The following is a 48,220-nucleotide window of genomic DNA, read 5'->3' as shown; positions in this document are numbered from 1 at the left end:
GGTCGGCACCACATCCAGGTGCACCCGCACATACCCGCTATCCAACCGCGCCAGCCGCTCATTACGCTCGCGGTAATACGCAGCAAACCCCTGTGCATCCCGCTTGAGCCGCGAATCCAGCCCCAGCACACCATGTTCAAGCGCATTGGAATACAACTCTGCCATCACGCTGTACAACGCCCCGCTCTGCTCCCGCAGCCCATGAATCTCCAACAGCAACTGCAACAAATACGGCAAAGGGTTGTAGGACTTGAGCGTCTCGGCACGAAACTCAAAACTTACCGACCAATCCAGCGGCGACGACTGCCCACTGTCGGAATACACCACCGACGACGAACGCAACGGCTCATCCGCCTGCAGGCTGATCTCCACCATGCTGATGTCATCGCGCACCTCACCGCGAAAACCCGCCAGGGCCTGTTCGATCTCCTCGAACAACCGGTCCGGCTCGCGATTGGCCGCAAACACCTGCTGCAACCGCTCGGCGCCAAACAACTGTTCATGGGCATCGGCAGTATCCAGCACACCATCCGACAGCAAAAACACTCGGTCACCCAGCGCCATCGGCCAGACTTCAGTGCAGTCATCAAACGCCTCGGCCGCCAGCACGCCCAATGGCAAATGCCGCGACACCAGCGGCGTGCGCTTGCCGGTGGTGACGTCATGCACGTAGCCGTCGGGCATGCCGCCATTCCACACTTCCACCACCCGTCGCTGGGCGCTGAGGCACAGCAAGGTGGCACAACAGAACATGTCCACCGGCAGGATGCGCTTGAGCTTGGCGTTCATCTCCCGCAGGGTTTGCGCCAATCCGTAGCCCTTGGCAGTCATGCCGTAGAACACTTCCGCCAGGGGCATGGCGCCGACCGCCGCCGGTAAACCGTGGCCGGTAAAGTCCCCCAGCAGCACATGCATATCGCCCGACGGCGTGTACGCGGCCAGCAGCAAATCGCCGTTGAACAGCGCGTAGGGCGACTGCACATAACGAATATTCGGCGCGGCGTTGATGCAGCCCGAGTGGGCCACCTTGTCGAACACCGCCTTGGCCACTCGCTGCTCCTGCAGCAGGTAGTCGTGGTGCCGGGCGATCAGGTCGCGTTGCTGCAACACCGTGGCCTGCAAGCGACGCAGGCGATCCATGGCATTGATCTTTGCCGCCAGGATCACCTGGTTATAGGGTTTGGCCAGGAAGTCGTCACCCCCGGCATCCAGGCACTGGGCCAGGGCTTCGCTTTCGCGCAGGGAGGTGAGGAAGATGATCGGCACCAGCGCCTCCCCCGCCCGCTGCTTGATCTGGCGGGCCGCCTCGAAGCCGTCCATCACCGGCATCAGGGCGTCCATCAACACCAACTGCGGCCGTTCAAGGGTAAACACATCGACCGCTTCCTGGCCGTTACTGGCGGTCAGCACCTGGTGGCCCTGGCGGCGCACGATGGTCGACAGCAACAACAGGTCGGCGGCGCTGTCTTCGGCGATCAACACCGTCAGCGCCTCGAGGACCGGGGCCAGGACGCTCAAGTGAGGTCGAACAGTTTGTCGAAGTTGGAAATGGCCAGGATCTTGCGCACATCGGAGTTGGCGTTGACCACCTGCACTTCGGCATTGTCGCCTCCGGCATGGTCACGCAACAGCAGGAGCATGCCCAGGGCCGAGCTGTCCATGTAGGTGGTTTCCTTCAAGTCCACCACGTAGATCTCGGGCACCTTGTAGAACCGCTCGTAGGCATCACGAAAGGCCTGGTGGCTACCGAAATCGAATCGCCCCCTGACGGTGATCGTCAACTTCGTCCCGTCCAGGGACACTTCTGATTCGACTGACATACGACTGCTTCCTTGTCATTGGCAATGTGCAACAAGGTGTAGCAGGTGATAGGGAAGTGGGCAAATCCATGTAGGAGCGAGGGCGTGGTTAATAGGGGTTTTGGCGGGGAAGACGCTGGGACAATTCATCCAGCAATTTCTGCTCGCGCTTGTCTTCCAGTGCACGGGCTTCGTCGATGTAGCGCTGCACCAGTTTGCGCAGGCCTTCGACCCGGGCATAGGCCTGTTGCCAGCTGTCGCGGGCCTTGTCGACGTTGGCCTGGTGCCAGGCCAGGCTCTGGCGCTGCTGGCCGACGGCGGTTTCCAACTGGTTGAGAAAGCCCTGGTAGCCCATCAGCCACTGCCCGGAGACGCCCTTGCTGCCACGCTCGATCCACTGCTGCTGATACTCGCCGCGAAAGCGCTCCAGATCCCCCAGCTTGCTTTCCGCCAGGCGAACCTGGCCCTGGAAGTACCCCAGGCGCTGGACGGCGGTCTTTTCAGCTTTTTCGGCCATGTCCACTACCGGGGCAAGGCGCGCGGCGCGAGTGTTGGCCATGGTTTATCCGCCCGGCGCCGGCGCGAAGATGGTGCCCAGGTGTGCCTCGCTTTCACCCATGCTGATCTTGTCGTTGAGGCCCTGGCGCAGGTACGTCACCAGTTGCGGTTGCAGGGCAATCGCCAGGTCGGTCTCGCGATCGCCGCCGGCCACGTAGGCGCCGACGCTGATCAGGTCGCGGCTCTGTTGATAACGCGACCACAGTTGCTTGAACTGCTGCGCGCGCATCATGTGCTCCGGGGTGACCACCGACGGCATCACCCGGCTAATGGAGGCTTCGATGTCGATGGCCGGGTAGTGCCCTTCTTCGGCCAGGCGCCGGGACAGCACGATGTGCCCGTCGAGCACGCCCCGCGCCGAGTCGGCAATCGGGTCCTGCTGGTCATCGCCCTCGGAGAGTACGGTGTAGAACGCAGTGATCGAACCACCACCGGCTTCGGCGTTACCGGCACGCTCCACCAGCTTGGGCAGCTTGGCGAACACTGACGGCGGATAGCCCTTGGTGGCCGGCGGCTCGCCGATGGCCAGGGCGATTTCCCGCTGGGCCTGGGCGAAGCGGGTCAGGGAGTCCATCAGCAACAGGACGTTCTTGCCCTTGTCGCGAAAATATTCGGCGATGCGTGTGCAGTACATCGCGGCGCGCAGGCGCATCAGCGGCGCGTCATCCGCCGGCGAGGCCACCACGACCGAACGCTTGAGGCCTTCTTCGCCGAGGCTGTGCTCGATGAATTCCTTCACCTCGCGGCCCCGCTCGCCGATCAGCCCGACCACGATGATGTCGGCCTCGGTAAAGCGCGTCATCATCCCCAGCAGCACCGATTTACCGACGCCGGTACCGGCAAACAGGCCCAGGCGCTGGCCGCGGCCCACCGTCAATAAACCGTTGATGCTGCGAATGCCCACGTCCAGCGGCACGCTGATGGGGTTGCGCTTGAGCGGGTTGATGGTCGGGCCGTCCATCGGCACCCAGTCTTCGGCCTTCATCCCGCCCTTGCCGTCGAGGGCGCGCCCGGCGCCATCCAGCACGCGGCCGAGCATGCTCATGCCCATCGGCAGGCGGCCGGTGTCGGCCAGCGGCACCACGCGAGCGCCGGGGGCAATGCCGGCAACGCTGCCGACGGGCATCAGGAATACTTTGCTGCCGGAGAACCCCATCACTTCGGCTTCGACCTGCACCGGGTGGTAGCTGTCGTCGTTGATCACCATGCAGCGGCTGCCCATGGCGGCGCGCAGGCCTTCGGCTTCCAGGGTCAGGCCGACCATGCGCAGCAGGCGGCCCTCCAGGATCGGCTGGCCGGGCAACTCGGTGACTTCGGCATAGCCACCCAGGCGCTTGGCGAAGCTGGTGCGGTCAAGGCGCATCGGGGGTGTCCAGCTCGACGCTCAAGTCCGGCTCTGCCGGGTGCAGCGCCTGCTCGTGCAACTGATCGAACAGCTTGGCCATGATCTGCGTGATGCGCGTCTCCACCGTGGCATCGATGCGGCTGTGCTCGGTCTCGACCCGGCAACCACCGGGCAGCAGCGCGGCGTCTTCGACGATGCGCCAGGTTTCTTCATGGCGCTCGCGCAGGGCTTTGACCTGTTCGAAATCCTGCGGGTTGATGTACAGCCGCACGTTGCCGACGCCCAGGGGCAGCAGCTTGAGGGCTTCGCGCATCACGCTTTCGATTTGCGTGGAGTCCAGGGCCAATTCGCGCTGAATCACCTGGCGGGTGATGTGCTCCACCAGCCCGACCATGGCTTTTTCAATCTGCGAGTCCTGCTCGGCGATGGGCTCGAACAGGCTGCCCATCAGGGTTTCCAGGCTGGCCAGCTTGACGCTCAGCGCGGCCTCGGCTTCCTGGCGAACCTTGAGGGTGGTGCTGCGAAAACCGTCCTTCTCGCCGGTGGAGAAACCTTCGTTGTAGGCTTCCTGGCGAATGCTTTCGAGCTCTTCCAGGGTCAGTGGCTGGACTTCCTCCAGCGGCACTTCTTCCATCTCGGCCGGGGGTTCTTCTACCGGCTCCGGCTCAGGCTCCGGGCGATGTGGGTCGAAACTGGGCAGCGACCAGACGTCGAACCCTCCGACGTCCCGTGCGCGAATCAGATCGCTGGGCGTCTCATCTTTGTTCGACATGCGCGGCGCCTTAAATCATTTCTTCGCCGCCCTTCCCACCGAGAACGATTTCTCCGGCTTCGGCCATACGGCGGGCAATGGTGAGGATTTCCTTCTGTGCAGTTTCCACGTCGCTGACGCGCACCGGGCCCTTGGCCTCGAGGTCGTCGCGCAACAGTTCGGAAGCCCGCTTGGACATGTTCTTGAAGATCTTTTCCTTGACGCCTTCGTCGGAGCCCTTGAGCGCCAGCACCAGCACGTCGGAGGACACTTCCCGCAGCAACGCCTGGATGCCACGGTCGTCGACGTCAGAGAGGTTGTTGAACACGAACATGAGGTCTTCGATCTGCACCGACAGGCTGTCGTCGATCTCGCGGATCGAGTCCATCAACTGGCCTTCCACCGAGCTGTCGAGGAAGTTCATGATGTCGGCCGCACGCTTGATGCCGCCCAGGGTGGTGCGCGAAGCGTTGGAATTGCCCGAGAACTGCTTCTCGAGAATCGTGTTCAGTTCTTTCAGCGCCGCTGGCTGCACGGTGTTCAACGACGAGACGCGCAGGATGATATCCAGGCGCACCTTATGGTCGAAGTGGCCGAGCACTTCACCGGCCTGGTCGGGGTCGAGATACGCCACCACGATCGCCTGGATTTGCGGGTGTTCGTAGCGGATCACATCGGCCACGGCCCGCGGTTCCATCCACTTCAGGCTGTCGAGGCCGCTGGTGTTGCCACCCAGCAGGATGCGGTCGATCAGGCCGTTGGCCTTGTCTTCGCCCAGGGCCGAGGTGAGCATCTTGCGAATGTAGCTGTCGGAGCCGACGCCCAGGCTGGTCTGGTCGCCGACGATCTCGACGAACTCGCTCATCACCTGCTCGACTTGCTCGCGGTGCACATTGCGCATTTGCGCCATGGCCACGCCGACACGCTGAACCTCTTTGGGCCCCATGTGGCGCAGCACTTGGGCGGCGTCGGTTTCTCCGAGGGACAGCAACAGCACGGCGGCTTTGTCGACCCGGGAGAGTTTGGCTACTGCAGCTCGGCTATCACTCATCTGCGTTAATCCACTCTTTCACGACCTGGGCCACACGACCCGGGTCTTCGGCCACCAGGCTCTTGATTGCGTTCAACTGAGCGTCATAACCCTCGCTCGGGCTCGGCAACAGAATGCTTTGCGGGCCACCGAGGCTCACGCGGTCGTTGGCCAGTTCGCCATCGAGGCCGCCCATGCCACCCAGTTCGACGTCGCCGCCGGCCAGGGCCAGTTGCTTCTTGCCGTGGCCGGTGATGTTGTTGAGCACCGGGCGCAGTACGCCGAACACCAGCAACAGGATGAACAACACCCCCAGCACTTGCTTGACGATGTCCCAGAACCACGGCTGAGTATAGAACGCTGCCTCGGCGATGACTTCGCCACGCTCGGCGGAGAACGGCATGTTGATCACGCTGACGCTGTCGCCACGGCTGGCATCGAAGCCCACCGCATCCTGTACCAGGCGAGTGAAGCGCGCCAATTCATCGGCGCTCCATGGGGCGCGGGTGATGGCGCCGTCTGCGGCATTGACCTTGACCTGGTCATCCACCACCACCGACACCGACAGGCGATTGATCCGACCCTGTTGCTGCTTGGTGTGGCTGATGGAACGATCAAGCTCGAAGTTCTTGGTGGACTGGTTGCGCTTGTCGGCCGGGTACGGCGCGAGCATGGGCTGGCCAGTGGCCGGGTCCATGATCTGCTGGCCGTTGGCGTCCAACAGCGGCTGGCCAGGCTGCACCGCGCCTGCGGTAGCGGCAGCGCCACCGGTGGTTTGCGGGGCAGTGGCCGGGGTGGGCGGCTGGTTGCTCAGGGCACCCGGCACGCCTTGCGGGCCATTGCTGGCGGTACGTTGCTCGGTGGTCGATTGCTCGCTGCGCAGGGCCGGCTGGTCCGGGTTGAACTGCTCGGAGGTCGATTCGACGGCGCTGAAGTCGACGTCGGCCGACACTTCAGCCTTGTAGCGATCATTGCCCAACACCGGTTGCAGGATGTTGTGCACCCGCTGGGTCAGCATGCTTTCCATACGGCGGCTGTAGTCGAACTGCTTGCCGGCCATGGTCAGCGAAGAGTTCTCCGCGAGGTCCGACAGCAGGTTGCCCTTCTGGTCGACTACGGTGATCTGTGACTTGCTCAATTCAGGAACGCTGGTGGCCACCAGGTTGATGATCGCCAATACCTGGCCAGGCTCGAGGGAGCGGCCGGCAAAGAGTTCGACCAGGACCGAGGCGCTGGGCTTGCGTTCATCGCGCACAAACACCGAGCTTTTCGGAATCGCCAGGTGCACGCGGGCGCCCTTGACGTTGTTCAGGGCAGAGATGGTGCGCGCCAGTTCGCCTTCCAGGCCGCGACGGTAGCGGGTGGCTTCCATGAACTGGCTGGTCCCCAGGCCCTGGTCCTTGTCGAGGATTTCAAAGCCGATATTCGCGTCGGACGGGGTTACGCCGGCAGCCGCCAGTTTCATCCGCGCACGGGCCACATCGTCGGCCTTGACCAACAGGGCGCCGGAATTCGGTTCGACGGTGTAGCTGATGTCTGCCGCCGCCAGGGTTTCCATGATCTGCTTGGAATCCATGCCGGCCAGGCTGCCGTACAACGGACGGTAATCCGGTTGCTGGGACCACAGCACCACGGCAAAACCAATCGCCACGCTGGCAGCCAGGCCGACCATCAGGCCCACCTGACGTAACATGGTCATCTCGGAGAGGTTTTCCAGGAACGACAGGCCAAACAGCGGCGGCTTGCCGTCTGCCTTGGCGGGTGCGTTATCCACGAGTGCTTCTGCCATGACTCAAATCGTCCTTAAACCGGCATCTGCATGATGTCTTGATAGGCTTGAACCAGTTTATTGCGCACCTGGGTCAAGGCCTGGAATGAAACGCTGGCTTTTTGCGAGGCGACCATCACGTCGGTGAGGTCCACGCCGCTCTTGCCGATCTCGAAGGCGGTCGCCAACTGATTGGATGCCTGCTGGGTGTCGCTGACTTTGTTGATGGCCTGGCCGAGCATGTCGGCAAAGCTGCTCTGGCCCAATTCCGGTACGGCTTGCGCGGCGGATTTCGGTTGAGCCATGGCATCCATTTGCATGGACCGCATATCCAACATCAACCGATTGAACTCAACACCTTGGCTCATGAACTTTCTCTCCGACGACCCGCAATTTTTTGACACTACACAGCGATTACAGGGGTGGTAGCAACAAGGGTGCCAGCTCCGTGGCATTCTGTAAGAAAAGGCGACTGGCCCTGTCGCCTTTGAGAATTTTCAGGTGGCGTAGAGGTAGGCTTCCACGTCCATCCCGGCGTCACGCATCTGCGCCAGCTTGTAGCGCAGGGTGCGCGGGCTGATGCCCAGGCGCTCGGCGGCTTCTTTGCGGCGCCCGCGCTCGGAGCGCAGGGTGTCGATGATCATCTGGAATTCCCGGCGACGCAGGTCGTCGCCCAGGGCGCCGGCGGATTCGGCAGGCACGGCTTCGACCTGTGGCGCGGCAGCCAGGCTCGGCTGCGGGGCTGCGCCCGCGCCCATGGCCAGGCAGAAATCCTGGGGCTGGATCAGGCCGCCCTGCTGCAAAATCAACGCACGCTGGATCGCGTTGTCCAGTTCCCGCACGTTGCCGGGCCACGGGTAGCTGATCAGACAGGCCTGGGCCTCGGCCGACAGGCGCGCCTGGGCATGCTTCATTTTATTGACGTGCTTGCCCAGCAGGCGCTCGGCCAGCGGGATGATGTCGGCCGGGCGCTCGCGCAACGGGCGCCAGGCCAACGGGAACACCGAGAGCCGGTAGAACAGGTCCTCACGGAAGCGCCCCGCCGCCACTTCGCCCGCCAGGTCGCGGTTGGTGGTGGCGACCACACGGATATCCAGCTGGATCGGCTTGCGTGCGCCCACCCGCTCCACTTCGCGCTCCTGCAATACCCGCAGCAACTTGGCTTGCAGGCCCAGGGGCATTTCGGAGATTTCGTCGAGCAGGATGGTGCCGCCGTCAGCCTGCTCGAACTTGCCGGCCTGCGCCGCGATGGCGCCGGTGAACGAGCCCTTCTCATGGCCGAACAAGGTGGCTTCGAGCATGTTGTCGGGAATGGCCGCGCAGTTGATCGCAATGAACGGCTGGCTGGCACGATGGGATTGCTGGTGGATGTAGCGCGCCAGTACTTCCTTGCCGGTACCGGACTCGCCGGAGATCAGCACGGTGGAATCGCTGCGGGCAACACGGGCCGCCAGTTCCAGCAATTGCGCGCTGGCCGGTTCGAAGGCAATCGGACCTTCACCCTCGGCAGCGCCCAGGGTGCCAAGGGCATGCCGGGCGACCAGTTCGATCAAGGCTTTGGGTTCGAAGGGCTTGACCAAGTAATCCGCAGCGCCCTGGCGCATGGCGTCGACGGCACGCTCCACGGCGCCGTGGGCGGTCATCAGCAGCACCGGCAGTTGCGGCTGGCGCGCACGCAACAGGCCGAGCAACTGGTGTCCGTCCATGCCCGGCATGTTGACGTCGCTGACCACCAGGCTGAAGGACTCCTGCTCCACCGCGTCCAGGGCTTCTTCGGCAGAACCGACCGCCCGATAGTCATGGCCCGCCAGCAACAGCGTGTCAGCCAATGCTTCACGCAGGGCGCGATCGTCTTCAACCAATAAAACCTTGATAGCCATGACCTTTTACTCCGCGCTGACGGCGCATGAAAACAGCGGCAGCGTGATCAACGCGCACGTGCCACGACCCAACCGGGAATGCAGCTGCAATTCTCCCTGATGTGCACGGGCGACTGCCTTGACCACGGTCAGGCCCAGGCCGGTCCCGTTGGTCTTGGTGGTAAAAAAAGGCTCGCCGAGGCGCTGCAGCACTGCCGGGTCAATCCCGCTGCCGCTGTCGCTGATGCTCAGGCGCAGGGTCTCGCCACGGTTGTACAGGTGCACCTTGAGCCGCGCCCCGGGGCCGCTGGCCTGGGTCGCGTTTTCGATCAGGTTGAGCAGCGCGCCCACCAGGGTGTCGCGGTTGCACAGCAACTCGCCGTAATGGCTGTCGCACTGCCAACGGACTGACGCTTCCTGGATATGAGTGGCGGCCGCCGCTTGCAGGGACTGCATCAAGGCGGCCGGGGTGACGCGATCGGTCAGCGGCAATTCGCCGCGGGCAAACACCAGCATGTCGCGCACCTGATGCTCCAGTTCATGCAGGCGCTCCTTGAGGCGGCCGGCAAAACGCTGGTGGGTGGCGGCGGGCAATTGCTCATCAGTCAAATGACTGGCGTAAATCAGCGCGGCCGACAATGGCGTACGAATCTGGTGGGCCAGGGAAGCGACCATTCGCCCCAAAGACGACAAGCGCTCATGGCGGGCCAACTGGTCTTGCAGGTGCCGGGTTTCAGTCAGGTCGTTGAGCAACACCAACTGGCCAGGCTCGGCATCCAGGGAACGCGTGGCGATGGACAGGCGGCGTCCATCCTTGAGGGAAATTTCGTGGCCGTCGTCTTCCCGGGGGGCAAAGCAGCGGGTGATGACCTCGCGCCACAGCTCGCCCTCCAGCGGCAGGCCAAGCATGTTGCAGGCCGCCGGGTTGGCTTCGCGCACACGGCCCTGCTCGTCGATGACGATCACGCCACCAGGCAACAGGTCGAGGAGGTTTTGCAGACGGTTGGCCAGTCGCTCTTTCTCGGCCAGCTCTTCCATGCGCTGGGCACTGACCACGGCCAACTCGCCTTTAAGCTCGGAAACCCGGGCTTCCAACAGGCTGTAGGAGTCAGTCAACTGGCTCGACATCTGGTTGAACAGGGAAAAAGCCTGTTCAAGCCCCAGACGGCTGATCTGCTCTACGGAGGGGGCCGGCCCCTGAGTGTCAGGGACCGAAGATAGTTGGGCGGCGTGGGGCATCATGCTCTCTCGCTTGGCTGACCGTCAGTTAAACGGAACGTTGCGAGTGCTGTAGCAATACCCGTGCCTAAAAAAATAGGCTTAGTTTTCAGTCAGTTGAAAAACAGGCGTCAATCATCCGCCTGTTCATCACCTTCCTTGCGGCTCATGCCGTACTTGCGCATCTTCTCCACCAGGGTGGTACGTCGGATGCGCAGGCGCTCGGCGGCACGGGCGACGATACCGTTGGCGTCGTCGAGTGCCTGCTGGATCAGGCCCTGTTCGAGGCTGCCGAGGTAGTCCTTCAAGTCCAGGCCTTCCGGCGGCAGCATGGCGGTGGAGCCGAAGTCCGGCGTGTGGCCGTTGATGGCCACGCGCTCTTCCAGGTCGCTGCGCAGGCTGTCCACCAATTGCTCGTCTTCGTCGTCGACGTAGCGGAATTTCTTCGGCAGCTCGACCACGCCGATCACCCCGTACGGGTGCATGATCGCCATGCGCTCCACCAGGTTGGCCAGCTCGCGGACGTTGCCCGGCCAGCCGTGGCGACACAGGGACATGATCGCCGCCGAGTTGAAGCGAATCGAACCGCGCTTTTCGTGTTCCATGCGCGAGATCAGTTCGTTCATCAGCAGCGGGATGTCTTCGACGCGCTCGCGCAGGGGCGCCATTTCGATCGGGAATACGTTGAGGCGGTAGTACAGGTCTTCGCGGAAGCTGCCGACCTCGATCATGCTTTCGAGGTTCTTGTGGGTGGCCGCGATGATGCGTACGTCGACGCTCTGGGTCTTGTTGCTGCCCACGCGCTCGAAGGTGCGCTCCTGCAATACCCGCAGCAGCTTGACCTGCATCGGCAGCGGCATGTCGCCGATTTCGTCGAGGAACAGGGTGCCGCCGTTGGCCAGTTCAAAACGCCCGGCACGGCTGGTGATCGCCCCGGTAAAGGCGCCCTTCTCGTGGCCGAACAGTTCGCTTTCCAGCAGCTCTGCCGGGATCGCCCCGCAGTTGACCGGCACGAACGGCCCGTCACGACGCTTGGAATGGTAATGCAGGTTGCGTGCGACCACTTCCTTGCCGGTGCCCGACTCGCCGAGGATCAGCACACTGGCGTCGGTGTCGGCCACTTGCTGCATCATCTGGCGCACGTGCTGGATCGCACGACTGGTGCCGACGAGGCTGCGGAACAGGTTGGGTTCGCGGTGACGGCCGCGCTCGCGGGCCTGGTCGTACATCTCGCGGTAGACCTGGGCACGGTGCAGGGAGTCGAGCAATTTGCTGTAGCTGGGGGGCATTTCAAGGGTGGAAAGCACGCGGCGGCGCTGGTCTTCCGGAAGGTCCACGGAAGAAATATCGCCCATCAGCAACACCGGAAGGAACTCATCCCAGGTCGACAGTGTCTTTAACAAGCCCAGAACTGCACCAGGAGCGTTTACCGTCCCGATCAGCACACAAATGACTTCGCGGCTCGACGACAAAGAGCTGACCGCCTGCTGCCAGTCGTGGCTGCCGCAGGGTAGATTTTCTTCGCCAAGAAAATTCAGGATCACCGCCAGATCGCGGCGCCGAACGCTATCGTCATCGATCAGCAGAATTTTGGTTTCACGCCACATGCAATAGCAACTTCCCTAGTAAAACTCTAATGCCCTCGAGTTGGGGCAATCTAGATTGCTGTAGGCATTTTCTGCGCTACGGCTTTCTGACGTCTGAAAATAGCACTAGTTAAGTCAAAAAATCGTGCACAGTCAAATTTATGACGCGCGGTGTTCGGATTAACTGAGCCTTCAGCCGAACATATGGTAAACCTTTGACGCATGTTTAGCTCGGTTGAACTGCGACATCTCTTCGAAAATAGCCTGGCGCTCCCCTGTCGTCGCCTCAAGCAACTGCTGGTAGACCGAAAGCAAGTCTTCCAGTTTTGCCCGAATGGCTGCCTCATCCGCCGATTCCTCGTTGAGCGCAGCATCGATCAACGCGCGGCAGCCCAAATCCAGTTCGCCGATCGCACCCCAGTTGCGTTCAGCCAACGCCTCGGACAGCGCCTCACGGGTCTCGTCGATTTTTTGCAATGCTTGGCTCATGACATCGTCCTCAGGCCTTACGGCCTACTGTACCTCTGTGGCAATACCGTCCCAGCCTTCCTTGAGCGTAATCATCAGGCCTGCGACCTCATCGATCATCGCAGCGTCATTCTGACGGTTGGCTTCCAGCAGGCGCATGGTCATGAAGGCATACAGGTTATCCAACTGCTGCAGTGCAATCGGGTCCGGGGTCTTCTCGGGGTTCAGGCCGTCACGCAACCCGACGAGGATGTCCACCGCCTTGCCCAGCATCAACCCCTTCTGCGCGATATCACCGCGAGCCATCGCACCCTTGGCCTGCGCCATACGATCCAGTGCGCCTTCCATCAGCAACTGCACCAGGCGGTGCGGGCTGGCTTCGGAGATCTGGGCGTGGGTGTTGACCTTCTGGTATTGGCGAAGGGCTCTCATGGGATTCATGTTTCTACCTCGTGACAGGCGACAGCTAAAAGGGTGGACGCTGATTATTATGTCGACGGTGTTACACAAAACTTTAGCCCGCCTGGCGCTTTGACTCAGCGCCTTCGGCGGGCTTTATCCATCCGCCAATCAGGTGGACTTCGGATTGTTCAGCGAGTTGAGCGTGGTCATGACGCTGTCGCCTTGGGCCTTGAGCTGGGCAACCAGGGAGTCCATCGCGTTGTACTTAACCGTCAGGGAGGCCGTCAGGGCATCAGAGCGCGTGTTCAGGGCGGTCTGTTGGTTGGTCAAGTCCCTGAGATTGTCCTGCAGGGTCGTGGACTTTTGGGCGAACACCCCGGTCTTGCTCAGCGCAAAGTTGGCGGTGGCATTCGTCAGGCTTGCCAACAGCCCTGTGGGGCCAGTGAAGATGCTGTTGATGTCAGAGCCGTTAGTGAGGGCGGCCTTGTCAAACGCCACATCACTGACGCTCAGCGTGCCCGCTGTCTGGTCCGTGGTCACGCCAAACTGCGCCAGGGATGAAAACGTGCCGCTACCGGTCACCGAGTTCATCACATTGCGTATCGACGCCATCATGGTACGCACAGAGCTGTCCCCGGTCAGCGCGCCTGGCGTGACGGAACCGTCGGCATTGGTAGTGACCTGGGTCTCGGCATTCACAGCCTTGACCAACGCCGTGTAAGTGTCCGTGAAACCCTTGACTGCCGACTTAAGAGTGGCGGCGTTAGCAGACACTTTGATCGTCGAAGCGCCGTTAAGGCCGTCGGCAGCTGCCGAAACCCCCGTCAAGGTGATGCTCACACCACTGATTGCGTCGGGCAGGGTATTACTCGTGGACTCTTGAGGACTGCCGTCCAGGGTATACACGGCGTTCACCGGTGCCGCGCCCACGACAGTCGCGCCCGTATCCAGGCCCGAGGAGCCCTTGAAGGTGATGTCACTACCTTTACCGGTAGTCGAGGACGTGACCACCAACCGGGAACCGTTGGAGTCGGTCAGGATGTTGGCACTCAAGCCCGAATTGCCGTACTGCGTATTGAGCGAGTCACGCACCTGCTGAAGGGTCCCGCCCGGCGGCACACTGACGCTGTAATCCTTGCCGGATTGGGAGACCGTAAACACCGTCGCCGAAGCCCCGGAATTGACAACCGCCGTCGGCCCACCAGGAATCACTGCCGTGGAGACTTTGGACGCCGTGGCCAAATTGGTAACGTTCAACGTAAAGTTGCCGGCCGCAGCGCCCGGGCCCAGCGTGACCGTCGCGAGCTTGTCGTTCGAAACCGTCGCACTCAGGCCGCTGAAGTTGACGGTCTTGGTCATGTTGTCCAGCGCGCCCCGGAACGCATCCAGGGCCGCCTGGATCTTGCCGATCGAGGTCAGTTGCGCAGTGGATATTTTGGTCTGGCTATCGATCTGCGCTTGCTTGGGTGCGGTTTGCGCCCCCACCAACGACTTCACAAGGCCTTGCACATCGATACCCGTACCCGGGCCGTTGACCGTTAGACCTGCTACGACTGTCATCGTCTTTCTCCTAATCCGGGGCTGATGCTTTATTGACGAATCACGCTCTAGGCAGTTTTCGCAACAAAGTTCATGCCAGTTTAGACCTTGGCGTCAAACAGCAAGCTGCTGGCGTCATGAAGGCTCTGGGCGAGTTTCAGGGCCAATTCCGAAGGAATCTGGCGAATGACCTCACCGCTTTCGGTCGCAATGACCTTGACCACAACCTGGTGGGTGGAGTCATCAATGGAAAAATCCAGTTTGCGCTGGGCAGCCTGGATGAATTCGTTTATGTCGTTGACCGCTTTTTTCAAGTCGGTGTGGCTCGATGGCTGCTGGGCATCTTTCGCGCCAGCAACGGCGTCCACCTTGGGTTTCTGCGGATCGGCACTGACAGGAGCAGGTGCATTCTGTGGCGCTGCCGCAGGGTAAGACAGGTTCAGTTTGACGCTCATGTCCATGACCAATCACCTCATTAGACAAAAGACAAAAGGGCACGTAAACGCGCCCTTCCGTCAGTTACCAAGCGCCGTTATTACTGAAGCAGCTTCAGTACAGCGGATGGCAGTTGGTTCGCCTGGGACAGGATCGCAGTCGAAGCCTGTTGCAGGGTTTGTTGCTTGGTCAACTGAGCGGTTTCAGAAGCGAAGTCAACGTCCTGGATCACGCCACGAGCAGCGGTGGAGTTGTCCGAGATGCTCTGCAGGTTGGCGATGGTGTTGTCGAAACGGTTTTGTACAGCACCGAGGTCAGCACGCTGGGAGTCGATGGTGGACAGTGCCTGGGTCAGCACGTCAACAGCGCTCTGAGCATTGGCAGCGGTGGTCACGTCAGTGTTGCTGACAACGACTTTAGCCGAGTTAACAGCGGTTGCAGTCCCGTCACCGAACACGCCGGGAACGCCGTCGCCAGACAGGGAGTAGCTGGAGCTGGAGTTCAAGGCTACAGCGCCGGTGGCAATCACGTCAGTAGTAGCCAGGTTTGCTGCGGTGCCAAACTTGCCATCGCCGCCTTTGGTCTGAACACTGATGGTCGCACCACCAGTGTCAGCTGCGGAGAAGGTGAAGTTCTCACCCGAGTCGGACTTGATCGACAGAGAGCCGGTCGACTGATCGAAGTTAACGCTGATGCCCAGCTTGGCAGCGTTGGAGTTCAGTTGGCCGGCAAGGTCAGCAGCGCTGGTGATGCCGGTGAACGAAACTTTAGGAGCAGTAGTACCGCTACCGACTGTCAGGGTGAACGCACCGCTTGGAGTGGCCGCCGGGAAGGTAGTAGGCACAGTGAACTTGGCTTCGGTGCTAGCGGTAGCCTGCAGGCCACCGACTGCGCCGTTCAACTGGGCAGCGATATCCTTGGCCGAGGCTTTTGCGGCAATGGTCAGTTCATCAGATACCTGGCCACCACCGGTAACGGTGATTTTGCCGCCTGCAATACCGGCGCCTGGTGTCGGAGCATTGGACAGCAGCTGCTGCGAACCAATGTTGTTAGCCGATACGTTGCCCAGGCTCATGTTGATGGTCTGGTTGGCGTTGGCGCCCACTTGGAAAGCGGTAGTACCGAAAGAACCGTCCAGCAGGTTACGACCACCGAAAGTGGTGGTAGAAGCGATACGGGTCAATTCAGAAGTCAGAGCAGCGTACTGAGCCTGGTTCGACTTACGGTCGTCAGCGCTGAGGGAGCCGTTAGCGGACGACAGAGCCAGGGAACGCATGGTCTGCAGGATGTTGGTGGATTGCTGCATCGCGCCTTCAGCAGTTTGCGCGATGGAGTTACCGTCACCGGCGTTCTTGATGGCAACGCCCAGGCCGTTGATCTGGCTGGTCAGACGACCAGCGATTTGCAGGCCGGCCGCATCGTCTTTGGCGCTGTTGATACGCAGGCCGGAGGACAGGCGCTGCATGGAAGTTTGCAGGGCGCTGGAAGCCTTGTTCAGGTTGTTCTGAACGGTCAACGAAGCAAGGTTGGTGTTTACTGTTAATGCCATGACGAAATCCTCGTGGGTGGTGTACTGCGGCTTCCGGCCCTGGCAACCGCCGGGTGTGGCCTAGAGAACCTTCGTAATAGTTATCGTCGTGAAAGCAGGTTGCTTGAGGACTTTTTTGATTTTTTTTACTGGCGCCGTGCCACCCCTTTTAATTCAAGCATTTACGATAGCCCAAACCCCAGCAATTGTTGGCTTTCTGGCGCCAAATAAAAAACGCCCATGATCTTTCGATCATGGGCGTTTTTTTGTGCAGCGCCTTTAAGTCGTCAAGGGCGGTGCAAAATCGCCGAGCCCCAGGACAGCCCCACACCAAAACCACTGATGGCGACGCGCTTCCAGGTGGAGTCGAGCATGTGCTTTTCCAGCAGCAGCGGAATGCTCGAGGACACGGTGTTGCCGGTCTCGACCATGTCCTTGATGAACTTGTCCACCGGCGCGTCTTCGAAACGCCGGGCCACGGCGTCGACAATCGCCGCACTGCCCTGGTGGATGCAGAACGCATCGATCTCGTCAGCCTTGAGGTCCGATTCGTTGAGCAGCTCGTGCAAATGCGCCGGCACCTTGAGCAAGGCGAAGTTGAACACCTGGCGGCCGTTCATGAAGAACACGCCATCGCTGACCTTCAAGTGCGGCGCACCGGAGCCGTCAGTGCCGAACTTGGACTTGCCCAACTGCCACGGCGCGTCTTCACCCATCCAGGTGGCGGTAGCGGCATCGCCGAACAGCATGGTGGTGTTGCGGTCTTCCGGGTCGACGATCTTCGAGTACGGATCGGCGGTCACCAGCAGGCCGTTCTTCAGGCCGGTGGCTTCCATGAAGCCCTTCATCGCATAGATGCCGTAGACGTAGCCCGAGCAGCCCAGGGAAATATCGAAGGCCGCCACGTGCGTCGGCAGGCCCAGCTTGTCCTGGACGATGGCGGCGGTGTGAGGCAAGCCCTCTTCGTCACCATTCTGGGTAACGACGATCAGCGCATCGATGGACTCGCGCTTCAAATCGGGGTTGTTGGCAAACAAGGCGTTGACCGCCTCGACGCACAGATCGGAGGTTTCCTGCGCGGCATCCTTGCGCGGCAGGAACGCCGAACCGATCTTGCCAATGATGAATTCTTCATCCTTGGCGAATTTGGCACCCTGGGCGTAGTTATCAATCCCGTCTGCCGGCACGTAACTGGCGATGCTTTTTATGCCAATCATTGTGGCTTCCCAATACTAAATAGCTGGAGAACACCCCGCGAGACACGTCGCCGGGTGCTGACAATAATGGGGATGACCCCGCAAAAAACTCGCCGAAAACCGCCTTTGTACCCTGGCGGCAGGCCCTCGCAGAGACCTGGCGACGACCTATCCTTTTCACACGATACAGTGAAGATGCGCTTTATGACTCACAGGTCACTCAATTTTCTGCGCTTTGTGCGAAACACGGGGACATACAAACGCCAAAAACCACAACGGCCCACCCCGTTTCCAGGGTGAGCCGCCGGTTTGCAGCTGCGGACATCACATTTTGTTGAACAGGCTCAACTGAGAGATTTTCACAAAGGCCAACTGAGAGGCCTGCAGCATGGTTTGCTGAAGCTGCAGGTTGATCGCCGCCTGACCCATGTCGACGTTGCCCAAGGAACTCATGGTGTTGGTATTGGCAGTCCCCAGGCTGGTGTTCTCATCCGTTTGAAGATCCAGGGCATTCTGGCGAGCACCGATGGAGCCGCGCACCTGGTCAATCTGTGAACTGGCGTTGTTCAGGTTGCCGATGGTTTTGGCCACCACATCCTTGAGGTTGTTCTGCGCGACCAGGTTGCCGTCAGCCGGCGTTTCCAGGGCTTTGCGCAATTGGCTCAATGTGTCCAGGGCGTTTTCGTTCTTGTTGCTGACGGCGCTGACCGCAAACTGGTCGCCCGCCCCTGGCGCACCACTGATGTCGAACGTCACGCCGGCCGCGTTGATCGAGGTGGCACCGGCAGCCATGGTGCCGGTCGCGATGGTCTTGCTGTTCGGACTGTAGGGCTGCGCATACACCTCATACGTGGTGCCGCTGGTGAATTTGATCACCGCACCGGTATCAGGGAAGGTGCTGGCGTAGGCCGCCTGATCCGTCACCTGGCCACCGGTCACTTGTGCAGTCGACGCGTTGCCTGGCGAACGCGAAGCACTGAAGGTGTCCGGCTTGGATTGCAGGGTGAACGCCTTGCCCGCCACCAGTGCGTCGGAGTCAGCGCCGGGCGCAACGTCCGCGCCGAGCGTCAGGCTGATATCGAACTTGACGCCGCGCAGGTTGACGCTGGATGCGCCCTCTTTGGTCGCGTCGAAAGTGCCGTTGCCGGGAATCTCCGAGGTAACGTCGTTACCGTCCTTGTCGGTCACGGAATACTGCGTGCTGCTGCTGAAGGTCAGCTTGTAGGGCTGGCCGTCGGTAAAACTCTTGGTGTAGGTGACACCGGAGGTCACCGTGCCCGCCGATACCGCGACCTTGCCGTCATTGACCGCAGGCGGCAACAACGTAGCCTGGGTGCGACCGGTGTTGGTCGAACTTTCCATCATCGACTTACCGGTGTCGCCCCCCGCCATCGACAGATTGTCCGAGATCTGCAAGCTCAGCGGCGTCTCGTCACCCTGATACGTGTAGGTGCCGTCGTTATTGCGGATGTAAGGCGGCGTGTCGGTTTTCGACCCGGAAAACATGTAGTTGCCGTTGGCATCCTTGGAGTTGAGCAAGCCCAGCACCTGGTCCTCAAGCGCGCCCACTTCGCTGGCGATGGATTTACGATCGTCATCGCTCAAGGACTGGTTGGCCGCACGCAGCGCCAGTTCATTACCGCGCTGCAAGGCGGTGTTGATGCTCTTTAACACCGATTCTTCGTTGGTCAGCGAGTTCTGCAGGGTGTTGATGTTGCCGTTGAACTGGCCAAGCATGTCTTTCTGTTGCTGCAATTGCAGCAAGCGCGCGGCGGCGACGGGGTCATCGGAGGCGGTCTGCACCCGGATACCGCTGCTCGCCTGGTCCTGGGCTTTCACCACACCGGAATAGTTCGTCTGGTACTTGCTGGCGCTGGTGTCGAAATACTGCTGTGTAGAAATACGCATCGTCCCAGACTCCTTTAAAGGGCATTAATCAGTGTGCTGAAAGTTTCTTGCGCAGCCTTGATGATCTGCGACGACGCGGTGTAGTACTGCTGGAACTTGATCATGTCACCCGCCTCTTCATCCAGGTTGACCTGGGACACCGAGTTGCTGGCCGCCTTGTTCGCTGCCAACAGCGCACCCGTCGCGGTGGAGTCGGTAGCGGCCTGGCTGGCTTTTGAGCCCACCTGCGACACGAGTCGGGCGTTGGCGCTGACCAGGCTCACACCCGGGCTGCCGTCGCTGGCGCCCACGGTGGCCTTGGTCTGCAAGTCCAGCAATTGCTGGGCATTGCGGTTGTCGGAGGTGCCCGAAGCGTTGAACGAGAAAGTCGTGCTGTCACCATTGGCAGGCGAGCCGCCGACCGTGGTGTCGAAGTTGAAGCTTTTGCCCGGGATCAACGCACCCGAGGCATCGCGCATCGGTACGTTGATGCTGATCTTGTTGCCCTGGCCCGGGATGATGGTGCCACTGCCGATCGGATTGCCTTGCGCGTCGCTCACCGTATACGACTGGGTGCCGTCGGCGGCCGGCTTGCCAAAGAGCATTTTTACCGGCATGGAGTTTTCGATGCCGGCGCGCAACTGGGCGGTATCAGCGCCGCCATGAATATCCAGCGGCACAGTCAGCTGAGGCGGTGTGAACGTACCGGTGCCGGTGTTGGTCTTGCTCGCGTTCCCCGCCAAGGGGCCCGCGAAGGCGAGCTTGTTGACGTCCTTCAGGTCGACACCGATGCCCGTGGCCCCGTTGGCCGTGGGGCTGACCTTGAAGCTGTCACCGGCAGCCATGGGCCCTTTGCCGTCCAGTGCCAGGGTAAAGCCATCAATCACCGGCGGCGGCGTGGTGGTGGTGTCGAACGAACCCATGGCCTTGCCGTCGGAGCGGACGACGTTGTACTGGTTACCACTGGTAAACGTGACTTTGTAGTCGTAGGTCGTCAGCTGGCTGCTGTCCTTGATCGTGACATTCAGGTTGCCAGACCCCGCGCTGTTGCCGGCGGCCCCTTGGCTGCGCTGGGAAATCGCCGCCGCGCTGTTGATATCGGTGAACAGCGACGAACCGAATTCGCCGTTGAGGTCCAGGCCCTGGCCCAACTGATTGTTGATCGTGTCTGCCGTGGCAATCGCGATGCGCCCCAGATCATTGATGGCCGGCATCAGCACGTCACTGCGATAGCGCAGCAAGCCACCGATACTGCCGCCGGTGACTACATTACCAAGGTCAATGGACGAGTCGCCCATCGAGAGCTGGATGGTGTACTGGCTATTGTCGGTGCTACTCGGTACCGCAGAGATATTATTGGATATCCCGCCTTCCACCAGCGACTGCCCCGTACCGGTCGTAATACTGAACTGTCCGTTTTTTTCCGTGGCCGTAACGCCGATCAGCTCGTTGAGCGAGCGCACCGCTTCGTCACGCGAGTCCAGCAGGTTGGCCGGCGCACTGCTGGAAGTCCCCTGGGCCTGGGCAATCTGCTTGTTGAGCGAGGCGATCGAGGACGTCAGCTTGTTGACCTGGTCCGTCATGGTGCTCAACTGACTGTTGATCGTTTGTTTCTGCTGGTTCAACTGGCCGGAAATGGAGTTGAAGCGGTTGCTCAGGGTCTGGGCGCTGGTCAGCAGCAATTGGCGCGCGGACACGTCGCCCGGGGTGGCAGAAGCCGTCTGCGCCGCCGCGAAAAAGGCACTGAGCACCGAAGACATGCCGGTGTTGGAATCCGACAAGGTCTTGTCGATGGCACTGGCCTGGTCCAGGTAGGCGTTGGCATCGCTGTCGAGTGCCGTGCTGTTCTGGTAAGCCGTGGTGAGAAACTGGTTGTACACCCGACGCACGTCCGCCAGGGTCGTACCGGTGCCGATAAATACGCCGCCGTAGGCGTTCGACGCATTCGCGGTCTGAGCGCTCTGTTGACGCGAGTATCCCGGGGTGTTGACGTTGGCGATGTTGTTACTTAAGACCGACAACGATCCCTGGGCGGCATTGAGCCCCGACATCCCGATATTGAGCAAACTCATGATTCAGACCTTATAAATGAGTGGAAGCGCCCGCGGCAGCGTAGTTCTGGTAGCTGTTCATCGTTTTTGCGATCTGCGAAATCTTGCTGGCGTAATCCGGGTCGGTTGCATAACCGGCTTTTTGCAACTCGCGCACAAACTGTTCCGGGTTGTCGGCTGATTTCACAACTTCTTTATAGCGATCATTGCTTTGCAGCAACGTGACCAGGTCATGGAAGCTGTCCTGGTAGGAATTGTAGGAACGGAACTGCGCCGTCTCCTTGACCATCGCGCCATCGCGAAACTCGCTGGTGATCGCCCGGGCCTGTTCGCCCTGCCAACTCTGGCCGGCCTTGATGCCGAACAGGTTGTGGCTGCTGGTGCCATCCTCGGCACGCATCACCGATTTACCCCAACCGGTTTCCAGGGCGGCCTGGGCCACCAGGTAGCGTGGGTCGACGCCAATCCGCGCGGCGGCCTGCTTGGCCATCGGCAACATGGTGGCGACAAATTCATCCTGCGAGCTGAAGGCTTTCTTCGCCGGTGCCAGCGGTGGCTGGGCGACGGCGCGGCCGTAAACCTGCATCTGCCCGCGAGGCGGTATGGCGGCAAGGCTGCGGGCGGTGCTGTTGACCACGCCATCATCGGCAGCGCTGTTGCGCAGCGGCGCGGCCTTGGCGGCAGTGGTAGCCTCGGCACCCGGCACGATGCCGGCCAGCAGGCGATCCGTCAGCTTGCTCGGCAACGAGATGCGTCGCTGGTTCATCAGCGCCATGTCGTTGGCGTGGGAGTTGGTGCCTTCAGGCACCGCCACGCGGTATGCCCACAATGGCCGCTGACCATTGCTGCGGCCCAGCGGGCCATCGGCCTTGGTACCGGCGGCAATTTCAGTCGGCACATCCACCTTCTTCGCGGGCGCAGCCGGGCCTTGCAGGGTGGCCGCCTGGGCGTCCACCGGTTTGTTCTTCTGCATCTGGCGCAGCAACACGTCCGCCAGGCCGATACCACCGCCCTCGCGAGACAGGGAAACCGCCAACTGCTGGTCGTACATTTCCTGGTACTGCTTGGCCGCCGGGGTATTCAGCGGGTTGTCCTTGCCCAGGGCTTCGGTAGCCGAACGCATGGACTTGAGCATCTCGCCGAGAAACAGCGACTCGAATTCCTGCGCGACCTTGCGCATGTTGCCGTCGCTGTTCTTGTCGCCGACCTTCAACTGGTTAAGCCGGTTGAGGTCGGAATAGGAACCCGAATCCGCCGTACTGGTCAGGCCGCTCTTGCGCATGTCCATGGCCATGGCGTCAGATCACGATCAGGTCGGCTTGCAAGGCGCCGGCCTGTTTCAATGCTTCGAGGATCGCCATCAAGTCGCCGGGCGCTGCGCCCACCTGGTTCACCGCACGGACAATCTCGTCCAGGGTGGTGCCGGGGCCGAACTTGAACATCGGCTTGGCTTCTTGCTGGGCATTCACCCGCGAACGGGGGACCACGGCAGTCTGGCCGTTGGACAACGGGCCAGGCTGGCTGACGATCGGGTCTTCGGTGATGGTCACGGTCAGGCTGCCGTGGGTCACGGCCGCTGGCGAAACCTTGACGTTCTGGCCGATCACGATGGTGCCGGTCCGCGAGTTGATGATGACTTTCGCCACCGCCTGGCCCGGGTCAACCTCAAGGTTTTCCAGCAGAGACAGGTAGTCCACACGCTGGCTTGGGTCCAGCGGTGCCGTCACACGAACCGAGCCGCCATCGATGGCCTGGGCCACGCCCGGGCCGAGCAGCTCATTGATCTTGTCGACCACGCGCTTGGCGGTGGTGAAGTCAGAGCGGTTGAGGTTCAGGGTCAGGCTGTTGCCCTGGTTGAAGCCGCTGGGCACGGTGCGCTCCACCGAGGCACCACCGGGAATCCGCCCGGCCGACGGCACGTTGACGGTGATCTTCGAACCGTCGCGACCTTCGGCATCAAAGCCACCCACCACCAGGTTGCCCTGGGCAATGGCGTAGACGTTGCCGTCGATACCTTTGAGCGGGGTCATCAGCAAGGTGCCGCCGCGCAGGCTTTTCGAGTTACCCATGGACGAGACGGTGATATCGACCACCTGCCCCGGCTTGGCGAACGGCGGCAAGTCAGCGCTGATGGACACCGCCGCGACGTTCTTCAACTGCACGTTGCCCGAGCCCGGCGGTACCTTGATGCCGAACTGCGAGAGCATGTTGTTGAAGGTCTGCAGGGTGAACGGGGTCTGGGTGGTCTGGTCACCCGTGCCGTTAAGCCCCACCACCAGGCCGTAGCCGATCAGCTGGTTGGACCGCACGCCGGAAATGCTCGCGATGTCTTTCAAGCGCTCGGCCTGGGCGCCTGCGCTCAGGGCCAGCAGCAACATCGCAGCCATCAGCTGTTTGAAGTTCAAAGTGATCACCTAGAAAGGGAACAGCGGGCTAAGGAAGAAACGGTCAAACCAGCCCGGCTGACTGGCGTCAGCAAACGAACCCGTACCCGAGTAGGTGATGCGTGCATCGGCAATCCGTGTCGACGGCACGGTGTTGTCGGTGGAGATATCGTCGGCGCGAACCATGCCCGCAATGCGCACCAGTTCGTCACCGGTGTTGAGGGTCATCCACTTCTCGCCGCGTACGGCAATGATGCCGTTGGGCAGCACGTCGGCCACGGTCACGGTGATCGAGCCGGTCAGGCTGTTGCCCTGCCCTGCCGCACTCTTGCCGTTGGTGGCGCGGTCGCCGCTGTAGCCGGCGTCCAGGCTCAGGTCACCGCTGCCCAGCGGGTTGTTGGTGTTCGGTACACCGCCAAACAATGAAGTCAGGCCGATGCTGGTCTTGCTGGTCTTGCCGATCTGCGAGTTGGCGTTCTTGCTCGCCTGGGTCTTCTCGTTCAGCGTGATGGTGATGATGTCACCGACCCGGAAGGCCTTGCGGTCGCTGTACAGGTTCTGTTCGAACCCGGCCTGGTAGATCGAGCCATTGTTGGCGGCCGCCGGCAACGGCGTGCGCGGCAACACCGGCGCATAGTACGGGTCATTGGGCTTAGGCGTCGGGGCGACACAGCCCGCGAGCACAGCAATCCCACTCAATGCCAGAACAGAAACATAGCGATTCATGACCCATACCTCACGGTGTTGCAGGCGCCTTCAAGGGCGCCCCATAGACTTGATTACAGATTCTGCGTTACGAACGAAAGCATCTGGTCGGCGGTGGAAATCACCTTGGAGTTCATCTCGTAGGCGCGCTGAGTGGTGATCATGTTGACCATCTCTTCAACGGTGCTGACGTTGGACGTTTCCAGGGTGCTTTGCAGGGTGGTACCAAAACCGTTGAGGCCCGGGGTGCCGATTTGCGGCGCGCCGCTGGACGCGGTTTCCAGGAACAGGTTGTTACCGATCGCCTGCAGGCCGGCCGGGTTGATGAAGTCGGCGGTTTGCAGGTTGCCGATCACCTGGGACGCCGGGTTGCCGGCCACGGTGATCGACACGGTGCCGTCGTTGCCGACGGTGAAGGTCTGGGCGTTGTTCGGCACGACAATCGCCGGCTCCAGCGCGAAGCCATTGGCGGTCACGACCTGGCCGTTGGAGTCCAGGTGGAACGTACCGTCACGGGTGTAGGTGGTGGTGCCGTCCGGCTGCAGGATCTGGAAGAAACCCTTGCCGTTGACTGCCAGGTCGAGTGGCTGGCCGGTCTGCTGCAGGTTACCGGCGCTGAAGTTCTTCTGGGTGCCAACGATTGCCACACCGGTACCCAGTTGCAGGCCCGACGGCAATTCGCTGTCCTGGGTCGACTGGGCGCCAGGCTGCTTCTTGATCTGATAGAGCAAGTCCTGGAACTCGGCGCGGTCACGTTTGAAACCCGTGGTCGACACGTTGGCCAGGTTGTTGGAAATGGTGGTCAGGTTGGTGTCCTGGGCGGACAGGCCTGTCTTGGCAACGTATAGAGCCGGAAGCATGTTCTTCTCCTTCGTGCGCCTGTTTTATGGCGCCGCGCTACAAAAATTAGTGTGTGGCTGCTATCAGCTCATCGCCAGGACGCGGGTCATGGCCTGGTCGTCTTCTTTGGCGCTGTTCATCATCTTGATGTGCAATTCGAACTGCTTGGACAGGGCCAGGACTGCCGTCATTTCTTCGACGGCGTTCACGTTGCTCGCCTGCAGGAAGCCCGACGTCAGCTTGACGTTGGCATCGGCCTGGGCCGGCTGGCCATCCTTGGTGTGGATGGTGCCGTCGAGGCCCTTGGTCATGTTCTTGAGGTCGGGCTGCACCAGCTTGATCCGGTCCACTTCAGCCATCACCCGCGGGCCTTCGCCCATGGCGCGGATGCTGATGGTGCCGTCCTGGCCGACTTCGATCTGCTGCTGGGGCGGCACGGCAATCGGGCCGCCGTTGCCCATGATCGGCATGCCGTTGCCGGCCCGCAGCACGCCCAGCGCATCGACGTTCATGCTGGCGCTGCGCACGTAGGATTCGCCGCCATCCGGGTTTTGCACGGCCATCCAGCCGTCACCGCTGACGGCCACATCGAGGTCACGGCCGGTTTCAATCATCGCGCCAGGGGAAAAGTCCGTGCCTGGGCGCTCGGTCAAGGCAAAGGCCCGCGCCGGAAAGCTGTCACCGAACACCGGCATCGAGCGCGCCTGTTCCAGGTCACGCTGGAAACCATTGGTGGAAACGTTCGCCAAGTTGTTGGCGTGGGCCTTCTGCGCCAGTGCATTCTGGCTGGCGCCGGTCATTGCCACGTAAAGGTACTTATCCACGCTCTTTCCTCTTTCTGACGGACGCTTGCCGCCCACCGCTGTACTGATGAGGCTTAAGCAATTTGCGAACCAACTTTTTGAAATGAGGGAAAGTCCAGGCGGGGCGGGGGTTTGCCGGCAGGTGGCAGCTGAGGGCAGTAGGAAGAGAGTCGAAAAAACGGCGGACTTATGCCGCTAACGGCAAGTACAGGTATCAAGACCGACAAAGAACCCATGTGGGAGCGGGCTTGCTCGCGAATGCGGAGTGTCAGTCACCGGATAATTCGACTGACCCACCGCATTCGCGAGCAAGCCCGCTCCCACAGGTTTAACCGCGTTCGGCTTTGACGACTTCGTAGTCGCGCAACTTGTTGGCAATAGTGGTGTGGGACACGCCCAGCCGCTTGCCCAACAGCCGGCTGCTGGGATGTTCGGCATACAACTGCGCCAGCACCGCCTTTTCAAAGCGCCCGACGATCTCCTCCAACCCGCCTTCCAGGGAAAAATCCCCCAGCGGCTGGCGCACGCCATAGTCCGGCAGGCGAATGTGCTCGGCCTTGACGGTGCCGCCCTCACACAGCGAAACCGCCTGGAACAGCACGTTCTCCAACTGCCGCACATTTCCCGGCCAGTGGTAATGGCTGAGGCGTTCCATCGCCGCCGGTGCGAGCTTGGGCAGCGGGCAGCCGATCTGCCGGCTGGCCTGATCCAGGAAGTGCTCCACCAGCGGCGGCAAACCGTCGAGGCACTCGCGTAGCGGCGGGATATGCAGCGAGAGCACATTGAGACGATGGTAAAGGTCCTGGCGGAATTCGCCCCGGGCGCACAGTTCGGAAAGGTCCACCTGGGTCGCGCAGATCACCCGCACATCCAGGTACACCTCTTCATCACTGCCTACACGGCGAAAGCAGCCGTCCTGCAGAAAGCGCAGCAACTTCACCTGCAATCGCGCGCTCATTTCGCCGACGCCGTCGAGAAACAACGTACCGCCCGCCGTCAGCTCCAGCAGTCCCAACTTGCCCTCCGCCCTCGCCCCTTCAAAGGCGCCGGGACCATACCCGAACAACTCGGTCTCGGCCATGGACTCGGGCAAACCGGCGCAGTTGAGCGCCATCAACGGCGACTGGCCGCGCGGGCTGGCCAGGTGGCAGGCGCGGGCCAGCAACTCTTTGCCGGTGCCGGTTTCGCCTTCTATTAATAGAGGCGCATCCAACGGCGCCATGCGCCGAGCCTCACGCACCACGGCGGCCATGACCCTGGAGCTTTGGAAAATGCTGTCGAAGCCGCGCAGTTCCTGCTTGCGCACATTGTAGATACGCTCACCCACCCGGTCGGCGCGGTGCAGGGTCAGTACGGCGCCGGCCATGGCTTCGCTGTCGTCATGCTCGGAGGATTGCAGCGGCGCAATATCGGCCAGGAATACATCGCCCTTGACCTTGACCCGCAGGCCGTTGATTCGCGATTTGCTGGCCCGTACCAGTTCCGGCAAATCGAAATCTTCGGCGTAGCGCGACAACGGAATGCCCGGCACCTCATCCACCCGTACTCCGAGCAACTGCGCCGCCGCGCGGTTGGCCGCGACGATGGAGCCGCCCATGTCGATGGACAGCACCGGAAACTCCAGCGCCCCCAGCAGCGCGTTGAGCTCCATATGCCGACGCTCGCTGGGCATCAGCCCTACCCGCTTGACGCCAAATACCCCGGCAATCGCCTCGAACTGCGGGCGCAATGCCTGGAACTGCAGGTTCACCAGGTTCGGGCAATAGAGGTAAATGGCGTTGCCGTGCTCGCCACCGACCTCGCCCTTGGCAACGTTCACGCCGTACTCCACCAGCAGGTTGAGGATGTCCCGCAGGATGCCGATGCGGTTCTGGCAATGCACTTTGATACGCATGAGAAGGCCCGAAGAGGTGGAGTCGCTGCGTCTTTTTGCCGCCGGCCGCAGATAATCGTCAAGATTATGTGACAGCTGCGAGGCGATTCACACCCAAAATACGCCACAGGGAGAACGAATTGCCTCAGCCGTAACGAAAACTTTACGAATCTCAGTAACTTTTCCTACAAAAGCATGGCGCAGGAGGATGGCTTCCTGGCCCAGGCGGCGTATCAATAGGCTCATCCCAGGACATAACAAGAACGAATGCCTAGCAGGAGAGCAGTATGAAGCAGACGCAGTACGTGGCCCGCGAGCCCGACGCGAACGGTTTTATCGACTACCCGCCCGAAGAACACGCGGTGTGGAACACCCTGATCACGCGCCAACTGAAGGTGATCGAGGGCCGCGCCTGCCAGGAATACCTGGACGGCATCGACAAGCTCGGCCTGCCCCACGACCGCATTCCACAGCTGGCGGAAGTCAACAAAGTGCTGGCCGAGACCACGGGCTGGCAAGTCGCCCGGGTGCCGGCGCTGATCCCCTTCCAGACTTTTTTCGAATTGCTCGCCAACAAGCAGTTTCCGGTGGCGACGTTTATTCGTACCCGTGAAGAGCTGGATTACCTGCAGGAACCGGACATTTTTCACGAGATCTTCGGCCATTGCCCACTGCTGACCAACCCCTGGTTCGCGGAATTCACCCACACCTACGGCAAGCTCGGCCTGGCCGCCACCAAGGAACAGCGCGTGTACCTGGCGCGCCTGTACTGGATGACCATCGAGTTCGGCCTGGTGGACACGCCCGAAGGCCGGCGCATCTACGGTGGCGGCATCCTGTCTTCGCCCAAGGAGACCGTGTACTGCCTCTCGGACGTGCCCGAGCATCAAGCCTTCGACCCGCTCGAAGCCATGCGCACGCCGTATCGCATCGACATCCTGCAACCCGTGTACTTCGCCCTGCCCAACCTCAAGCGCCTGTTCGAAGTGGCGCAGGAAGACATCATGGGCATGGTCGAACGCGGGATGCAGCTGGGGCTGCACGCACCGAAGTTCCCGCCCAAGCCAAAAGCGGCTTGAACTGCGGCTTTTAGGGCCAGGTGAGTCTGTTCCCTGGCCCCGCGTTGCTTTAGGGTGACGCTACTGACGACCGTTTCCAAATACTCGATTTCAGGAATACCCACATGACCACGTTGAACCAAGCCCACTGCGAAGCCTGCCGCGCCGACGCCCCGCAAGTCAGCGACGAAGAGTTGCCGGTGCTGATCAAGCAGATCCCCGACTGGAACATCGAAGTACGCGATGGCGTGATGCAGCTGGAAAAGGTCTTCCTGTTCAAGAATTTCAAATTCGCCCTGGCCTTCACCAACGCCGTGGGCGCGATCTCCGAAGCTGAAGGCCATCACCCGGGCCTGCTCACCGAATGGGGCAAAGTCACCGTGACCTGGTGGAGCCACTCCATCAAGGGCCTGCACCGCAACGACTTCATCATGGCCGCGCGCACCGACGAAGTGGCCAAGGATGCCGAGGGCCGCAAGTAATGCATTTCGACGCAATTGGCCGGGTGCCCGGAGACCCGATCCTCGGGCTGATGGAGCTGTATGCCCAGGACCCGAACCCGAACAAGTTCGACCTCGGCGTGGGCGTGTACAAGGACGACCAGGGCCTGACGCCGATCCCGCATTCGGTGAAACTGGCCGAACAGCGCCTGGTGGAACAACAAACCACCAAGACCTACATCGGCGGCCACGGCAATGCCGCGTTCGGCACGCTGATCAGCGAGCTGGTGCTGGGCGCCGGTTCGCCACTGCTGGGCGAGCGCCGCGCCGGCGCCACCCAGACGCCAGGCGGCACCGGCGCGCTGCGCCTGAGCGCCGACTTTATCGCCCACAGCCTGCCTAGCCGCGGCGTGTGGCTGAGCAACCCGACCTGGCCGATCCACGAAACCATCTTCGCCAAGGCCGGGCTCAAGGTCAGCCATTACCCGTACGTGGGCAGCGACAATCGCCTGGACGTAGCGGCAATGCTGACCACCCTGTCCACCGTGCCAAAAGGCGATGTGGTGCTGCTGCACGCCTGCTGCCACAACCCGACCGGTTTCGACCTGTCCCACGATGACTGGCGCCAGGTGCTGAAGATCGTCCGGGAACGTCAGTTGCTGCCGCTGATCGACTTTGCGTATCAGGGGTTTGGCGATGGCCTGGAACAGGATGCATGGGCGGTGCGGCTGTTCGCGGCTGAGCTGCCTGAAGTGCTGATCACCAGTTCCTGCTCGAAGAACTTCGGCCTGTACAGCGACCGTGTCGGCGCGTTGATTGTGTGCGCGGCGGACGCCGAGAAACTGACGGATGTGCGCAGCCAGCTGGCGTTTATTGCGCGTAACTTGTGGTCGACGCCGCCGGACCATGGTGCTGCTGTGGTGGCGACGATTCTCGGTGACGCCGGGCTGAAAAAGCAGTGGGCCGAGGAAGTGGAAGCGATGCGGGCGCGGATTGCGCAGCTGCGTTCCGGGCTGGTGGAGGCGTTGGCGCCCCATGGGTTGTCGGAGCGGTTTGCGCATATTGCGGCGCAACGCGGGATGTTTTCCTATACCGGTTTGAGTGCGGAACAGGTGAAGCAACTGCGGGACAAGCACAGCGTGTATATGGTCAATTCCGGGCGCGCGAACGTGGCGGGGATTGATGCGACGCGGTTGACGCTGTTGGCAGAAGCCATCGCGGATGTTTCCCACACCTGACTGAAGAAACCGGCTCCAAATGTGGGAGCGGGCTTGCTCGCGAAGGCGGTGGGTCAGTCGAATTATCTGGTGACTGACACTCCGCATTCGCGAGCAAGCCCGCTCCCACATTTAGACTGAGTGAGTCTGTGAGTCTGTGGGTTTGAGGCTTAGCCCGCGACCATTTCGGCCTTTAGTTGCGCCTCTTTCGCCTGGGCATCCGCCAACCGATACAGCTCGATATGCCCGTCCCAGTGCTCGATCAGCGCCGTGCACGACTCCACCCAATCCCCGCAATTGAGGTAGTCCACCTCGCCCACCTTGCGAATCTCCGCATGGTGAATGTGCCCGCACACCACGCCATGCAGCTCGCGCTTGGTCACTTCGTGGGCGATCGCTTCTTCAAAATCACTGATAAAGCTCACCGCCGTCTTGACCTTGTGCTTGAGGTACGCCGACAACGACCAATAGCCGTAGCCATAGCGCGCCCGCCAGTGGTTCAACCAGCGGTTGAGCGTGAGGGTGAATTCGTAGGCCGAATCGCCGAGGAACGCCAGCCAGCGGTGATACCGGGTAATCACGTCGAACTGGTCGCCATGGATCACCAGCAAATGCCGGCCATCGGCAGTCACGTGCACCGCTTCGTCCACCAACTGGATATTGCCAAGGATCAGCTTCGAATAACGCCGCAGGAATTCATCGTGGTTGCCGGTGACGTAGATCACCTCGGTGCCGCGCTTGCTCATGGTCAGCAGGCGGCGGATCACGTTGGTATGGGCCTGGGGCCAATACATGCCGCTGCGCAGCTTCCAGCCGTCGATGATGTCGCCCACCAGGTAGACCTTGTCGGCGTGGTAGCCCTTGAGGAAATGCGAGAGGTGTTCGGCCTGGCAATCCCGAGTGCCCAAATGCACGTCGGAAATCCACAGGGTACGCACGCGTTGCTTGCGGCTGGGTTTGGCGAGTTCGGCGCTGGTCATGGGCATGCCTCACGGTGTTTTCGCGAGCTTGCGCCCATGGGATTAATAGCCCATGACAGTGTTGCGTCAGTCTGATGACAGCGCCCACAGGCGGCGAAGCGATGTAAACTGCAGGCCTGCCCAGGAGACTGCGATGAGACCCAACCTCACGCTACGCCACTACCCCGATGCGCCTATCGCCCATAGCCACGACCATGCACAGCTGGTGTTTGGCCTGTCCGGGCACCTGGACTTCGAGGTGGATGGCCGGGGCGGCCAGGTGCAGCACAGCAGTGTGATGGTGCTGCCCTACTCCGCCCATCACGCGTGCCGCAGTCGCGATGGCAGCCGCTGCCTGGTGCTGGACGTGCCCGATGAGCACTGGCTGGCGCAGTCCCTGGGCGAGCATGCCGACGCCAGCCGCCGCTTGCTCGACCGGTGCGCACACCTGACCCTCGACAATCGCCAAAGCCAACTGGTGCAGTGGTTGGCAAGCAGCCCGGTGGACGACCCGCTGATCGCCCAGCAAGGCGCCATATTGCTGCTGGCCAGCCTCAACCTTGCGCAGCCGCCGGAGGGCAAGCGCCTGCCCTATGCCGCGTTCGATGCGCATATCCAGCGGCACGCCGCGCACCCACTGCAAGTGGCGGACCTGGCGAAGCTCGCCGACCTGTCCGTCGCCCGCCTGCATGCACGGTTTATCGCGGAAAGCGGGCAGACGCCGATGGACTACATACGCACCCGGCGCTTGCAGATGGCCCGCGGCCTGCTGCGCGACAGCCAGCTGCCGATCGGCGAGATTGCCGCGCGGGTGGGCTATGGTTCGCAAAGTGCATTTGCTGCGGCGATGTTGCGCGAGTTTGGCCTCTCGCCCCGAGCCTTCAGACGAGCACCGCCCGGTGTGGGAGCTGGCTTGCCTGCGATAGCATCACCGCGCGCTATCTGAACGACCGAGTTGTCTGCATCGCAGGCAAGCCAGCTCCCACAGGGATCTTCACCAAGCAAGAGTCCTGCGACAAAAGCCGCGAGCCCAACGACAGACGCGAATGCCTGCAACCCTCTAGACTGCGATCCTGTAAACCCGTCGTTTAAGGATCGCAATGACTCCCCGCACAGCCCTCGGCGCCCTGCATATCGGCGCATTGATGTTTGGCCTCACTGGTGTGTTCGGCAAACTGGCGGCCGCTTCGCCGGCGATTATCGTGTTCGGCCGCGCCGCGTTCGCGGTCATTGCCCTGGCGATCTTTGCGCGCTTTGCCAGCAACACGCCCTGGCAGAAGCTGCAAGCCCGCGACTGGCGCCGCCTGCTGGTCAGCGGCCTGCTGCTGGCCGGGCATTGGGTGAGTTTCTTTATTGCGGTAAAGGTCGCCGGTGTGGCCATCGCCACCCTGGGCTTCGCCACCTTCCCGGCGTTTACGGTGATTCTCGAAGGCCTGATTTTCCGCGAGCGGATTCGCGCCAACGAGATCCTGCTGGTGGTGCTGGTGAGCATCGGCCTGGTGCTGGTCACGCCGGATTTCAATCTCGCCAGCCAGGCCACCAGCGGCTTGCTGTGGGCGGTCGGCTCCGGGTTGTTGTTCTCGCTGCTGTCGTTGAACAACCGCGCCAGTGGGCGCATCCCGCCGGTGCAGGCCGCCTTGTGCCAGAACGTGGTGGTAGCGCTGTGCCTGTTGCCCGTCGCCGCGCCCGGGCTGGCCGAAGTGCGACCACTGGACTGGCTGTGGATCGGCCTGCTCGGGGTGTTCTGCACCGGCCTGGCCCATAGCCTGTTTGTCGCCAGCCTCGCGGTGCTCAAGGCGCGCACGGCGGCGGTGGTGTTTGCCATGGAGCCGGTGTACGGCATCACCGCGGCCTGGCTGCTGTTTGCTGAAACGCCGACCCTGCGCATGCTGATGGGCGGCGCGCTGATCATCGTGGCCATCGTGGTGTCCGGGCTGATGGGCGGCGCCAAACCGGCCAAGCAGCCGGCCACCACGGCCGAGGTTCACTGAGTACGGTCGTTATGCCCCAGGTCCCGTTGTGGGTCGATCTGGTCGCGCACTCTTTGCTTGAGCACCTTGGCTTCCGGGAAGCCCCCGTCGGCCTTGCGTTCCCAGATCTGCACACCGTCGCAGGTAATCCGAAACGCACCGCCGGTGGCCGGCTCCAGGGCCACTTTGCCGAGGTCATCGGCGAACGTGCTCAGCAGTTCCTGGGCCAGCCAGGCGGCGCGCAGCAGCCACTGACACTGGGTGCAATAGGTGATGACAATCTCGGGCTTGGCCGCTGACATGAATTGACTGGCTCCTGCTTGGCGGGTTGAAAGGATCGAGTGGCTATAATACCGGCCTTTATCGTCCTGCCTTGAGATTGATGATGCGCCGCCTGTTGTCCTGCCTGTTGCTGTGCCTGTTCCCTGTCCTCGTCCAAGCCGTCGAAAACCCGCGCCCGAAGATCGGCCTGGTGCTCTCCGGCGGTGCCGCCCGTGGCCTGGCGCACATTGGTGTGCTCAAGGCCCTGGAAGAACAGGGCATCCACATCGATGCGATTGCCGGCACCAGCATGGGTGCGGTGATCGGCGGGCTGTACGCCTCGGGCTACAAGATCGACGAGCTGGAAAAACTCGCGCTGAACATCGACTGGAAGCTCGCCCTGTCTGACGCGCCACCGCGGGAAGACGTGCCATTCCGGCGCAAGCAGGATGACCGGGATTTCCTGGTCAAACAGAAACTCAGCTTCCGCGACGACGGCAGCCTCGGCCTGCCACTGGGGGTGATCCAGGGTCAGAACCTGGCCTTGCTGCTGGAAAGCATGTTCGCCCACACCAGTAACGTGCGGGATTTCGACAAGCTGCCGATCCCCTTTCGCGCCGTGGCCACCGACATCACCAGTGGTGAAAAAGTGGTGTTCCGCAAAGGCCACCTGCCCCAGGTGATCCGCGCCAGCATGTCGATCCCGGCGGTATTTGCCCCGGTGGAACTGGATGGCCGGCTGCTGGTGGACGGCGGCATGACCGATAACATCCCGCTGGATGTGGCGCGGGAAATGGGGGTCGACATCGCCATCGTCGTCGACATCGGCACCCCGCTGCGCTCACGCAAGCAACTCAACACCGTGGTGGACGTGCTCAACCAGTCCATCACCCTGATGACCCGGCGCAATTCCGAAGAACAACTCAAGGCCTTGGCGCCCCGCGACGTGCTGATCCAGCCGCCCCTGGCCGCCTACGGGGTGACGGATTTCGGGCGCGCCAAGGACATGATCGACGCGGGCTACCGCGCCACCCGCGCACTCGACGTGCGCCTGGCGCACCTGCGCCCGGCCGAACCGGTGGACCCGTCGCTGGTGGCCGCGCGAACGCCCGGCGAGCGCAACCCGGTGATCACCGCGATCAAGGTGGAGAACGACTCCAAGGTGGGCGACGAGGTGATCCGCTACTACATCCGCCAGAACCTCGGCGAGCCCCTGGACCTGGCCCGCCTGCAAACCGACATGGGCACTCTGTACGGCCTGGATTACTTCGAACAGGTGCAATACCGCGTGGTGAAAAAGGGCAAGGACAACACCCTGGTCATCAGCGCCCGGGGCAAACGCAGCGGCACCGACTACCTGCGCCTGGGCCTGAACCTGTCGGATGACATGCGCGGCGACAGCGCCTTCAACCTCGGCGCCAGCTACCGCATGAACGGCATCAACCGCCTCGGCGCCGAATGGCTGACGCGGGTGCAGATCGGGGACAAGCAGGAGCTGTACAGCGAGTTCTATCAGCCGATGGACACCGGTTCACGCTACTTCGTCGCGCCCTATATCAGTGCCCAGGCGCAGAACGTCGAACTGATTGAAGACAATAACCCGATCTCCGAATACCGCCTGGAACGCTACGGCTTCGGCCTGAACGTGGGCCGGCAGATCGGCAACAGCGGCGAGATTCGTTTCGGCGTCGGCGAGGCCTGGGGCAAGGCGGATGTGCGCATTGGTGACCGGGATTCGCCGAGCATCAACTTCAGCGAGGGTTTCTATGAGCTGAAGTACTCCTTCGACTCGTTCGACAACGTGTACTTCCCCCATACCGGCGAAGACATTGGCCTGGCCTTCCGGGAGTTCGAACCGGGGCTGGGTTCGGACCAGCGCTATCGCCAGTGGGAGTTCAAGCTGGACAAAGCCATGAGCAGCGGGCCGGACACACTGATCCTCGGCGGGCGCTATGGGCGCACCCTGGATAAGTCGGACGTGGTGATTTCCAGCTTCCTGCTGGGGGGCGCGCGGCAGCTGTCGGGCTTCCGGGAGGATGCGATTGCCGGGCAGAACATCAGCCTGATGCGCGCGGTCTACTATCGCCGGCTGACGCCGCGGTCTTATTTGCCGCTGGATTTCCCGTTGTACCTGGGCGCGTCACTGGAGCGAGGGCGGGCTTGGAACAACGACAATGAATACGACAGCGGGTACATCAACGCCGCCAGTATTTTCCTGGGGTTTGATACGCCGCTGGGGCCGTTGAATTTCAGTTATGGGTTTAACGATGACAGTCAGCAGGCGGTGTACCTGAACCTGGGGCAAACCTTCTAACTACGCCGCAAAACACATGTGGGAGCGGGCTTGCTCGCGAAGGCGGTGTGTCAGTCAGCACATGTATTCACTGACACTCCGCCTTCGCGAGCAAGCCCGCTCCCACATTTTTGATCTTCTGTGTACTTGGGATCAGGACTTCTCGAGATTTCCGAGGATGTGTTCATGCACCCGCATGCACACCCGCAGATCCTCTTCATCGACACCCACAAACAGCTCATGGCGCAAGGCCGTGGCGATGGTCTCGATCTGCTCGATCAGCGGCTTCGCGGTGTCGCACAGCACAATGCGCTTGGCGCGGCGGTCTTCCACCACGGCCTGGCGTTGCACCAGGCCCTGGCTTTCCAGGCTGTCGAGCAAACGGGCCAAGGTGGGCCCCTCTACCCCGACACTCTGCGCCAGCTCACGCTGGGTAGGCGGTTCGGTAAAACGGGCCAGGTGCAGCAGCACCAGCCAGCGTGCCTGGGACAGTCCCAAACCTGCCAAGCGGCGATCCAGCTCGGCACGCCATCCTCGGGACATATGCGCCAACTGCATGCCAAAACGGTGTTGATCGGTTAACGGCATAAAAAACTCATGGATTAGACTGAAAATAAAGTGTGGCTAATTATTAGTCAGCTAAGCATGACCCATGCCAGTAGGCAAGACCCGGTATGTACTGATTCGTTACATTGTCGTAATTGGCACATCAAATCTCGAATTCCGACTGCAAAGCGGCCCTTACGCAGTACAAAACGCCCTCGGGAACGCGGCCGGTAAACAGCGGCGCAATCTCGGAAACGGGTGGCAATTCGCCTTCTCCATCCAGGAATGCATCCTGGATTTCACCGAGCAAATCTTCCGGCAGATCAAGGGCCTGCTCCAACGACAACTGCTGCTTGCCAATGGACTCGGCGAGCAAGGTGTAGACGTTCTTTTCCGAGCACTGCAGCTGCCCGGCAATCTGGATCGGGGTCATGCCGGCACGGGCGAGGCTGATCAACTCGTGGCGGATGTCGGCGACCTCTTTCGGCGCCTCGACCTGGCCGCCGAGCACTTCGAGGAAGGCCTGGCCATAACGCTCCAGCTTGCGCGCACCGACGCCGCTGACCCTGGCCATCTCGCCGAGGGTAGTGGGATGGTCGCGGAGCATTTCCAGCAAGGTGGAGTCCGGGAAGATGACGTAAGGCGGCACGCTGTGTTCCTGCGCCAACTTCTTACGCAGCGCGCGCAGGGCTTCCCACTGTTCGCGCTCTTCGAAACGCACCAGTTGGCTGGCCTGGCTGGTGCTGCTCTTGGCGGTGGTTTGCGGCTTGAGGTCGCGGCGCAGCTCCAGGCTGACTTCGCCCTTGAGCAGCGGCCGGCAACTGTCGTTCAGGCGCAGGCCGCCGTAGCCTTCCAGGTCGATGTCCACCAGGCCACGGGCGACCATCTGCCGGAACAGCGAGCGCCACTCGCCTTCGGCGCGGGCCTTGCCCACACCGTAGACCGAGAGTTTTTCGTGGCCGAAGCTGCGAATCTTTTCATTGTCCTTGCCCAGCAACACGTCCACCAGGTGGCCGACGCCATAGCGCTGACCGGTGCGGTAGATCGCCGACAACGCCTGGCGCGCCGGCTCGGTGGCGTCCCAGGTCTGCACGCCGTCCACGCAGTTGTCGCAGTGGCCGCAGGGCTTGGGCATGTCTTCGTCGAAGTAGGCGAGCAAGGTCTGGCGACGGCAGCGGGTTTCTTCACACAGCGACAGCATCGCGTCGAGCTTGTGCTGTTCCAGGCGCTTGTGGCGCTCGTCGCCTTCGGAGTTCTGCAGCATCTGCTTGAGCATCACCACGTCTTGCAGGCCGTAGACCATCCAGGCATCCGCCGGCAGGCCGTCACGGCCGGCACGCCCGGTTTCCTGGTAGTACGCCTCAAGGGATTTGGGCAAATCCATGTGGGCCACGAAGCGCACGTTGGATTTGTCGATGCCCATGCCGAACGCGATGGTGGCGACCATGATCAGGCCTTCCTCGTTGAGGAAGCGCTTCTGGTGGTAGGCCCGCAGTTCGTTGGGCAAACCCGCGTGATACGGCAGTGCCGGGTAGCCTTGTTCACTGAGGAATGCGGCGACCTCATCGACCTTCTTGCGCGACAGGCAATAGACAATGCCGGCGTCGCTGCGCCGATCGGAGAGGAACGCCAGCAACTGCTTGCGCGGCTGTTCCTTGGGCACAATGCGGTAAAAGATATTCGGCCGGTCGAAGCTCGAGAGGAAGCGCTCGGCGTTCTGCAGGTGCAGGCGCTCGACGATTTCTTCGCGGGTCCGCTTGTCGGCGGTGGCGGTCAGGGCGATGCGCGGGACGTTGGGGAACAGTTCCGCCAGTTGGCCCAGTTGCAGGTATTCACGACGGAAATCGTGGCCCCATTGGGACACACAGTGGGCTTCGTCGATAGCGAACAGGGCGATTTCCAGGCTCTGCAGGAACGCCAGCATCCGTGGCTGCACCAGGCGCTCGGGGGCGAGGTAAAGCATCTTCACTTCGCCGCGCTTGATCCGGGCGGCGAGGTCACGCTGCTGTTCGGCGCTGAGGGTGGAGTTCAGCGAAGCGGCCGCCACGCCGAGCTCTTCAAGGGTGGCCACCTGGTCGTCCATCAGGGCGATCAACGGCGACACCACCACCGCAAGCCCTTCCCGCAGGAGTGCCGGTACCTGGAAGCACAGCGACTTGCCGCCGCCGGTAGGCATCAGCACCAGGGCATCGCCGCCGTTGGCCACGCGCTCAATGATCGCACCCTGGCGGCCACGAAAACTGTCGTAGCCGAAGATGTCCTTGAGGACGCGTTGAGCCTGCTCGAGCATGAAAAACTCCAAATATCGCCGAAATCCCTCTGTACAGGCTGGTCGAAAAAGCACGCTTGAGCGGGAAATAATCCGTAAGCGAACTTTTCCCGCGACTGGCGCTTGGCCTGCAGGGGCATCACAAAACGCGGCAGTATACCCGAGCGTTACCCGGCAAAGGGTGCCGTTGGTGAATTGCCGCCGGGCTCAAATACCTCTCAAATCTGTGCTGCGGCTGGCCTGGCAGCTCAAGAAAGCCTAGAATTGCCCATCGTTTATTCCCAAGGTAGTCCGTCAATGTCCTTCGCTGAGCAACTAACCCGCCTGCAAGCCTTCCTCGATGCCGATGAGCTGCACGACGAGGCGCTGGACTACGTGGCCGCCCACGGCTATCTGACCGCGCTGTCGATCTGCTCCGATGTCGTTCCCGACCGTGAATGGATCGACGCCCTGTTCTCCGAAGAGCCTCACTACAGTGATGCCGCCCAGCGCGAAGAAATCGAATCGACCCTGCTGGCCCTCAAGGCTCACATTGGCCGCCAACTGGCTTCCGATGAAGAGTTCGAACTGCCTTGCGACCTGGACCTGGGCGAAGATCCGGACGACTCCGAACTGCGCGGCTGGTGCATCGGTTTCATGGAAGGCGTGTTCCTGCGTGAAGAGGCCTGGTTCGAAACGGCTGAAGAAGAAGTCAGCGAAATGCTGCTGCCGATCATGGTCGGTTCCGGCCTGTTCGACGAGCAACCTGAGTTCTCCGACATCGCCGCCGACGCCAACCTGATGGACGACATGATCGTTCAGATCCCGGAAGCGCTGACCGCCCTGTACCTGCTGTGCAACGCACCTGACGAAAAGCCGGCGATCCTCAAGCCTCGCCACCACTAAGACCGTTGCCCGTGGCGCCCATGGGCAACCGTTCCGTGATCCTGCGTTACGTTCTGCTGGCCATCGGCTGGTTGAGCGTGGCGCTCGGGGTAATCGGCATCTTCCTGCCGGTGCTGCCCACTACCCCCTTCCTTCTGCTGGCTGCCGCCTGCTTTGCCCGTAGCTCCCCGCGCTTCTACCGCTGGCTGGTGGAACACCCGCGCCTGGGGCCGTGGATTCGTGACTATCTGGATGGCAACGGGATTCCGCTCAAGGGCAAGGTGTATGCCATTGGGTTGATGTGGGTGAGTATCGGGTTTTCCTGCTACCTGGTGCCGCTGATCTGGGCGCGAGGGTTCATGCTGACCAGTGCGGTGTTGGTGACGGTTTATATTTTGCGGCAGAAGACATTGGCCAAGGCACCGCAGGACTAAATGTGGGAGCGGGCTTGCTCGCGAATACGGTGGATCAGTCAGCACATGTATCGGCTGACACACCGTATTCGCGAGCAAGCCCGCTCCCACATTTTTAATCCAGTCGCTTCAGAGGGATCAACGCATCGGCGGCAAGCCATACGCCGCCAAATCAAAGTCAGCCAACTTGCGAATAATCTGGTCAGCATGGTGATACTTGCTGTCCGCCATCGCCTCATCCGGCACCGCAATCGCGGTCATGTGCGCAGCCTTGGCCGCCGTCACGCCAAACGGCGAATCCTCAAACACCAGGCAATCCTCCGGTGCCACACCCAAGCGGCGCGCCGCCGTCAGGAAGATATCCGGCGCCGGCTTGGCCGCCCCGACTTCCGGGTCATCCGCCGTGACGATGGTGTCGAACAACCCAAACCACTCACGGTGCAACGTGGTCTTGTGGCCAAACGAATTGCGCGACGAACTGGTGCCCACAGCAATCGGAATGTTATGCGCCTTCAAGTGCCGCACCAGCGCCTCAGCGCCCGGCATGCCCAAGGCCTTGGGGAAACGCTCGCTCATCAGCGGCTCGCGGATCACCAGGAATTCTGCGGGGGTAATCGGCAGGTCCAGCGCCTTGACCACGTAATCCGCCAGGTCCTGGGCGCCGCGACCAATGATGTGCTGCTTGATCCCCCAGTCATAGGTACGGCCATAGCGTTCGGCGATGATCTGTGTGACTTCGGTGTAGATGCCTTCTGTGTCCAGCAACAACCCGTCCATATCGAAAATGACAGCCTTGATCGGGACAGCGGTACGCGGTGCATTCATCACTACAGATCCGTGGGCAAAAGGACTAAAAGGATTCAGCACAATAACGGCCAGCGTTACCTGCAAGCAACCGTTACGGCCTTGTGCCGAATCCAGTCAGTGCTTCACTCGGGAAAATCCGCCCCCTCAGTTACCTCAGCCCACGCATCAAAATCCGCACTCAGCGCCTTCACCTTGGTCCGCGCAAAGGTCAACGCAGCCTTGCCCAGCAACAGGCGCAATGGCGGTTGCTCAGCCTCCACCGCCTTGACGATGGCAATCGCCGCGCGCACCGGATCACCCGGCTGCTTGCCGCTGTAGTTGCGAACCATATTGGCCCGTGCCACCGCCGTTTCCTTGTAGTCGGCAATCCCGTGAGCCGCCTCGTTGGCCGAACGCCCGGCCCAGTCGGTGCGGAACGGGCCCGGCTCGACCAGCAACACCTTGATCCCCAACGGCGCGACTTCCTGGGACAGCGCCTCGGAAAGGCCCTCCACCGCAAACTTGGTCGCATTGTAGAAACTCAGCGACGGGAACGCCGCCACACCGCCCACCGAGGAAATGTTCACGATGCTGCCCGAGCGCCGGGCGCGCATGCCGGGCAAGGCCGCGCGGGTCATGGCGCTCAAGCCCCACACGTTGATTTCGAACATGTTGCGCACGTCATCCAGGTCGCTTTCTTCGAAGGAGCCGAAGTAGCCGACACCGGCGTTGTTGACCAGTACGTCGATATGGCCGAAACGTTCTTCAGCCGCTTTGACAGCCGCCTCGACCTGGGCCTGGTCGGTAACGTCCAGCGTCAGGACCAGGGCGTTTTCTTCGTGACCGGCAACGATGTCTTGCACCTGCTGCGGATTACGCGCGGTGACCACGGTCGGGTAGCCGAGGCTCAGGGTGTGCAACGCCAGCTGGCGGCCGAAACCGGTGGAGCAGCCAGTGATGAACCAGACGGGTTTTGCGGTGGAAGTCGTCATAAAGGGCCAATCCTCGTGTGTGTAGGAAAAGTATGCGCGCCGCTGTTCTTGCTAAAAAGATGCATAATCTGCAAGGCCCTTTCGGAAATACCACACAATGGACACGCCCGATTTTCAGCAGTTGCGACTGTTCCTGCAGGTCGCCCGCTCGAAAAGCTTCACCCAGGCGGCCGACGCCAGCAGCCTGTCGGTGTCGACCGTCAGCCATCGCGTGCGCGCCCTCGAGAAACAGTTGGGTGTGCAACTGCTCAACCGCACCACCCGCAGCGTCAGCGTGACCGAGGCCGGCGAGCAGTTGATCCAGAAGATCACGCCGCTGCTGGAAGAACTGCAAACCAGCCTGCACAGCGTAGCAGCGGCGACGGTCGACGCCGCCGGCACCTTGCGCCTGAACATTCCCTCCACCGCCAGCCGAATGGTCCTGCAACCGTTGCTCCAGCGCTTCCTGCGCAAATACCCGGGCATCAATCTGGAAGTGGCGGTGGACAACAGCCTGGTGGACATCGTCGCCCAGGGTTTTGACGCGGGCATCCGCTACGACCATGTGCTGGCCGAAGACATGGTGGTGGTGCCGGTGGCGACGCAGTTGCGATTCGTCATCGTCGCCACGCCGCAGTATTTGCAGGGGCGCAAACTGCCCACTCATCCCCACGACTTGCTCGAGCATGAGTGCGTCAACTACCGCAGTGCGCAGACCGGCTCGCTGCACCGCTGGGACTTTGAAAAAGCCGGCAAGCAGATGCGGGTTACGGTAAAAGGCCGGCTGGCGACCAACGATGTTGAATTGATGGTGCGCGGTGCGCTGGACGGGTTTGGCTTTGCCTACGTGGCGCGCTCCAGCGTCGAGCAGTACCTGCAACGCGGTGAGTTGGTGGAGGTTTTGGACGACTGGATTGCCCACAGCGCGCTGTATTTGTATTACTTCAACCGTACGAACACGCCGAAGAAATTGCGGGTGTTTATCGAGTTCCTGAAGGAAGAATTCGGGACCTGATCCATTCAAAAAGCGAACCCCATCATGCTCTACCGCTTCGCCGCCGACGGCCTGGTGCTGTTTCATTTGTCGTTCATTCTGTTCGTGCTGTTTGGCGGTTTGCTCGCCCTCAAATGGCGACCGGTCATGTGGCTGCATTTGCCTGCCGCCGCGTGGGGCGTTGCCGTTGAAGTGTTCCATCTGCCCTGCCCGCTGACCCGCTGGGAAAATCTGTTTCGTCATTTGGCCGGGCAGGACGGATATGGCGGCGGCTTTATCGAGCATTACATCCTGACCCTGATCTACCCGGCCGGGCTGACGCCGCAGATTCAATTGGGGCTGGGCGCGCTGGTGCTGTTGATCAATATCGCGGTGTATGTACGGCTGATCAGGCGCGCTTAGGCAAGCAGCCGTTACCCACCAATGTCGCCTCAACCGCCTCGTCCAAAGGCGTGTGCGGTTCGCTGCCCAATATCTGTACGAGACGGCCGTTATCCATGCGCACCTCGGTTTGCCACAGGTAACGCATTTCCTGCATCTCGCGGAAGGTGGTGACAAAGGGCGCGGCCAGTTTCAGCAGCCACCACGGGAAAGCACGTACAGAAGGCTGTTGGCCGGTCCTGCGTGACACCACCCGCTGAATCGCCTGGCTCATCTGCCGACCATCGGCATCTATGTGCCCCGCCATATGAAAACGGGCGAAGGCATCAAGGCTGTCGCGGCGTGCAATCAACTCGACCATGGTTCTCGCCACGTCAGGCAGGTAAGCCCACTGATGCCCCACGCCTGGCGCTCCCGGATAACTCACGCTGGTCACCGGTTTTGCGGGTTTGACCAGGCCTTGGGAAAACCAGCTGCTGCCGGCCTTGGCGCCGAAAAAATCGCCTGCCCGCACGATCAGCGCTCGTGCGCCCTGCTGGGTCGCCTCAAGCAAACGCTGCTCCATCTCTACACGGATCGAGCCCTTGCGGGTAAGTGGATGCTGCGGCGAATCTTCCTCCAACCGCGCAAAGGCATCAGGCCCGAAGTTGTACACCGTGCCCGGCAAGACAATCGTCGCCCCTTCAGCGACTGCCGCCGCGATGCTGTTGTCGATCATCGGCAGCACCAGCTCCGCCCAGCGCTGGTAACCGGGCGGATTCACCGCATGCACGATCACCGAACAACCCCGGGCCGCTGCGACGACTTCCCCACGGTTCAGCGCATCACCTTTTATCCAGGTGAAATCGGCGTTCTGTTTGTGGGCCTTATCCACATCCCTCGTCAGGGCACATACCTGCCAGCCGGCAGCGAACAACTGCCGCGCCACCTCGCCACCAATCCCGCCTGTCGCGCCCAATACCAGAACCTTGTTCATGCTTTTTCCCCTGAGGGTTGTGTGATGGGGCGATTCTGTTCGCCGGCGAGCTATAGAGGAATTGCCGAAGATCATCCAGACGCTATACATTTATGCATGGCATCAAATATTGGTTGGGAGCTTTACCGGTCGTTCCTCGGGGTACTCAAGGAAGGATCGTTGTCGGGGGCCGCACGGCAGCTCGGCATCACGCAGCCCACGGTCGGGCGGCACATCGCTGCGCTGGAAAAATCCCTCAACGTGGTGCTGTTCACCCGCTCCGCCAGCGGCCTATTGCCCACGGCGGTCGCCCTCACCCTGCGCACCCATGCCGAAACCATGGAAACCACGGCTGCCGCCCTCGAGCGCGCCGCCTCTCCACAAGGCCCGGAAGTACGCGGCGTGGTACGGGTATCTGCCAGCGAGGTGATCGGCGTGGAAGTCCTGCCGCCGATCATCACCCGCCTGCGCCAACAGCACCCGCACCTCAGGGTCGAACTGGTGCTGAGCAATCGCCTGCTGGACCTGCTGCAACTGGAGGCCGACATCGCTGTGCGAATGGTCCGACCCAGCCAGGAACAACTTCTGGCGAAAAGGATCGGCGTTATCGAAGTCGGCCTGCATGCGCGCAACGACTACCTGCAACAACATGGCACACCCCAGAGCCTGAATGATCTCTCAGCTCATTCAGTCATCGGCTACGACCAGGAAAGCGCCTTCATCCGCAGCCTGGCCGTCAAAGGCTTCGAGCGCAGCGCCTTTTCCCTCAGCAGCGACAGCGACCTCGCACAACTGGCCCTGATCCGCGCTGGCGCCGGCATCGGTGGCTGCCAGGTCAAACTGGCCCGGCAAGACGCCCGCCTGAGCCGGGTCCTGCCCGACGCATTCGCCCTGCAACTGGACACCTGGGTCACCATGCACGAAGACCTGCGCAACAGCCCGCGCTGCCGCGTCACCTTTGACGCCCTGGTGGCCGGTTTGCAGCATTACGTACAGGATTGAGACAGCTTCGCTGGTGAAGAATCAGAGTCCCTCAAACCCTTCATAGACGCCCCCATGTCCGAAGCCTTCGAAGTCCCCAGCCCCCACGAAAAACACGTCGAACACGCCACCGAACATGCCCACCGCAGCGGAGACAATTTCGCCAGCCGCATCGCCGTGATGACCGCCATCATGGCCACCGTCGGCGCCATGCTCAGCTACCAGGCCGGCTCCACCGAAAGCGAAGCGGCGATGGACAAAAACAACGCCGCCATCTTCAAGACCGAAGCCGCCAACCAGTGGAACTACTACCAGGCCAAATCCAGCCGGCAGAACCTTGCGGAGCTGGCGACGCATATTCCGGGGGTTGATGCCAAGCACTACACCGACGAGATCGAGCGTTATAAAACCCAGAAGGAAGACGTGCGCAAACAAGCCGAAAAGCTCGAAGCCACCTCGAAGGAATGGGATGAAAAGTCAGAACAGGCGCTGCATCAGCATCACCGCTGGGCACAGGCGATGACCGCGATTCAGATCGCGATTTCATTGGCTGCGATCACATTGCTGACAAGGAAGGAATGGTTGAAGCGCATGGCGTATACCGCCGGTGGTGTGAGTGTGGTGTTGGGTGGGATGGCGTGGTTGCATATTTAGGTTCCATCCTGCCATCGCTATATAGTAAAACGCATAACGCCTGACACTATAAAGCCGAGGAAAAGCCGGTGACCGCACAATCATCCAAGGAAGCTGTGGGCGTCGCCTACAGCATCGAGTCAATGCGCTACGCACAGGCCATGACCTGGCGCGCCATCGAAGCGCTGTCCAAACTCATCCGCCCCGGCATGCTCGAATCCGAAGCCCGCGAACTCGGCAAAAAAGTCCTCGCCGACCTCGACATGCAGCGCATCTGGCACCCCCTGCTGGTGCGCTTTGGCGCCAACACCCTCAAGACCTTCAAGGAACGCTCCGACGGCGACCCGGTGCTGGGGGAAAACGACATCTACTTCATCGACATGGGCGCCGTGTGGCAAGGCCATGAAGGTGATGCGGGGGCGACGTTCAGCACCGGCAACAACCCAGAGATGGCCGCATGTGCGAGCGCGGCAAAAGCGCTGTTTGATCGGGTTGAGCGGCGCTGGAGGAACGACAAAGTCGTCGGCCTGGAGCTGTATCGTTTTGCCGAAGAGCAAGCGAAGGAAATGGGTTGGGTGCTGAACCTGGACATCAAAGGGCACCGTGTCAGCGATTTCCCCCATGCGATTTATCGTGGAGGTGATCTTGGGGACTTTGACCAGTATCCCAATGAAGGGCTGTGGATTCTGGAGATACAGATCGCGCACCCGAGCGGGGCTTATGGTGCGTTTTACGAAGATTTGCTGGCTTAACTTTTTCAAGGAATAAAGATGGAACGCTCGACCGAATTTCCCGTGCTGTTGTTTTCCTACGGTACGTTGCAGGACAAGGCAGTGCAGCTGGCCAACTTTGGGCGGGAGTTGGTGGGTCAGCAGGATGCGATGCTGGGGTATTCAAAAAGCTGGGTGGAGATTACCGATCCTGAGGTATTGGCGGCCAGCGGCAAGACCCATCATCCGATTGTTTCGCCGAGCGAGCGGAATGAGGACAGTGTTGAAGGGATGGTGTTTCAGATTACCGAGCAGGAACTGGCGGCGGCGGATGCGTATGAAGTGTCGGACTATAAGCGGGTTTCGGTGGGGTTGGCTTCGGGGTTGACGGCTTGGGTGTATGTGCAGGCTTGAGGGCGTGCAGTTGGTCAGTCGGAGTGATTTCCTACAGATCAATCGGAAGGCATGCCCTGCCGGGTTTGTGAGGTGGGGCATATAGTTCGCCGGTCGCTCTCATAGCGACTCGGGTTTGGCGACTCGACTACAAATTGGCAGAGGCCTCCCGGCTAAGTTTGCGGGATGCCCCTACGCGCAATAAGCTGCTCGATGGTAGCTGTGCGTGGGAGACCTTCGGGTCTGCCGGTTTTCCAATTTGTCCGGTTCGCCAACCTGCGTACAGCTGCCACCCTTTTGTTTGGTAACGAATGTGTGGCAGCTCTCCTTAAGCAAGCGGAGATTCACGCATGAACCAATACATGGCCCTCACCAGCAACGATTGCGAGACACCTGCCCTTTTTGTAGATACCACTGCGCCGCTGGACGTTTTGCTGGACGCTGCTGGGTATCGAATTCGTGCTGTTACTCAAGTTCTTGAAAATCTGGCACTGCGTGCGGAAATCAGCAGCGATACGGTTGTGCTTAGCGATTTTTCGCTGCTGTGTTCAATTCCATTGCGCGATGGTTGTGATTTGCTGGATGTTATTGGGCGACGTATGGCTACGCAGTGTTCCTAAACCCATTGGCTTAATTTTCCCTGGCACAACCACCTATTCAAACCCCAGAAACCACAAAACCCCTGGCTTCTCTCGAAACCAGGGGTTTTGTTTACATCGAATTTGGCGGTGAAGGAGAGATTCGAACTCTCGATACAATTTCTTGTATACACACTTTCCAGGCGTGCTCCTTAAGCCACTCGGACACTTCACCGTATCTCGTCAAACTGATTCAGTCTGTCGAGGCGCGCTAATGTAGTCGAAAGCTTTTCCGATGGCAAAGGTTTTTTTCAGAATTTTCATGCGCTTAGGCGGTTATGCCGTTCCAGCCCTCTGTGGCGCCATGCACACCACGGCAATTCTGCCATTCTCGGGCACTCGCGGCGCTTGTCTATAGTAGCTGCTGCGCCTTGCCGAAGGCCGCCTGCGGGTGGGCATGGGGGAAAAGTCTGACTGGGTAGTCAGTCATGGCGCTTTACCAGGGCGGGCGCGGTGGGTAACG

The 48,220-nt window shown here is 61.3% G+C and carries 47 protein-coding genes and 1 tRNA gene; 15 read left to right on the top strand and 33 right to left on the bottom strand.

Annotated elements, in window-relative coordinates:
* From HX873_RS11860 to HX873_RS11740, 25 genes are all read right to left on the bottom strand, one after another.
* On the bottom strand, positions 1–1,518 hold a 1,518-nt coding region (locus HX873_RS11860; RefSeq protein WP_177122705.1), incomplete at its 3' end, for a PP2C family protein-serine/threonine phosphatase.
* Positions 1,515–1,820 carry an STAS domain-containing protein gene (locus tag HX873_RS11855; protein WP_003214569.1) on the bottom strand — a complete coding sequence of 102 codons (306 nt, stop codon included), beginning with the start codon at positions 1,818–1,820 and terminating at the stop codon, positions 1,515–1,517. The genes HX873_RS11855 and HX873_RS11860, both read right to left, overlap by 4 nt.
* A gap of 88 nt (positions 1,821–1,908) precedes the next feature.
* Positions 1,909–2,358, bottom strand: coding sequence for a flagellar export protein FliJ (gene fliJ / locus HX873_RS11850; RefSeq protein WP_008434833.1), 450 nt, complete (start codon positions 2,356–2,358; stop codon positions 1,909–1,911).
* Positions 2,359–2,361: 3 nt separating this feature from the next.
* Positions 2,362–3,720: a flagellar protein export ATPase FliI gene (fliI, locus tag HX873_RS11845; protein ID WP_087694334.1), complete on the bottom strand. Its 1,359-nt coding sequence runs from the start codon at positions 3,718–3,720 to the stop codon at positions 2,362–2,364.
* The gene (gene fliH / locus HX873_RS11840; RefSeq protein WP_008434837.1) at positions 3,710–4,474 is read right to left on the bottom strand and encodes a flagellar assembly protein FliH; all 765 of its coding nucleotides are present in this window, start codon (positions 4,472–4,474) and stop codon (positions 3,710–3,712) included. The genes fliI and fliH overlap by 11 nt, the downstream gene beginning before the upstream one ends.
* Before the next feature lie 10 nt (positions 4,475–4,484).
* Positions 4,485–5,504, bottom strand: coding sequence for a flagellar motor switch protein FliG (fliG, locus tag HX873_RS11835; protein WP_003214577.1), 1,020 nt, complete (start codon positions 5,502–5,504; stop codon positions 4,485–4,487).
* Positions 5,497–7,272 (bottom strand): flagellar basal-body MS-ring/collar protein FliF, encoded by a 1,776-nt coding sequence (fliF, locus tag HX873_RS11830; RefSeq protein WP_008434839.1) that lies wholly within the window; start codon positions 7,270–7,272, stop codon positions 5,497–5,499. The genes fliG and fliF overlap by 8 nt, the downstream gene beginning before the upstream one ends.
* Before the next feature lie 14 nt (positions 7,273–7,286).
* Positions 7,287–7,619 (bottom strand): flagellar hook-basal body complex protein FliE, encoded by a 333-nt coding sequence (gene fliE, locus HX873_RS11825; protein ID WP_003214581.1) that lies wholly within the window; start codon positions 7,617–7,619, stop codon positions 7,287–7,289.
* Between the two features lie 129 nt (positions 7,620–7,748).
* Positions 7,749–9,131, bottom strand: coding sequence for a sigma-54 dependent transcriptional regulator (locus tag HX873_RS11820; RefSeq protein ID WP_087694335.1), 1,383 nt, complete (start codon positions 9,129–9,131; stop codon positions 7,749–7,751).
* A gap of 6 nt (positions 9,132–9,137) precedes the next feature.
* Entirely contained in the window at positions 9,138–10,349 is a 1,212-nt protein-coding gene (locus tag HX873_RS11815; protein ID WP_102604700.1) for a PAS domain-containing sensor histidine kinase, read from the bottom strand.
* Between the two features lie 110 nt (positions 10,350–10,459).
* Positions 10,460–11,935: a sigma-54 dependent transcriptional regulator gene (locus HX873_RS11810; protein ID WP_003214588.1), complete on the bottom strand. Its 1,476-nt coding sequence runs from the start codon at positions 11,933–11,935 to the stop codon at positions 10,460–10,462.
* A 171-nt stretch (positions 11,936–12,106) separates the two neighbouring features.
* A complete protein-coding gene (locus HX873_RS11805; protein ID WP_003214590.1) occupies positions 12,107–12,403 on the bottom strand; it encodes a hypothetical protein in 297 nt (98 codons plus the stop codon).
* A gap of 24 nt (positions 12,404–12,427) precedes the next feature.
* Entirely contained in the window at positions 12,428–12,823 is a 396-nt protein-coding gene (fliS, locus tag HX873_RS11800) for a flagellar export chaperone FliS (protein WP_003214591.1), read from the bottom strand.
* Positions 12,824–12,952: 129 nt separating this feature from the next.
* The gene (fliD, locus tag HX873_RS11795) at positions 12,953–14,344 is read right to left on the bottom strand and encodes a flagellar filament capping protein FliD (protein WP_102369675.1); all 1,392 of its coding nucleotides are present in this window, start codon (positions 14,342–14,344) and stop codon (positions 12,953–12,955) included.
* An 80-nt stretch (positions 14,345–14,424) separates the two neighbouring features.
* Positions 14,425–14,784: a flagellar protein FlaG gene (locus tag HX873_RS11790; RefSeq protein WP_102369676.1), complete on the bottom strand. Its 360-nt coding sequence runs from the start codon at positions 14,782–14,784 to the stop codon at positions 14,425–14,427.
* A gap of 74 nt (positions 14,785–14,858) precedes the next feature.
* Positions 14,859–16,307, bottom strand: a complete 1,449-nt coding sequence (locus HX873_RS11785) for a flagellin (RefSeq protein ID WP_177008385.1) — start codon at positions 16,305–16,307, stop codon at positions 14,859–14,861.
* 266 nt (positions 16,308–16,573) lie between these two features.
* Entirely contained in the window at positions 16,574–17,503 is a 930-nt protein-coding gene (locus tag HX873_RS11780) for a ketoacyl-ACP synthase III (protein WP_003214601.1), read from the bottom strand.
* A gap of 303 nt (positions 17,504–17,806) precedes the next feature.
* A complete protein-coding gene (locus tag HX873_RS11775; RefSeq protein ID WP_003214602.1) occupies positions 17,807–19,390 on the bottom strand; it encodes a flagellar hook-associated protein 3 in 1,584 nt (527 codons plus the stop codon).
* Positions 19,391–19,404: 14 nt separating this feature from the next.
* On the bottom strand, positions 19,405–21,441 hold the full coding sequence (gene flgK, locus HX873_RS11770) for a flagellar hook-associated protein FlgK (RefSeq protein ID WP_102604682.1): 2,037 nt from the start codon (positions 21,439–21,441) through the stop codon (positions 19,405–19,407).
* Positions 21,442–21,451: 10 nt separating this feature from the next.
* Positions 21,452–22,714 (bottom strand): flagellar assembly peptidoglycan hydrolase FlgJ, encoded by a 1,263-nt coding sequence (flgJ, locus tag HX873_RS11765; RefSeq protein ID WP_102604681.1) that lies wholly within the window; start codon positions 22,712–22,714, stop codon positions 21,452–21,454.
* A gap of 4 nt (positions 22,715–22,718) precedes the next feature.
* Positions 22,719–23,807 (bottom strand): flagellar basal body P-ring protein FlgI, encoded by a 1,089-nt coding sequence (locus HX873_RS11760; RefSeq protein WP_032899355.1) that lies wholly within the window; start codon positions 23,805–23,807, stop codon positions 22,719–22,721.
* Between the two features lie 27 nt (positions 23,808–23,834).
* Entirely contained in the window at positions 23,835–24,530 is a 696-nt protein-coding gene (flgH, locus tag HX873_RS11755) for a flagellar basal body L-ring protein FlgH (RefSeq protein ID WP_003214607.1), read from the bottom strand.
* A gap of 53 nt (positions 24,531–24,583) precedes the next feature.
* The gene (gene flgG / locus HX873_RS11750) at positions 24,584–25,369 is read right to left on the bottom strand and encodes a flagellar basal-body rod protein FlgG (RefSeq protein WP_003214609.1); all 786 of its coding nucleotides are present in this window, start codon (positions 25,367–25,369) and stop codon (positions 24,584–24,586) included.
* A gap of 63 nt (positions 25,370–25,432) precedes the next feature.
* Positions 25,433–26,173 (bottom strand): flagellar basal body rod protein FlgF, encoded by a 741-nt coding sequence (locus HX873_RS11745; protein ID WP_003214611.1) that lies wholly within the window; start codon positions 26,171–26,173, stop codon positions 25,433–25,435.
* A gap of 307 nt (positions 26,174–26,480) precedes the next feature.
* Positions 26,481–28,046 (bottom strand): sigma-54-dependent phenylalanine hydroxylase transcriptional regulator PhhR, encoded by a 1,566-nt coding sequence (locus HX873_RS11740; RefSeq protein WP_003214613.1) that lies wholly within the window; start codon positions 28,044–28,046, stop codon positions 26,481–26,483.
* 266 nt (positions 28,047–28,312) lie between these two features.
* On the opposite strand from HX873_RS11740, the gene phhA reads away from it, so the two are divergent.
* From phhA to HX873_RS11725, 3 genes are all read left to right on the top strand, one after another.
* Positions 28,313–29,104, top strand: a complete 792-nt coding sequence (gene phhA, locus HX873_RS11735; protein ID WP_003214615.1) for a phenylalanine 4-monooxygenase — start codon at positions 28,313–28,315, stop codon at positions 29,102–29,104.
* 104 nt (positions 29,105–29,208) lie between these two features.
* A complete protein-coding gene (locus HX873_RS11730) occupies positions 29,209–29,565 on the top strand; it encodes a 4a-hydroxytetrahydrobiopterin dehydratase (protein ID WP_010166022.1) in 357 nt (118 codons plus the stop codon).
* The gene (locus HX873_RS11725; protein ID WP_177122704.1) at positions 29,565–30,761 is read left to right on the top strand and encodes an amino acid aminotransferase; all 1,197 of its coding nucleotides are present in this window, start codon (positions 29,565–29,567) and stop codon (positions 30,759–30,761) included. Before HX873_RS11730 ends, HX873_RS11725 begins: the two co-directional genes overlap by 1 nt.
* 149 nt (positions 30,762–30,910) lie before the next feature.
* Here HX873_RS11725 and HX873_RS11720 read toward each other — a convergent pair whose 3' ends face one another.
* The gene (locus HX873_RS11720) at positions 30,911–31,720 is read right to left on the bottom strand and encodes a UDP-2,3-diacylglucosamine diphosphatase (protein WP_003214618.1); all 810 of its coding nucleotides are present in this window, start codon (positions 31,718–31,720) and stop codon (positions 30,911–30,913) included.
* Positions 31,721–31,853: 133 nt separating this feature from the next.
* Here HX873_RS11720 and HX873_RS11715 point away from each other — a divergent pair, with 133 nt between their 5' ends.
* Both HX873_RS11715 and HX873_RS11710 read left to right on the top strand, forming a co-directional pair.
* Entirely contained in the window at positions 31,854–32,645 is a 792-nt protein-coding gene (locus HX873_RS11715; RefSeq protein WP_177122703.1) for an AraC family transcriptional regulator, read from the top strand.
* A 154-nt stretch (positions 32,646–32,799) separates the two neighbouring features.
* Positions 32,800–33,690, top strand: a complete 891-nt coding sequence (locus tag HX873_RS11710; protein ID WP_003214622.1) for a DMT family transporter — start codon at positions 32,800–32,802, stop codon at positions 33,688–33,690.
* On the opposite strand, the gene HX873_RS11705 is transcribed toward HX873_RS11710, so the two are convergent.
* Positions 33,684–33,971 (bottom strand): SelT/SelW/SelH family protein, encoded by a 288-nt coding sequence (locus tag HX873_RS11705; RefSeq protein ID WP_003214624.1) that lies wholly within the window; start codon positions 33,969–33,971, stop codon positions 33,684–33,686. The two genes, HX873_RS11710 and HX873_RS11705, sit on opposite strands and share 7 nt — an antisense overlap.
* Positions 33,972–34,054: 83 nt before the next feature.
* Between HX873_RS11705 and HX873_RS11700 the strand changes: the two genes are divergently transcribed.
* Complete coding sequence (locus HX873_RS11700; RefSeq protein WP_177019583.1) at positions 34,055–36,244, top strand: patatin-like phospholipase family protein; 2,190 nt, start codon at positions 34,055–34,057, stop codon at positions 36,242–36,244.
* Between the two features lie 132 nt (positions 36,245–36,376).
* Here the strand turns inward: HX873_RS11700 and HX873_RS11695 are convergent, their stop codons facing one another.
* Complete coding sequence (locus tag HX873_RS11695) at positions 36,377–36,811, bottom strand: MarR family transcriptional regulator (RefSeq protein WP_004371158.1); 435 nt, start codon at positions 36,809–36,811, stop codon at positions 36,377–36,379.
* A gap of 121 nt (positions 36,812–36,932) precedes the next feature.
* A complete protein-coding gene (recQ, locus tag HX873_RS11690; protein ID WP_004371161.1) occupies positions 36,933–39,059 on the bottom strand; it encodes a DNA helicase RecQ in 2,127 nt (708 codons plus the stop codon).
* Positions 39,060–39,335: 276 nt separating this feature from the next.
* Between recQ and HX873_RS11685 the strand changes: the two genes are divergently transcribed.
* Positions 39,336–39,923 carry a YecA family protein gene (locus tag HX873_RS11685; protein ID WP_004371163.1) on the top strand — a complete coding sequence of 196 codons (588 nt, stop codon included), beginning with the start codon at positions 39,336–39,338 and terminating at the stop codon, positions 39,921–39,923.
* A 20-nt stretch (positions 39,924–39,943) separates the two neighbouring features.
* Positions 39,944–40,336, top strand: coding sequence for a YbaN family protein (locus HX873_RS11680; RefSeq protein WP_177122702.1), 393 nt, complete (start codon positions 39,944–39,946; stop codon positions 40,334–40,336).
* A 117-nt stretch (positions 40,337–40,453) separates the two neighbouring features.
* On the opposite strand, the gene HX873_RS11675 is transcribed toward HX873_RS11680, so the two are convergent.
* Positions 40,454–41,140 (bottom strand): HAD-IA family hydrolase, encoded by a 687-nt coding sequence (locus HX873_RS11675; protein WP_004371166.1) that lies wholly within the window; start codon positions 41,138–41,140, stop codon positions 40,454–40,456.
* Positions 41,141–41,244: 104 nt separating this feature from the next.
* Positions 41,245–42,093 (bottom strand): oxidoreductase, encoded by an 849-nt coding sequence (locus HX873_RS11670; protein ID WP_087692746.1) that lies wholly within the window; start codon positions 42,091–42,093, stop codon positions 41,245–41,247.
* 97 nt (positions 42,094–42,190) lie between these two features.
* Here HX873_RS11670 and HX873_RS11665 point away from each other — a divergent pair, with 97 nt between their 5' ends.
* The gene (locus HX873_RS11665) at positions 42,191–43,087 is read left to right on the top strand and encodes a LysR family transcriptional regulator (protein ID WP_004371170.1); all 897 of its coding nucleotides are present in this window, start codon (positions 42,191–42,193) and stop codon (positions 43,085–43,087) included.
* A 24-nt stretch (positions 43,088–43,111) separates the two neighbouring features.
* Complete coding sequence (locus tag HX873_RS11660; RefSeq protein ID WP_177008389.1) at positions 43,112–43,468, top strand: DUF2784 domain-containing protein; 357 nt, start codon at positions 43,112–43,114, stop codon at positions 43,466–43,468.
* On the opposite strand, the gene HX873_RS11655 is transcribed toward HX873_RS11660, so the two are convergent.
* Positions 43,455–44,423 carry an SDR family oxidoreductase gene (locus HX873_RS11655; protein ID WP_177122701.1) on the bottom strand — a complete coding sequence of 323 codons (969 nt, stop codon included), beginning with the start codon at positions 44,421–44,423 and terminating at the stop codon, positions 43,455–43,457. The two genes, HX873_RS11660 and HX873_RS11655, sit on opposite strands and share 14 nt — an antisense overlap.
* Before the next feature lie 96 nt (positions 44,424–44,519).
* Between HX873_RS11655 and HX873_RS11650 the strand changes: the two genes are divergently transcribed.
* The 5 genes from HX873_RS11650 to HX873_RS11630 all read left to right on the top strand — a co-directional run bounded on the left by HX873_RS11650 (position 44,520) and on the right by HX873_RS11630 (position 47,739).
* Entirely contained in the window at positions 44,520–45,404 is an 885-nt protein-coding gene (locus HX873_RS11650) for a LysR family transcriptional regulator (protein WP_177122700.1), read from the top strand.
* 54 nt (positions 45,405–45,458) lie between these two features.
* A complete protein-coding gene (locus tag HX873_RS11645) occupies positions 45,459–46,037 on the top strand; it encodes a DUF4337 domain-containing protein (protein ID WP_008434886.1) in 579 nt (192 codons plus the stop codon).
* A gap of 68 nt (positions 46,038–46,105) precedes the next feature.
* Positions 46,106–46,768 carry a M24 family metallopeptidase gene (locus HX873_RS11640; RefSeq protein ID WP_177122699.1) on the top strand — a complete coding sequence of 221 codons (663 nt, stop codon included), beginning with the start codon at positions 46,106–46,108 and terminating at the stop codon, positions 46,766–46,768.
* Between the two features lie 18 nt (positions 46,769–46,786).
* Entirely contained in the window at positions 46,787–47,140 is a 354-nt protein-coding gene (locus HX873_RS11635; protein WP_177122698.1) for a gamma-glutamylcyclotransferase family protein, read from the top strand.
* Between the two features lie 329 nt (positions 47,141–47,469).
* Positions 47,470–47,739: a hypothetical protein gene (locus HX873_RS11630; RefSeq protein WP_004371186.1), complete on the top strand. Its 270-nt coding sequence runs from the start codon at positions 47,470–47,472 to the stop codon at positions 47,737–47,739.
* Positions 47,740–47,842: 103 nt separating this feature from the next.
* Here the strand turns inward: HX873_RS11630 and HX873_RS11625 are convergent.
* A tRNA-Ser gene (locus HX873_RS11625) sits at positions 47,843–47,932 on the bottom strand.
* Positions 47,933–48,220: the final 288 nt, after the last annotated feature.

Source organism: Pseudomonas sp. P7758, assembly GCF_013386485.1.
In the GTDB taxonomy this organism is placed as follows: Bacteria; Pseudomonadota; Gammaproteobacteria; order Pseudomonadales; family Pseudomonadaceae; genus Aquipseudomonas.
The sequence above is the reverse complement of the archived record's forward strand: the minus strand, read 5'-3'. Positions and strand labels throughout refer to the sequence as shown.

What these genes read in the sequence shown, in the direction of transcription:
- HX873_RS11855 (WP_003214569.1), bottom strand. Translation starts at nt 1,820, where the DNA reads ATGTCAGTCGAATCAGAAGTGTCCCTGGACGGGACGAAGTTGACGATC.
- fliJ (WP_008434833.1), bottom strand. Translation starts at nt 2,358, where the DNA reads ATGGCCAACACTCGCGCCGCGCGCCTTGCCCCGGTAGTGGACATGGCC.
- fliI (WP_087694334.1), bottom strand. Translation starts at nt 3,720, where the DNA reads ATGCGCCTTGACCGCACCAGCTTCGCCAAGCGCCTGGGTGGCTATGCC.
- fliH (WP_008434837.1), bottom strand. Translation starts at nt 4,474, where the DNA reads ATGTCGAACAAAGATGAGACGCCCAGCGATCTGATTCGCGCACGGGAC.
- fliG (WP_003214577.1), bottom strand. Translation starts at nt 5,504, where the DNA reads ATGAGTGATAGCCGAGCTGCAGTAGCCAAACTCTCCCGGGTCGACAAA.
- fliF (WP_008434839.1), bottom strand. Translation starts at nt 7,272, where the DNA reads ATGGCAGAAGCACTCGTGGATAACGCACCCGCCAAGGCAGACGGCAAG.
- fliE (WP_003214581.1), bottom strand. Translation starts at nt 7,619, where the DNA reads ATGAGCCAAGGTGTTGAGTTCAATCGGTTGATGTTGGATATGCGGTCC.
- HX873_RS11820 (WP_087694335.1), bottom strand. Translation starts at nt 9,131, where the DNA reads ATGGCTATCAAGGTTTTATTGGTTGAAGACGATCGCGCCCTGCGTGAA.
- HX873_RS11815 (WP_102604700.1), bottom strand. Translation starts at nt 10,349, where the DNA reads ATGCCCCACGCCGCCCAACTATCTTCGGTCCCTGACACTCAGGGGCCG.
- HX873_RS11810 (WP_003214588.1), bottom strand. Translation starts at nt 11,935, where the DNA reads ATGTGGCGTGAAACCAAAATTCTGCTGATCGATGACGATAGCGTTCGG.
- HX873_RS11805 (WP_003214590.1), bottom strand. Translation starts at nt 12,403, where the DNA reads ATGAGCCAAGCATTGCAAAAAATCGACGAGACCCGTGAGGCGCTGTCC.
- fliS (WP_003214591.1), bottom strand. Translation starts at nt 12,823, where the DNA reads ATGAATCCCATGAGAGCCCTTCGCCAATACCAGAAGGTCAACACCCAC.
- fliD (WP_102369675.1), bottom strand. Translation starts at nt 14,344, where the DNA reads ATGACAGTCGTAGCAGGTCTAACGGTCAACGGCCCGGGTACGGGTATC.
- HX873_RS11790 (WP_102369676.1), bottom strand. Translation starts at nt 14,784, where the DNA reads ATGGACATGAGCGTCAAACTGAACCTGTCTTACCCTGCGGCAGCGCCA.
- HX873_RS11785 (WP_177008385.1), bottom strand. Translation starts at nt 16,307, where the DNA reads ATGGCATTAACAGTAAACACCAACCTTGCTTCGTTGACCGTTCAGAAC.
- HX873_RS11780 (WP_003214601.1), bottom strand. Translation starts at nt 17,503, where the DNA reads ATGATTGGCATAAAAAGCATCGCCAGTTACGTGCCGGCAGACGGGATT.
- HX873_RS11775 (WP_003214602.1), bottom strand. Translation starts at nt 19,390, where the DNA reads ATGCGTATTTCTACACAGCAGTATTTCGACACCAGCGCCAGCAAGTAC.
- flgK (WP_102604682.1), bottom strand. Translation starts at nt 21,441, where the DNA reads ATGAGTTTGCTCAATATCGGGATGTCGGGGCTCAATGCCGCCCAGGGA.
- flgJ (WP_102604681.1), bottom strand. Translation starts at nt 22,714, where the DNA reads ATGGCCATGGACATGCGCAAGAGCGGCCTGACCAGTACGGCGGATTCG.
- HX873_RS11760 (WP_032899355.1), bottom strand. Translation starts at nt 23,807, where the DNA reads ATGGCTGCGATGTTGCTGCTGGCCCTGAGCGCAGGCGCCCAGGCCGAG.
- flgH (WP_003214607.1), bottom strand. Translation starts at nt 24,530, where the DNA reads ATGAATCGCTATGTTTCTGTTCTGGCATTGAGTGGGATTGCTGTGCTC.
- flgG (WP_003214609.1), bottom strand. Translation starts at nt 25,369, where the DNA reads ATGCTTCCGGCTCTATACGTTGCCAAGACAGGCCTGTCCGCCCAGGAC.
- HX873_RS11740 (WP_003214613.1), bottom strand. Translation starts at nt 28,046, where the DNA reads ATGCGTATCAAAGTGCATTGCCAGAACCGCATCGGCATCCTGCGGGAC.
- phhA (WP_003214615.1), top strand. Translation starts at nt 28,313, where the DNA reads ATGAAGCAGACGCAGTACGTGGCCCGCGAGCCCGACGCGAACGGTTTT.
- HX873_RS11730 (WP_010166022.1), top strand. Translation starts at nt 29,209, where the DNA reads ATGACCACGTTGAACCAAGCCCACTGCGAAGCCTGCCGCGCCGACGCC.
- HX873_RS11725 (WP_177122704.1), top strand. Translation starts at nt 29,565, where the DNA reads ATGCATTTCGACGCAATTGGCCGGGTGCCCGGAGACCCGATCCTCGGG.
- HX873_RS11720 (WP_003214618.1), bottom strand. Translation starts at nt 31,720, where the DNA reads ATGACCAGCGCCGAACTCGCCAAACCCAGCCGCAAGCAACGCGTGCGT.
- HX873_RS11715 (WP_177122703.1), top strand. Translation starts at nt 31,854, where the DNA reads ATGAGACCCAACCTCACGCTACGCCACTACCCCGATGCGCCTATCGCC.
- HX873_RS11710 (WP_003214622.1), top strand. Translation starts at nt 32,800, where the DNA reads ATGACTCCCCGCACAGCCCTCGGCGCCCTGCATATCGGCGCATTGATG.
- HX873_RS11705 (WP_003214624.1), bottom strand. Translation starts at nt 33,971, where the DNA reads ATGTCAGCGGCCAAGCCCGAGATTGTCATCACCTATTGCACCCAGTGT.
- HX873_RS11700 (WP_177019583.1), top strand. Translation starts at nt 34,055, where the DNA reads ATGCGCCGCCTGTTGTCCTGCCTGTTGCTGTGCCTGTTCCCTGTCCTC.
- HX873_RS11695 (WP_004371158.1), bottom strand. Translation starts at nt 36,811, where the DNA reads ATGCCGTTAACCGATCAACACCGTTTTGGCATGCAGTTGGCGCATATG.
- recQ (WP_004371161.1), bottom strand. Translation starts at nt 39,059, where the DNA reads ATGCTCGAGCAGGCTCAACGCGTCCTCAAGGACATCTTCGGCTACGAC.
- HX873_RS11685 (WP_004371163.1), top strand. Translation starts at nt 39,336, where the DNA reads ATGTCCTTCGCTGAGCAACTAACCCGCCTGCAAGCCTTCCTCGATGCC.
- HX873_RS11680 (WP_177122702.1), top strand. Translation starts at nt 39,944, where the DNA reads ATGGGCAACCGTTCCGTGATCCTGCGTTACGTTCTGCTGGCCATCGGC.
- HX873_RS11675 (WP_004371166.1), bottom strand. Translation starts at nt 41,140, where the DNA reads ATGAATGCACCGCGTACCGCTGTCCCGATCAAGGCTGTCATTTTCGAT.
- HX873_RS11670 (WP_087692746.1), bottom strand. Translation starts at nt 42,093, where the DNA reads ATGACGACTTCCACCGCAAAACCCGTCTGGTTCATCACTGGCTGCTCC.
- HX873_RS11665 (WP_004371170.1), top strand. Translation starts at nt 42,191, where the DNA reads ATGGACACGCCCGATTTTCAGCAGTTGCGACTGTTCCTGCAGGTCGCC.
- HX873_RS11660 (WP_177008389.1), top strand. Translation starts at nt 43,112, where the DNA reads ATGCTCTACCGCTTCGCCGCCGACGGCCTGGTGCTGTTTCATTTGTCG.
- HX873_RS11655 (WP_177122701.1), bottom strand. Translation starts at nt 44,423, where the DNA reads ATGAACAAGGTTCTGGTATTGGGCGCGACAGGCGGGATTGGTGGCGAG.
- HX873_RS11650 (WP_177122700.1), top strand. Translation starts at nt 44,520, where the DNA reads ATGGCATCAAATATTGGTTGGGAGCTTTACCGGTCGTTCCTCGGGGTA.
- HX873_RS11645 (WP_008434886.1), top strand. Translation starts at nt 45,459, where the DNA reads ATGTCCGAAGCCTTCGAAGTCCCCAGCCCCCACGAAAAACACGTCGAA.
- HX873_RS11635 (WP_177122698.1), top strand. Translation starts at nt 46,787, where the DNA reads ATGGAACGCTCGACCGAATTTCCCGTGCTGTTGTTTTCCTACGGTACG.
- HX873_RS11630 (WP_004371186.1), top strand. Translation starts at nt 47,470, where the DNA reads ATGAACCAATACATGGCCCTCACCAGCAACGATTGCGAGACACCTGCC.